The 56,275-nt window shown below is 67.2% G+C and carries 53 protein-coding genes and 2 pseudogenes (1 of these 55 cut by a window edge); 23 read left to right on the forward strand and 32 right to left on the reverse strand.

Features of this window, described 5'->3' with window-relative positions; all coding sequences use genetic code 11:
- Nucleotides 1–311 precede the first annotated feature (311 nt).
- The gene (locus Q7V45_RS13370) at nt 312–3,476 is read right to left on the reverse strand and encodes an efflux RND transporter permease subunit (protein WP_304852712.1); all 3,165 of its coding nucleotides are present in this window, start codon (nt 3,474–3,476) and stop codon (nt 312–314) included.
- Nucleotides 3,477–3,479: 3 nt separating this feature from the next.
- Nucleotides 3,480–4,613 carry an efflux RND transporter periplasmic adaptor subunit gene (locus tag Q7V45_RS13375; RefSeq protein ID WP_304852714.1) on the reverse strand — a complete coding sequence of 378 codons (1,134 nt, stop codon included), beginning with the start codon at nt 4,611–4,613 and terminating at the stop codon, nt 3,480–3,482.
- Nucleotides 4,614–4,731: 118 nt separating this feature from the next.
- Here Q7V45_RS13375 and Q7V45_RS13380 point away from each other — a divergent pair, with 118 nt between their 5' ends.
- Nucleotides 4,732–6,189, forward strand: coding sequence for a hypothetical protein (locus Q7V45_RS13380; RefSeq protein ID WP_304852716.1), 1,458 nt, complete (start codon nt 4,732–4,734; stop codon nt 6,187–6,189).
- Between the two features lie 102 nt (nt 6,190–6,291).
- Here Q7V45_RS13380 and Q7V45_RS13385 read toward each other — a convergent pair whose 3' ends face one another.
- The 3 genes from Q7V45_RS13385 to Q7V45_RS13395 all read right to left on the reverse strand — a co-directional run bounded on the left by Q7V45_RS13385 (nt 6,292) and on the right by Q7V45_RS13395 (nt 8,217).
- Entirely contained in the window at nt 6,292–7,122 is an 831-nt protein-coding gene (locus Q7V45_RS13385) for a universal stress protein (RefSeq protein WP_304852718.1), read from the reverse strand.
- An 85-nt stretch (nt 7,123–7,207) separates the two neighbouring features.
- On the reverse strand, nt 7,208–7,654 hold the full coding sequence (locus Q7V45_RS13390; protein ID WP_304852720.1) for a TIGR01244 family sulfur transferase: 447 nt from the start codon (nt 7,652–7,654) through the stop codon (nt 7,208–7,210).
- A complete protein-coding gene (locus tag Q7V45_RS13395) occupies nt 7,651–8,217 on the reverse strand; it encodes a VUT family protein (protein ID WP_304852722.1) in 567 nt (188 codons plus the stop codon). The genes Q7V45_RS13390 and Q7V45_RS13395 overlap by 4 nt, the downstream gene beginning before the upstream one ends.
- Nucleotides 8,218–8,312: 95 nt before the next feature.
- Between Q7V45_RS13395 and Q7V45_RS13400 the strand changes: the two genes are divergently transcribed.
- The gene (locus Q7V45_RS13400) at nt 8,313–8,831 is read left to right on the forward strand and encodes a DUF4142 domain-containing protein (RefSeq protein ID WP_304852725.1); all 519 of its coding nucleotides are present in this window, start codon (nt 8,313–8,315) and stop codon (nt 8,829–8,831) included.
- 4 nt (nt 8,832–8,835) lie between these two features.
- On the opposite strand, the gene queC is transcribed toward Q7V45_RS13400, so the two are convergent.
- On the reverse strand, nt 8,836–9,549 hold the full coding sequence (gene queC / locus Q7V45_RS13405) for a 7-cyano-7-deazaguanine synthase QueC (RefSeq protein ID WP_304852727.1): 714 nt from the start codon (nt 9,547–9,549) through the stop codon (nt 8,836–8,838).
- A gap of 82 nt (nt 9,550–9,631) precedes the next feature.
- On the opposite strand from queC, the gene Q7V45_RS13410 reads away from it, so the two are divergent.
- The 8 genes from Q7V45_RS13410 (at nt 9,632) to scpB (ending at nt 15,603) form a co-directional block, all read left to right on the forward strand.
- Complete coding sequence (locus Q7V45_RS13410; RefSeq protein ID WP_304852729.1) at nt 9,632–10,063, forward strand: CBS domain-containing protein; 432 nt, start codon at nt 9,632–9,634, stop codon at nt 10,061–10,063.
- A 65-nt stretch (nt 10,064–10,128) separates the two neighbouring features.
- A complete protein-coding gene (locus Q7V45_RS13415) occupies nt 10,129–10,875 on the forward strand; it encodes an SDR family NAD(P)-dependent oxidoreductase (RefSeq protein WP_304852731.1) in 747 nt (248 codons plus the stop codon).
- Nucleotides 10,872–11,891 (forward strand): P1 family peptidase, encoded by a 1,020-nt coding sequence (locus Q7V45_RS13420; protein ID WP_304852733.1) that lies wholly within the window; start codon nt 10,872–10,874, stop codon nt 11,889–11,891. The genes Q7V45_RS13415 and Q7V45_RS13420 overlap by 4 nt, the downstream gene beginning before the upstream one ends.
- Nucleotides 11,888–12,265 carry a fluoride efflux transporter CrcB gene (crcB, locus tag Q7V45_RS13425; RefSeq protein ID WP_304852735.1) on the forward strand — a complete coding sequence of 126 codons (378 nt, stop codon included), beginning with the start codon at nt 11,888–11,890 and terminating at the stop codon, nt 12,263–12,265. The genes Q7V45_RS13420 and crcB overlap by 4 nt, the downstream gene beginning before the upstream one ends.
- Entirely contained in the window at nt 12,262–13,416 is a 1,155-nt protein-coding gene (locus Q7V45_RS13430; protein ID WP_304852737.1) for an NAD(P)/FAD-dependent oxidoreductase, read from the forward strand. Before crcB ends, Q7V45_RS13430 begins: the two co-directional genes overlap by 4 nt.
- 112 nt (nt 13,417–13,528) lie before the next feature.
- Entirely contained in the window at nt 13,529–13,699 is a 171-nt protein-coding gene (locus Q7V45_RS13435; RefSeq protein ID WP_304852739.1) for a CoA-transferase, read from the forward strand.
- A gap of 3 nt (nt 13,700–13,702) precedes the next feature.
- Entirely contained in the window at nt 13,703–14,821 is a 1,119-nt protein-coding gene (locus Q7V45_RS13440) for an acetyl-CoA hydrolase/transferase family protein (RefSeq protein WP_304852741.1), read from the forward strand.
- An 11-nt stretch (nt 14,822–14,832) separates the two neighbouring features.
- Nucleotides 14,833–15,603 (forward strand): methylmalonyl-CoA decarboxylase, encoded by a 771-nt coding sequence (gene scpB, locus Q7V45_RS13445; protein WP_304852744.1) that lies wholly within the window; start codon nt 14,833–14,835, stop codon nt 15,601–15,603.
- Nucleotides 15,604–15,850: 247 nt separating this feature from the next.
- Here scpB and Q7V45_RS13450 read toward each other — a convergent pair whose 3' ends face one another.
- Nucleotides 15,851–16,624 carry a class I SAM-dependent methyltransferase gene (locus tag Q7V45_RS13450; RefSeq protein ID WP_304852747.1) on the reverse strand — a complete coding sequence of 258 codons (774 nt, stop codon included), beginning with the start codon at nt 16,622–16,624 and terminating at the stop codon, nt 15,851–15,853.
- Nucleotides 16,625–16,864: 240 nt separating this feature from the next.
- Between Q7V45_RS13450 and Q7V45_RS13455 the strand changes: the two are divergent.
- Nucleotides 16,865–17,086: pseudogene (locus tag Q7V45_RS13455) on the forward strand (integrase); the annotation flags it as partial.
- Here Q7V45_RS13455 and Q7V45_RS13460 read toward each other — a convergent pair.
- The 8 genes from Q7V45_RS13460 to Q7V45_RS13495 form a co-directional block, all read right to left on the reverse strand.
- Nucleotides 17,085–17,786 (reverse strand): ABC transporter ATP-binding protein, encoded by a 702-nt coding sequence (locus Q7V45_RS13460; RefSeq protein WP_304852749.1) that lies wholly within the window; start codon nt 17,784–17,786, stop codon nt 17,085–17,087. The pseudogene Q7V45_RS13455 and the gene Q7V45_RS13460 overlap by 2 nt on opposite strands.
- On the reverse strand, nt 17,779–18,507 hold the full coding sequence (locus tag Q7V45_RS13465; protein WP_304852751.1) for an ABC transporter ATP-binding protein: 729 nt from the start codon (nt 18,505–18,507) through the stop codon (nt 17,779–17,781). The genes Q7V45_RS13460 and Q7V45_RS13465 overlap by 8 nt, the downstream gene beginning before the upstream one ends.
- Nucleotides 18,500–19,462 carry a branched-chain amino acid ABC transporter permease gene (locus Q7V45_RS13470; RefSeq protein WP_304852754.1) on the reverse strand — a complete coding sequence of 321 codons (963 nt, stop codon included), beginning with the start codon at nt 19,460–19,462 and terminating at the stop codon, nt 18,500–18,502. Before Q7V45_RS13470 ends, Q7V45_RS13465 begins: the two co-directional genes overlap by 8 nt.
- On the reverse strand, nt 19,459–20,331 hold the full coding sequence (locus tag Q7V45_RS13475) for a branched-chain amino acid ABC transporter permease (RefSeq protein WP_304852756.1): 873 nt from the start codon (nt 20,329–20,331) through the stop codon (nt 19,459–19,461). Before Q7V45_RS13475 ends, Q7V45_RS13470 begins: the two co-directional genes overlap by 4 nt.
- A gap of 555 nt (nt 20,332–20,886) precedes the next feature.
- Nucleotides 20,887–22,113: an ABC transporter substrate-binding protein gene (locus Q7V45_RS13480; RefSeq protein WP_304852758.1), complete on the reverse strand. Its 1,227-nt coding sequence runs from the start codon at nt 22,111–22,113 to the stop codon at nt 20,887–20,889.
- Nucleotides 22,114–22,130: 17 nt separating this feature from the next.
- Complete coding sequence (locus Q7V45_RS13485; RefSeq protein ID WP_304852761.1) at nt 22,131–23,465, reverse strand: MmgE/PrpD family protein; 1,335 nt, start codon at nt 23,463–23,465, stop codon at nt 22,131–22,133.
- A 3-nt stretch (nt 23,466–23,468) separates the two neighbouring features.
- The gene (locus Q7V45_RS13490; RefSeq protein ID WP_304852763.1) at nt 23,469–24,392 is read right to left on the reverse strand and encodes a polysaccharide deacetylase family protein; all 924 of its coding nucleotides are present in this window, start codon (nt 24,390–24,392) and stop codon (nt 23,469–23,471) included.
- 1 nt (nt 24,393) lies between these two features.
- Nucleotides 24,394–25,293, reverse strand: coding sequence for a polysaccharide deacetylase family protein (locus tag Q7V45_RS13495; RefSeq protein ID WP_304852765.1), 900 nt, complete (start codon nt 25,291–25,293; stop codon nt 24,394–24,396).
- A gap of 80 nt (nt 25,294–25,373) precedes the next feature.
- Between Q7V45_RS13495 and xdhA the strand changes: the two genes are divergently transcribed.
- Together xdhA and xdhB are read left to right on the forward strand one after the other, a co-directional pair.
- A complete protein-coding gene (gene xdhA / locus Q7V45_RS13500; protein ID WP_304852767.1) occupies nt 25,374–26,759 on the forward strand; it encodes a xanthine dehydrogenase small subunit in 1,386 nt (461 codons plus the stop codon).
- Complete coding sequence (xdhB, locus tag Q7V45_RS13505; protein WP_304852769.1) at nt 26,756–29,074, forward strand: xanthine dehydrogenase molybdopterin binding subunit; 2,319 nt, start codon at nt 26,756–26,758, stop codon at nt 29,072–29,074. Before xdhA ends, xdhB begins: the two co-directional genes overlap by 4 nt.
- Here xdhB and Q7V45_RS13510 read toward each other — a convergent pair.
- Nucleotides 29,007–29,645, reverse strand: a complete 639-nt coding sequence (locus Q7V45_RS13510; protein ID WP_304852771.1) for a TetR/AcrR family transcriptional regulator — start codon at nt 29,643–29,645, stop codon at nt 29,007–29,009. The two genes, xdhB and Q7V45_RS13510, sit on opposite strands and share 68 nt — an antisense overlap.
- Nucleotides 29,646–29,711: 66 nt before the next feature.
- Here Q7V45_RS13510 and Q7V45_RS13515 point away from each other — a divergent pair, with 66 nt between their 5' ends.
- Together Q7V45_RS13515 and Q7V45_RS13520 are read left to right on the forward strand one after the other, a co-directional pair.
- Entirely contained in the window at nt 29,712–30,137 is a 426-nt protein-coding gene (locus tag Q7V45_RS13515; protein ID WP_304852774.1) for a VOC family protein, read from the forward strand.
- Between the two features lie 47 nt (nt 30,138–30,184).
- Nucleotides 30,185–30,982 carry an SDR family NAD(P)-dependent oxidoreductase gene (locus Q7V45_RS13520; protein WP_304852776.1) on the forward strand — a complete coding sequence of 266 codons (798 nt, stop codon included), beginning with the start codon at nt 30,185–30,187 and terminating at the stop codon, nt 30,980–30,982.
- Nucleotides 30,983–31,157: 175 nt separating this feature from the next.
- Here Q7V45_RS13520 and Q7V45_RS13525 read toward each other — a convergent pair whose 3' ends face one another.
- The 3 genes and pseudogenes from Q7V45_RS13525 to Q7V45_RS13535 form a co-directional block, all read right to left on the reverse strand.
- Entirely contained in the window at nt 31,158–31,586 is a 429-nt protein-coding gene (locus tag Q7V45_RS13525; protein ID WP_304852778.1) for an N-acetyltransferase, read from the reverse strand.
- A 10-nt stretch (nt 31,587–31,596) separates the two neighbouring features.
- Complete coding sequence (locus tag Q7V45_RS13530) at nt 31,597–32,553, reverse strand: hypothetical protein (RefSeq protein ID WP_304852780.1); 957 nt, start codon at nt 32,551–32,553, stop codon at nt 31,597–31,599.
- Nucleotides 32,554–32,558: 5 nt separating this feature from the next.
- A pseudogene (locus Q7V45_RS13535) lies at nt 32,559–33,212 on the reverse strand (thiolase domain-containing protein); the annotation flags it as partial.
- Between the two features lie 95 nt (nt 33,213–33,307).
- On the opposite strand from Q7V45_RS13535, the gene Q7V45_RS13540 reads away from it, so the two are divergent.
- From Q7V45_RS13540 to Q7V45_RS13565, 6 genes are all read left to right on the forward strand, one after another.
- Nucleotides 33,308–33,694, forward strand: coding sequence for a hypothetical protein (locus Q7V45_RS13540; RefSeq protein ID WP_304852782.1), 387 nt, complete (start codon nt 33,308–33,310; stop codon nt 33,692–33,694).
- 93 nt (nt 33,695–33,787) lie between these two features.
- Nucleotides 33,788–34,672: a ubiquinol oxidase subunit II gene (cyoA, locus tag Q7V45_RS13545; protein WP_304852784.1), complete on the forward strand. Its 885-nt coding sequence runs from the start codon at nt 33,788–33,790 to the stop codon at nt 34,670–34,672.
- A 3-nt stretch (nt 34,673–34,675) separates the two neighbouring features.
- Nucleotides 34,676–36,649: a cytochrome o ubiquinol oxidase subunit I gene (gene cyoB / locus Q7V45_RS13550; RefSeq protein WP_304852786.1), complete on the forward strand. Its 1,974-nt coding sequence runs from the start codon at nt 34,676–34,678 to the stop codon at nt 36,647–36,649.
- Nucleotides 36,646–37,260 carry a cytochrome o ubiquinol oxidase subunit III gene (gene cyoC, locus Q7V45_RS13555; RefSeq protein WP_304852788.1) on the forward strand — a complete coding sequence of 205 codons (615 nt, stop codon included), beginning with the start codon at nt 36,646–36,648 and terminating at the stop codon, nt 37,258–37,260. Before cyoB ends, cyoC begins: the two co-directional genes overlap by 4 nt.
- Entirely contained in the window at nt 37,260–37,568 is a 309-nt protein-coding gene (gene cyoD / locus Q7V45_RS13560) for a cytochrome o ubiquinol oxidase subunit IV (RefSeq protein WP_304852791.1), read from the forward strand. The genes cyoC and cyoD overlap by 1 nt, the downstream gene beginning before the upstream one ends.
- Before the next feature lie 16 nt (nt 37,569–37,584).
- Nucleotides 37,585–38,094 carry a hypothetical protein gene (locus tag Q7V45_RS13565; RefSeq protein WP_304852793.1) on the forward strand — a complete coding sequence of 170 codons (510 nt, stop codon included), beginning with the start codon at nt 37,585–37,587 and terminating at the stop codon, nt 38,092–38,094.
- A gap of 180 nt (nt 38,095–38,274) precedes the next feature.
- Here the strand turns inward: Q7V45_RS13565 and Q7V45_RS13570 are convergent, their stop codons facing one another.
- From Q7V45_RS13570 to Q7V45_RS13630, 13 genes are all read right to left on the reverse strand, one after another.
- Nucleotides 38,275–38,559, reverse strand: a complete 285-nt coding sequence (locus Q7V45_RS13570; protein WP_304852795.1) for a hypothetical protein — start codon at nt 38,557–38,559, stop codon at nt 38,275–38,277.
- A 194-nt stretch (nt 38,560–38,753) separates the two neighbouring features.
- Nucleotides 38,754–39,857 (reverse strand): tetratricopeptide repeat protein, encoded by a 1,104-nt coding sequence (locus tag Q7V45_RS13575; protein ID WP_304852797.1) that lies wholly within the window; start codon nt 39,855–39,857, stop codon nt 38,754–38,756.
- Between the two features lie 9 nt (nt 39,858–39,866).
- Nucleotides 39,867–42,536, reverse strand: a complete 2,670-nt coding sequence (locus Q7V45_RS13580; RefSeq protein WP_304852799.1) for a virulence factor SrfC family protein — start codon at nt 42,534–42,536, stop codon at nt 39,867–39,869.
- Between the two features lie 6 nt (nt 42,537–42,542).
- The gene (locus Q7V45_RS13585) at nt 42,543–45,509 is read right to left on the reverse strand and encodes a virulence factor SrfB (protein ID WP_304852801.1); all 2,967 of its coding nucleotides are present in this window, start codon (nt 45,507–45,509) and stop codon (nt 42,543–42,545) included.
- Between the two features lie 39 nt (nt 45,510–45,548).
- A complete protein-coding gene (locus tag Q7V45_RS13590; RefSeq protein WP_304852803.1) occupies nt 45,549–46,985 on the reverse strand; it encodes a hypothetical protein in 1,437 nt (478 codons plus the stop codon).
- A gap of 9 nt (nt 46,986–46,994) precedes the next feature.
- Nucleotides 46,995–48,269, reverse strand: a complete 1,275-nt coding sequence (locus tag Q7V45_RS13595; protein WP_304852805.1) for a hypothetical protein — start codon at nt 48,267–48,269, stop codon at nt 46,995–46,997.
- Nucleotides 48,270–48,367: 98 nt separating this feature from the next.
- A complete protein-coding gene (locus tag Q7V45_RS13600; protein ID WP_304852808.1) occupies nt 48,368–49,147 on the reverse strand; it encodes a heme ABC transporter ATP-binding protein in 780 nt (259 codons plus the stop codon).
- The gene (locus tag Q7V45_RS13605) at nt 49,144–50,163 is read right to left on the reverse strand and encodes an iron ABC transporter permease (RefSeq protein WP_304852810.1); all 1,020 of its coding nucleotides are present in this window, start codon (nt 50,161–50,163) and stop codon (nt 49,144–49,146) included. Before Q7V45_RS13605 ends, Q7V45_RS13600 begins: the two co-directional genes overlap by 4 nt.
- 11 nt (nt 50,164–50,174) lie before the next feature.
- The gene (locus tag Q7V45_RS13610) at nt 50,175–51,038 is read right to left on the reverse strand and encodes a hemin ABC transporter substrate-binding protein (protein WP_304852812.1); all 864 of its coding nucleotides are present in this window, start codon (nt 51,036–51,038) and stop codon (nt 50,175–50,177) included.
- Nucleotides 51,038–52,087, reverse strand: a complete 1,050-nt coding sequence (locus Q7V45_RS13615) for a hemin-degrading factor (protein ID WP_304852814.1) — start codon at nt 52,085–52,087, stop codon at nt 51,038–51,040. Before Q7V45_RS13615 ends, Q7V45_RS13610 begins: the two co-directional genes overlap by 1 nt.
- 12 nt (nt 52,088–52,099) lie before the next feature.
- The gene (locus Q7V45_RS13620) at nt 52,100–52,885 is read right to left on the reverse strand and encodes an energy transducer TonB (RefSeq protein ID WP_304852816.1); all 786 of its coding nucleotides are present in this window, start codon (nt 52,883–52,885) and stop codon (nt 52,100–52,102) included.
- 56 nt (nt 52,886–52,941) lie between these two features.
- Nucleotides 52,942–55,185 (reverse strand): TonB-dependent hemoglobin/transferrin/lactoferrin family receptor, encoded by a 2,244-nt coding sequence (locus Q7V45_RS13625; RefSeq protein WP_304852818.1) that lies wholly within the window; start codon nt 55,183–55,185, stop codon nt 52,942–52,944.
- A 111-nt stretch (nt 55,186–55,296) separates the two neighbouring features.
- On the reverse strand, nt 55,297–55,479 hold the full coding sequence (locus tag Q7V45_RS13630) for a hemin uptake protein HemP (RefSeq protein WP_304852820.1): 183 nt from the start codon (nt 55,477–55,479) through the stop codon (nt 55,297–55,299).
- 180 nt (nt 55,480–55,659) lie between these two features.
- Here Q7V45_RS13630 and Q7V45_RS13635 point away from each other — a divergent pair, with 180 nt between their 5' ends.
- The gene (locus tag Q7V45_RS13635; protein WP_304852822.1) at nt 55,660–56,073 is read left to right on the forward strand and encodes a hypothetical protein; all 414 of its coding nucleotides are present in this window, start codon (nt 55,660–55,662) and stop codon (nt 56,071–56,073) included.
- 11 nt (nt 56,074–56,084) lie between these two features.
- Nucleotides 56,085–56,275, forward strand: partial view of a hypothetical protein gene (locus Q7V45_RS13640; RefSeq protein WP_304852824.1) — the 5' portion only. The gene runs 67 nt beyond the window's last position; the window shows 191 of its 258 coding nt (coding positions 1–191); the start codon lies at nt 56,085–56,087; the stop codon falls past the right edge of the window.

The raw sequence follows: 56,275 nt of genomic DNA on the forward strand, positions 1-56,275 counted from the left end.
GCATCGCCGCCTACAACAACACCCCGCGCAAATGCCTTGGGTTCAAGACCCCGGCCGAGGTATTCATCGCTCAACTGTTGCACTTCAAACTTGAATCCACACCCTCGCTGCGCTCGGGATGACAATTTTCCCCTATCCGAAGTCGCGCGTCATTTTCCCCGGACAGCCCTGCATTCAAATGGGTAGGTGGCGGCGTCTTACGCCGTCGGAGGGGTCATAAGCATAGCAAGGCCCATGACCCCATCGCCCCGTATGACGGGGCACTTCCCCATTTGAATGGGGAAGCCAGTGAGGCGTGATGACTTAAGGCTTCAGTGATCCGATTTTCCCGAAGCCGACGGTGGAGCCGCCGGCGGCTTGACGCCCATCCAGCCCTTCACCGTCTCGCGGAAGCGCTGGAAGGCGACATAGAGGCCCGGGATCACGAAGATGCCGAGGAACGAGGCGGCGATCATGCCGCCGAACACCGCGGTGCCGACGGCGCGCTGGGTCGCGGCCCCGGCGCCCGAGGAGATGACCAGCGGCACCAGGCCCAGGATGAAGGCGAACGAGGTCATCATGACGGCGCGGAACCGCAGGTTGGCGGCCGTCGTCGCCGCGGTGACGACGTCGGCACCCTTCGCGCGTTCTGCCATCGCGAACTCGATGATCAGGATGGCGTTCTTGGCGGCGAGCGCGATCAGCACCACGATGCCGATCTGGGCGAAGATGTTGTTGTCGAGGCCGGCGATCAGCAGTGCCGTCACCGCGCCGAACAGGCCGACGATGACCGACAGCAGCGCCGCCACCGGGATCGCCGTGCTCTCGTACAGGCCGACCAGGAAGAGGTAGGCGAAGACGACGGCGAGGCCCAGGATGAAGCCGGTCTGGCCGCTGGCCGCCTTTTCCTGGAGCGCGGTGCCCGTCCATTCGAAGCCGTAGCCGGCGGGCAGGGTGCGGGTCGCGAGCTTCTCCATGGCGGCGATGGCGTCGCCCGAGGAGTAGCCTGGCGCGGGCGCTCCGTTCACCACCACGGAGCGCAGGTTGTTGTAGCGCACGACCGAGGAGGGCGCGGTGACCATCTCGATGTTCGCCACCGCCTGCAGCGGCACGAGTTCGCCGCTCGCCGAACGCACGCGTATGCGGAACACGTCGTTCACCTTGCTGCGGTCGGCGGCCTCGGCCTGCACCTTCACCTGCCAGGTCCGGCCGAACAGGTTGAAGTCGTTGGTGTAGGCGCCGCCCAGCGCGGTCTGCATCGCTGAGAAGATGTCTGATATCGAGATGCCCAGCGCCTGGGCGCGCTCGCGGTCGAGCTTCAGGTTGATCTGCGGCGTCGAAGCGCTGTAGGTCGTGTAGACTCCCGCGAGTTCCGGCACTTCCTGGGCCGAGATCATCACGCCGCGCGCCACGGCGGCGAGATCGGTGGGCGATGCGCCGGCGAGCGACTGCACCACGAACTCGAAGCCCGACGAATTGCCCAGACCCATGATGGGCGGCAGGTTGAAGGCGAAGACGTTGGCGGAAGCAATCTGGCTGAAGGCGATGTTCAGTTCCTTCAGCGCCTGGAACACCGAGAGCGAGGCGTCCTTCCTTTGATCGAACGGTTTCAGTTCGACCACGACCAGGGCACGATTGGGCAGGGCCAGGCCGTCGATCAGGCTGTAGCCCGAGACCGTGAAGACGCTCTGCTTCCAGGGCTTGTCGGCGATCGTTTTCTCGACTTCCTCGACCGCGGCGAGCGTACGGTTGGTCGACGCTGCATCGGGGAGCTGCACTTCGGCCATGAAGGCGCCCTGGTCTTCGTCGGGCAGGAAGCCCGAGGGCACCAGGGAGCCGATGCCACCGGTCGCGGCGGCGAAGCCGACGACCAGCAGGAGCGCGATGATTCCGCGCCGCGCCAGCGGCGTCACGACTTTCGTGTAGCCGTCGCGCGTCCTGTCGATGCGGCCCTGCATCCAGCCCATGACGCCGGTCGGCTTCTTGCGATGGCGCAGGATCAGCGAGCAGAGCGCCGGCGAGAGCGAGAGCGCGTTGATCGCCGAGATGACCATCGAGACGGACACGGCCACGGCGAACTGGGAGTAGAGCTGGCCCGAGATGCCAGGGATGAAGGCGGTCGGGATGAACACCGACAGCAGCACCAGGGTGATGGCGATGATCGGCCCCGTGACCTGGCCCATGGCCTTCTCGGTCGCCTGGGCGACCGTGAGCTCCGGCTCGTGCTCGAGGATGTGCTCGACCGCTTCGACCACGACGATGGCGTCGTCGACCACGATGCCGATCGCCAGCACCAAAGCCAGCAGCGAGATCGTGTTGGCCGAATAGCCCAGCGCCAGCATGACGGCGAAGGTGCCGATCAGGGCCACCGGCACCGCGATGATCGGGATCAGGGTGGCGCGCAGGTTGCCGAGGAAGATGAAGACGACGATCGCCACGAGCACGAAGGCCTCGATCAGCGTGTGGATCACGCTCTCGATCGTGGCCTTCACGAAGACCGTGGTGTCGTACATCACGTTGTAGGCGACATCCTCGGGGAAGCGCGGCTCCAGCGCCTTGATCGCGTCGCGCACGCCCTGGGCCGTGGCCAGCGCATTGGCGCCGGGCAGCTGGTATATCTGGATGCCGGCCGCGGCCTGGCCGTTGTAGCGGCCCAGCTGGTCGCTGGTCTTGGCGCCCAGCTCGACCCGGGCGATGTCCTTGACCCGGACCAGAGCGCCATCGGACTTGGCGCGCACCACGATGTTCTCGAACTCCTCGACCGTGACGAGGCGACCCTGTGTGGTGATGTTGAGCTGGAAGCTGACATCGTCGAGCAGCGGCGCCGCGCCCACCAGGCCCACCGCGGCCTGGACGTTCTGGGACTGGACCGCCTGCACCACCTCGTTCGGGGTGATGTCGAGGCTCGCCATGCGCTCGAGGTTCAGCCAGATGCGCATGGAATAGTCGAGCGCGCCGAACAGCGAGGCCTCGCCGACGCCGGGCACGCGCCGCAGCGTGTCGAGCAGGGTGATGGTCGTGAAGTTCGACAGGAACAGCGCGTCGCGCGTGCCGTTGGGCGAATAGACGGCCACGACCTGCAGCAGCGCCGAGGATTGCTTCTTGGTGGTGACGCCCAGCCGCTGAACCTCGGGCGGCAGGAGGGCGATGGCCTGGTTGACCCTGTTGTTGACGTTGACGGTGTTGAGGTCGGGATCGGAGCCGACCTCGAAGCTGACGGTGAGCTGGTAGCTGCCGTCACCGCCCGACGTCGACTTCATGTAGATCATGCGCTCGACGCCGTTGACCTGCGCCTCGATGACCTGTGCCACGCTTTCCTCGACCGCCTGGGCCGAGGCGCCGGGAAAGGTCGCGGTGACGCGGACCTGCGGCGGCACGATGTCGGGGAACTGCGCCACCGGCATCGCCGTCATGGCGATGATGCCGGCGATGGTGATGACGGTCGAGATGACGAACGCCAGCCGAGGCCGGCGGATGAACAGCGACGAGATCGTCATGGCTTATTGCTTCTGCGTCGAGGCCGACGGCGGCGCCACGCTGGGATTGACCGTCATGCCCGGCCTCACGCGCTGCTGGCCCTGGACGATCACCCGTTCGCCCTCCTTGAGGCCCGAGGTGATGGCGACCATGCCGTCGCGCGACACGCCGGTCCGGACGCGCTTCTGCTCGACGGCGTTCTTGTCGTTGACGACGAACAGGTAGGCGCCGGTCTGGTCCTGGGCGATGGCCGCCTGCGGTACGGCCACCGATGTCGGAACCGTCTCGCCCTCGATGATGACGCGCAGGGTCTGGCCGTCGGTCAGCATGCCTTCCGGGTTCGGGAAGGTGGCGCGCACGATCTGGCCGTCGGTCTTGGCGTCGACCGTGTTGTCGATGAAGTCGATCTTGCCGATTTCCTTGTAGATCGAGCCGTCGGCAAGCCGGATGCGGACAACGATGCCGTTCGGGTCGGCGGCCTGGTCGCGCCGCGCGTCGAGCAGCTCGCGCTGCGTCACGGGGAAGAGCACGCGGATCGGGTTCTCGCTGACGACGGTGGCCAGCACCCCCGATTCGGGGCTGACGAGATTGCCCGGCGAGAAGGCGGCGCGACCGATGCGGCCGTCGATCGGCGACTTGATGTCGGTATAGGAGAGCTGGAGTTCGGCGTCGCGGAGCTGGGCGCTGGCGTCCTCGACCTGCGCCTTGGCCTGAAGCTGCTCGGAGAGCCGCTGGTCGTAGGTGACCTGGGTGCCGGTATTGGTGCGCAGCAACTCGGCGGCGCGCTTCAGCTGAAGCTCGGCATTCGCCAGCGCGGCCCGCGTAGCGTCGAGCTGGGCCTTCTTCTGGTCGACCGCCGCCTGGTAGGTCTCGGGCTCGATGGTGAAGACGACCTGGTCCTTCTTGACCGGGTCACCGTCGGCGAACTTGCGCGGGCCGAGGAAGCCCTTCACGCGGGCGCGCAATTCGACCTTGTCGACGGCGGCGGCGCGGCCGATGAATTCGGCCTGGTCGGCGATCGGCTTCATCTCGGCGGCCTGCACGAGCACGGCCGGCGGTGGGCCGCCCTGTTGCTGTGCGAGGGCCGGCGCCATGCTGCAGGCAACCCAAAGCGCCGCAGCGACGAGCATTGACGCCGTCGAACGTCGGTCTTTCATCCTGAAGTCCCCGCTCAAAACTATTGGCGGAACAGTGCCTTAATTCGCCCAAATGGTCACGGCAATTCAAGTCGAGATGGGCCTTGCAACACAGCGCGTGATCGGAGAGGAGTCGGGGATGGCGGCATGGCGGTGGTTGGCTATCGTTCTCGCGGCGGCGTGTGCCGTCGCGTCGTTCAATGCTGCCGCACAGACACCCCCGCAGACACCTGCCCCTTCGGCAGCCGGCAGCCCGGCCCAACGCAGCTCCTTCGCCAACCCCGCCGAATACGACAGCTACATGGCGGCGCTGAACACCAAGGACCCGGCGCGGCGGGCGCAGGCAATGGAGGTGTTCATTGCCTGGTATCCCGGCAGCGTCCTGCGGCTCGACGCCCACGAGCAGGCGATCTCGGCCTGGCAGGCGGCCAACCAGCCGGCCAAGGCCGACGTCCTCGTTGCGCGCCTGCTCCAGGTCGATCCCGACAATGTGCGCGCGCTGGCCAACCGTGCCTATGTCGGTCGCCTCAAGGCCTCCGGCGGCGACACCGCGGCGCTGGCAGCCGCAGTCGCGGCCTCCCAGCGCGGGCTTGCCGTGATGTCCAGGTGGCAGAAGCCTGCGTTGCTCGACGATGCCGGCTTCGCCCAGCTCAAGGAGCAAATGGCGGGTATCTTCAACGGGGTGCTGGGCTTCGCGGCGCTGCAGGCGCAGGACTACGACAAGGCGCGCGACTACTATCGCATCGCCGTGGCGGCCGACCCGGCCAACCTGCAGGACGTCTACCAGTATTCGGTGGTCCAGCTCGAAGGTTCGCCGGTCGACGCGCTGGGCTTCTGGTACGGCGCCCGTGCCATCGCCATCGCCAGGGCGGCGAAGAACGACTCGGCGGCGCAGGACATCGATCGCTACCTCCGCTCGCGCTACAGCGTCTATCGCGGCAGCGAGGAAGGATGGGACGCGATCGTGACACGCGTCGCTAACGAGAGCACACCGCCCGCCAACTTCAGGAAATCGATCCCGCGCAACATGACGCCCCCCGAGCGAGCGCTGGAAATCCTGGAGGACAACGAGCCGGCCAAGCTGACGCCGCCGCAGTGGGTGCTCGTGCTGCGCCATCGCGATGTCAGCCCTGCCAACAAGCGGGCAGCCGAAGCGGTGTGGAAGGCGATCGGGGACAGGCAGCAGGGCGGACAGCGGCTGAAGCTGCCCTTCAAGGTCGTCACCGCCACAGCCGAGCGCATCGAGGGTGCGATCACCGACGAGGCCCAGGCCCGCAACCTCGTCGAACTCGACGTTGTGATGATGCGGCCGCTCAGCCCGCTGCCCGCGGTGGGTTCGAAGATCTTCATGTTCGGCACACTGAGCGAATATCGGACCCAGCCGTTCCTGTTCCGCCTGACCCGCGCCGAGCTTGCGCCGGAATCGTTGCCGGTGGCCGGCGGACCCTGCGCGGACCCGCGGCCGAAAATGTGCAGCAAGGACTATCGCCCTGCCTGCGGCCTGCTGCGCGACGGAACGCGCAAGACCTACGGCAACGCCTGTACGGCCTGCAGCGATCCCCAGGTCGTGAGCCAGGGCGCCGGCGCCTGTCCCTGAGGCTGGTCAAGAAGTCGATCAGTGTCCTCGGGCAGTCTCTTCCCCTTTGCGGACTCCGCAAAGGGGAAGTGCCCTCGTCTTATGGCCGAGCTTTGCTCGGCCTCAGTGCGCCAGTAGCAGCGGCACGCGGCAGGACGAGATCACCTTGCCGGTGGCGCCGCCCAGGCCGAGGAAGCTCATCACCTGGCCGCGGCCATAGGCGCCCATCACCAGCAGGTCGGCGCCCTTGCCGTGCGTGTAGTCGAGCAGGGCGCGTCCGCGGGCACGGCCCGACACGGCGCCGGGATCGATGGCGTCGATGGTGGTCTTGAGGCCGTGCCGGCCGAGATTGCGCGCGAGATACGAGGCGCCGACATCGTCGGCCTTGGAGCCGACGACCAGGATCGTGATGGCGCTCGCCTTCGCGAGGAACGGCAGGGAGTATTCGACGGCGCGGGCGGCCTGGAAACTGCCGTTCCAGGCGACGATCACCGAGCCGAAGCCGCCGCTGCCGGCGTTCGGCGGCGCGATCATGACGGGGCGCGCGCATTCGTGGATGGCGGCCTCGACGGTGGCGGGCGCCACGTTCTCGGGGTCGGAGCCCGGGCGACCGAGCACCAGCAGGTCCGAGCAGCGGCCCATGGCGACCAGCGTGTCGAGCGTCGCGGTTTCGGCGGCGGTGTAGGTGGAGCCGGCGTTGGAACCGAGCACTTCCTTGTAGGCGCGGTTCGATTCCTTGGCTCGCTCCTCGAGGCGCTCGTCGTCGAGGTTCATGATCAGCGGCATCGCCTCGCCGCTCATGGCGAGCCCGCCGATGGCGCCGCCGGCCGGTCCGACCGGCAGGTGCAGCGCATCCACGGTGGCGTCGAAAATGCCGGCGACGCGGGCGGCCAGCCGGAACGACATCGCGGCATCGGGACCGCCTTCGGACACGGCCAGAATCGACTTCAACATGGACTACTCCCCCAGGGATTCTTCAGAACGCGCGATTAAGAAGCGGCGGCGCCTCGGGTGCAAGCCAAGTCTTTCGGTCGGCGGCTCAGCGTCGCGCCGCCTGTGCGAGGCCGGTCATCAGCTCTGCGACGCCGTCCAACTCCTGGCCGGCAGTGCGTGCGCCGTGCAGGACCTCGTCGATCGAGCGGCCATTGGCCAGCGACGCCGCGCCCCAGAGCAGCGCCGACCGCATGCCGCTCTTGCAGAAGGCGACGACCCGGCCGTCGCCTTCCGCAAGCAGGTCGGCGAAGGCACGCACCTGGTCGGGCGTCGCGCGCGGACCGGAGAAAGGCAGGTCGAGAAATTGCAGTCCGGCTGCTTCGGCGGCCGCCCGCAGGTCCGCTGTCTTCGGCTGGCCGAAGAAGGCCTCTCCGTCCGGTCGGTTGTTCACGACGGCGGTGAAGCCTGCAGCGGCGACTTCCTTCATGTCGCTCGGATCGAGCTGACCGGAGACGGAGACCCGATCGTCGACGGGCAACAGGGAAAGGCTCATGTCGACAACTCCCGCCTGCGGATCCAATGGATGAAGGGAAGGGCCAGCAGGACCATCCAGAGCTTGCCCAGGATCTGGCCGGCCAGATAGTCGAGGCTGCCGAAGGCCAGCCACAGGAAGAGGACGCTGTCGGCGACAAGGCCGACGAGGCTGCTGGCCAGCACGGCCAGCACGAGGCCGCGCGACTGCAGCGGCGTGTAGACCGCGAAGTCCGCGAGTTCGGACAGGAGGAAGGCCGTCGCCGAGGCGACGAGAAGCTGTGTCGGCGCGACGGCCCCCGACAGGGCGGCCCCCGCCACGATGGCGCCGACGGCGACGCCGCGTCCGAGCCGTCGCTGCACGAGGTCGCGCAGGACCAGCGCCAGCCCGATCATCAGGACGCCCGAGGGCGCCATCAGGGGCTTGCCGCCCGGGCCCCACGGCCAGACCGGCACCAGGCACGGCCCCTGCGGGACGCAGACGGCGCCGACATTCCCGATCATCCAGTTGGCGAGCGGGATGCAGGCGATGAAGCCCAGAAAACAGATCAGGCCCGCGAGCTTTGCCTGCTTGGTCGAATTCATGCCCGCGCTCCTAGCAGGTCTGCTGTGCCACTGGAACCCTCGGGAACCCCATCGCACGGGTTGCGTTAGGTCGCACACAATCCAGGAGACCTTTCATGCAACGCCTCGCCCGCCGCTCGGTCCTGTTCGGCGCCGCCGCCCTGTCGGCCCTCCCTGTCACCGCCGCGTTCGCGGTCAATGCACTGCCCGATTCCCGTTTTGTGGGCTTTGCCCAGGAGTTCAACGACTTCGAGATCGCCTCCGGCCGGCTCGCCTTGGCCAAGTCAACGAACGAGAATGTCCGCGGCTTCGCGGCCCGAATGGTGGCCGACCAGACCGAGGCGGCGCAGTACCTGAGCAAGGCGCGGCAGGAAGCGGGCGTCTCCTACGCGCCCGATCCCAGCAACGCGCCGGGCTGGACGGCCACGCTGCAGCGGCTGCAGGTACTGGAAGGCGTGGAGTTCGATACCGCCTATGCCAACGCCCAGCTCGCCGCGCACATCGACGCCAATGCCCAGTACGGCGCCTATTCACAGGACGGGGGCAACGGTGCTCTGCGCCGCTATGCCCAGGGCCAGCTTCCGAAGATCCAGCAGAACCTGACCGGCGCGCGTCAGCTGGCCGGCGGCCGCTAGGCTCCTACAGCGAGGCCTTGCCCTCGCGCCACGCGACGAAGCCCCGCTTGCGCAAGGCGCAGGCGGGGCACTCGCCGCATCCGTGGCCCCAGTCATGCCGCGCCCCTCGGACGCTGTCGTAGCAGGTGTGGGTGTGCTCCAGGATGAGATCGACCAGAGGCGGGCCGCCCAACTCGTGGGCAAGTCCCCAGGTCTCGGCCTTGTCGAGCCACATCAGGGGCGTGTGAAGCACGAAGGCGCGGTCCATACCGAGGTTGAGCGTCACCTGCAGCGCCTTGATCGTGTTGTCGCGGCAGTCGGGATAGCCTGAGAAATCCGTCTCGCACATGCCGCCCACCAGGTTGCGGATGTTGCGCCGCCAGGCCACGGCGGCCGCGAAGGTGAAGAAGAGGAGGTTGCGGCCCGGCACGAAGCTGTTGGGCAGCCCGTCCTTTTCCATCGCGAAGGCGACGTCGCGCGTAAGCGACGTGTCACTGATCTGTCCCAGCACGCCCATGTCGATGAAATGGTCTTCACCCAGCCGCTCCGCCAAGTGCGGGAAGCGATGCCGGATCTGATCGAGGACGACGAGCCGTTGTTCGAGCTCGATCCGGTGCCGTTGGCGATAGTCGAAAGCGACCGTCTCGACATGCGCGAATCGCTCTAGCGCCCAGGCCAGACACGTGGTGGAGTCCTGTCCACCGGAGAAGAGGACGAGGGCAGATCGGGCATCGTTCATGAGGGGCTTTATCGCCCGCAACCTCCCTCCGCGCTACAGTGTTGGCGTTCAGCAGACCCATCCACCACAGAAGGAGGAACCCATGTTCGTCTCCGATATCCTGTCGCGTAAGGGCGGTCTCGTTCACACGGTCACGCCGGGCACCTCGGTCGGCCAGATTTCCCAGCAGCTCAGCACCCGTCACATCGGCTCGGTGCTGATCCTCGATTCCGACGATTCGGTCGCCGGCATCGTCTCCGAGCGAGACCTCGTGCACGCCTTCGCCAGGCACGGCGCCGCCGCCCTGGACCTCGAGGCGCGCACCATCATGACCCGCGATGTCGTGACCTGCGATCCCGACGATTCGATCGAGCATGTCATGCAGCTCATGACGCGCGGTCGCTTCCGTCACCTGCCGGTGGTGCGTCATGGCGAATTGTTGGGCCTGGTGTCGATCGGCGACGTCGTGAAGACGCGTCTGGAAGAGGCCCATCACGAGACCGAGGCGCTGCGGGCCTACATCGTTGCCGGCTGACGGCTGCGCTTAAGTTCGGACACGATCTCCGCTAGGGTCCCGGCCGGACCCTGGGCGGAGAAGTCATGTCATTACCCCTGCAAGGCAAGGTCGCGCTGGTGACGGGCGCGGGCAAGAACATCGGGCGCACAATCGCGCTGACCCTCGCGCGCGACGGAGCGGCCATCGTGGTCAACGGGCGTTCGGACAGAGCGGCGGTCGATGCCGTCGTCGGCGAGATCGAGGCCGCCGGGGGCCGGGCGATGGCCGCCATGGGCGATGTCTCCGATCCGACCGTGCCGCCGCGTCTCGCGGCCGAGGCTACCGCGAAGTTCGGCGGCGTCGACATTCTCGTCAGCAACGCGGGCCTGCGCCGCCAGACCTCCTTCCTCGACATGTCGTTCGAGGAGTGGCGCGAGATCATGTCGGTCGCGCTCGACGGCGCCTTCCTGCTGGGCAAGGCGATCGTGCCCCAGATGGTGGCGCGGGGCGGCGGCGCCTTCGTGGCGCTGTCCGGCATTTCCACCCATGTCGGCACGCCCAACCGCTGTCACGTGTCGGCCTCCAAGTCGGGCCTCGAAGGCCTGATGCGGGCGCTCGCGGTCGAACTGGCGCCGCACAAGATCACCTGCAATGCGCTGGCGCCGGGCGCCATCGACACGACGCGCGGGGCCGCGGCGGGCGCACGTCCGGCGGTGAACCGTCCGATTCCGCTGAAGCGCTTCGGCACGGTCGAGGAGATCGCGGCCATGGTGCGCCTGCTGGTCGGGCCGGAAGGCACCTTCATCACCGGCCAGACGATCCACGTGAACGGCGGCGAGTTCCTGACATGAGGAACCTGATCACCGACGTGCCCGGCGTCCTGGTCGGCAACGCCCAGGACATGCGCGCCGCCACGGGCGCCACGGTCGCGATCTTCGAACAGGGCGCCGTGGCCAGCATCTCGACCCTGGGCGGTGCGCCGGGCGACCGGATGGGCACCTCGCTCGAGCCCGAGATGGTGGGCGAGATGATCGACGCCGTCGTGCTGTCGGGCGGCTCGGTGTACGGGCTCGACGCGGCGGGCGGCGCCTCGGCCGTGCTCTGCCAGCGCGGCCAGGGCCGCACCTTCGGCGGCCTCGCCATTCCGGTGGCGGTGCAGGCCATCCTGTTCGACCTGGTCAACGGCGGCGCGAAGGACTGGATGCGCGAGCCGGTGAAGCACGAGCCGCCCTACTGGGCTCTCGGTCGTGACGCCGCGCTGGTGGCAGCGCACGACTTTGCGCTGGGCACGGCGGGGGCCGGCGTCGGCGCCACCACGGCGGGCCTGAAGGGCGGGTTGGGATCGACCAGCGCCCGGACCAGCCAGGGCTTCACGGTCGGCGCGCTGGTTGCGGTCAACGCGGTGGGCTCGGCCACGATCGGCAGCGGCCCGCATTTCTGGGCGGGCGCCTATGAGCAGGGAAGCGAGTTCGGCGGCCTGGGCTGGCCGGCCCGGCTACCCGAGGATGCACTGAAGATGCGCTTCAAGGGACAGCCCTTGCCGGTTACGGCGACCACCATTGCGCTGGTCGCCACGGACGCGACGCTCACCAAGGCGGAGTGCAAGCGGTTGGCCATCATGGCGAATGACGGACTCTCCAAGTCGCTGCGCCCCGTGCATGCGCCGAACGACGGCGACACGGTGTTTGCTGCCGCGACCGGCAAGGCGGGCCGCGGCGGCAATCCGCCGGTCCTGACGGAACTCGGCACCGTGGCGGCCGATTGCCTGGCGCGGGCCGTGGCGCGCGGCGTCTACGAGGCGACGGCGCTGCCCTTCGCGAATGCCGTACCCGACTGGAAGACGAAGTTCGGAGGCGGTCGGCCATGAGCTACCTGGTCGTTTTCGTGGGCGCCGGTATCGGCGGCGCCGCCCGACACGGGATGAACATCTGGGTCGCGCGCCTGCTGGGCTCGCACTTTCCCTGGCACACGCTGGTGATCAACATCCTGGGCTCGATCCTGATGGGCCTGATCACCGGCTGGTTTGCCGAACGGATCGGTGCGGCCGGCCATCTGCGCCTTTTCCTCGCGACCGGGGTGATGGGCGGGTTCACGACCTTCTCCGCCTTCTCGCTCGACGCGGTGCTGCTGTGGGAGCGGCATGAATATCTGATGGCCGCGCTCTATGTCGGCGGTTCGGTCGCCGGTGCGATCGCGGGCCTCGCCGCCGCGCTCTGGATCATGGGCAAGGCGCTGGCGTGAGCCAGCCGCCGGGTTTCGACGTCGTCGTCCTGGGCGGCGGCGCCGCGGGGTTGATGTGTGCGATGCGGGCGGGCCAGCGCGGCCGCAGGGTCCTGCTGCTCGACCATGCCGAGAAGGTCGGCAAGAAGATCCTGATCTCGGGCGGCGGCCGCTGCAATTTCACCAACCGCGAGGCACGGCCCGAGGCGTTCCTCTCGGCCAATCCGCATTTCTGCAAATCGGCGCTGGCGCGCTACACGCAGCACGACTTCATCGAGCTGGTGAACAAGCACCGTATCGCCTGGCACGAGAAGACCTTGGGCCAGCTCTTCTGCGACGGCTCGGCCCGGCAGATCGTGGCGATGCTGCTCGACGAATGCGCGGCGGTGGGCGTCGATGTGCGGGTGGCGCACAAGGTGACGCGCGTCGAGAAGTCGGACCGCTTCACGGTCGCGACGGACCACGGCGATTTCTCCGCGACCTCCGTCGTGCTAGCGACGGGAGGGTTGTCGATCCCGAAGATGGGCGCGACCGGCTTCGCGCACGATGTTGCGCGCCACTTCAAGCTGCGTATCACCGACACGCGGCCGGCGCTGGTGCCGCTCACGCTCCCGGTGCCTGAGATCAGCGGCGTGTCGCTCGACGTCGAAGCGTGCTGCGGTCGGGCGAGCTTTCGTGAGGCCCTGCTGTTCACTCATCGCGGCCTGTCGGGCCCGGCAATCCTGCAGGTCTCATCCTACTGGAAGTCGGGACAGGAGATCGTGGTCGACCTGCTGCCAGATCTCGATGCCGCGTCATTGTTGAAGGAGCGCAAGCGCACTCGGCCCAAGGCCGAGCTACGCACGATCCTCGCGGAGGTCCTGCCGCAGCGCCTGGCGCAGAGCCTGGCGCCGGAGGGCCTCATGGCCAACCAGCGCGACCGCGATCTCGACACGCTGGCGAACCGCCTGAAGACGTGGACCTTCGTGCCGACCGGCACCGAGGGCTACGCCAAGGCCGAGGTCACGCTGGGCGGCATCGACACCGACGGGCTGTCGTCTAAGACGATGGAGGCGAAGAAGGTCCCGGGCCTGTTCGCGATCGGTGAGGCGGTCGACGTGACCGGCTGGCTGGGCGGCTACAATTTCCAATGGGCCTGGTCGTCGGGCTGGGTGGCCGGCGAGACGGTGTAGGCAGGCGTGTTGAACGGTCCCCTTGTCGGCTCAACTGAGCAAGCGACTTGGCGACATGGTCAGGTGCCGATCGGGGGATGGAACGATGGCGACAAGTTGCGCTGACCTTTACATGGCCAAGCTGACGACCGCCGCCAAGGCAGTTGCGGGCGTTCGCGATGGTGCCACGGTTTCCCTCGGCATGGCGATCGGCCAACCGCCGGCTTTGCTGGCGGCGCTTGCCGATCGGTTGCGATCCAACGACCTCAAAAAGATACGGCTCTATTACAAGATCGCCATGTAGCCGTTGGCCACGTCGCTGCTGGCCGAGGATGTCATCGAGAAGGTCGACGCCCACAGCTTCTTCATCGGCGGCCCCGACCACGAGATCATCAAGCGGCAGCTCAAGACCGGCAGGAAGCTCCTGAGCTTCGTTCCCGTCAACTTCAGCCAGATCCCCCGCCTGTTCGAGGAGATCATCGCGCTCGTCACCTTCATCGTGACGGTCTCGCCGATGGACGGGGGTGGCTTTTTCTCGCTGGGCACGAACAACGATTTCGCCTCGACCGCCGCGCGGCGATGCAAGCGTCTGATCGTCGAGGTCAATCGCAATATGCCGCGGGTTTTCGGACAGTCGCAGATTCACGTGAGCGAAGTGGCTGCGATCGTCGAGAACCACGTACCGCTGATCGAGGCGGGGGTCGCCGAGCCATCGCCCGAGGGACGTGCCATCGGCGCCCTGGTGGCGCCCATGGTGCCGAACGGCGCCACGATCCAGCTCGGCATCGGCAAGATTCCCTCCGGTGTTGCCATGGCCCTGGAGAAGCATGCGGACCTCGGCATCCACACCGAGCTGTTCTCGCCGGCCATGGCCGACCTGGTCCAGAAGGGCGTCATCACCGGCGCGCGCAAGACGCTCCACCCCGGCAAGCACGTCTTCACCGTGGCCTTCGGTACGACCGACTCCTACGCCTTCATGAACGACAACAGCGCCTTCGAGAGCTACGCATCGTCGTACGTGAACGACATCCGGGTCATCGCGCAGCACGACGACTTCATCTCGGTCAATACGGCGATCGAGATCGACCTCTACGGGCAGGTCAACGCCGAATTCATCGGCGAGCATGAGTACAGCGGGTCGGGTGGCCAGTTCGACTTCGTGAAGGGCGCTTCGCTCGCGAAGCGCGGCAAGTCGATCATCGCGATCCAGTCGACGGCACGGAAGGGAACGGTCTCCAGCATCGTACCGAAGGTCGCGATGGTGACCGACCTCCGCATGGACGTCGAATGGGTGGTCACCGAACACGGTGCGGTAAATCTGCGGGGCAAGTCGACCAAGGAACGCGCCCTCGCGCTGATCGGAATCGCCCATCCGGCTTTTCGCGACGAGCTGACGTCTACGGCCCGCAAAGTCAAGTTGATCTGAGGATTGATCGCATGCCGCTGATCCGGACTTCGCTGGCCGACAAGATCGGCACCATTGCGTTCGACCATGACGACAAGCGCAACGCCCTCGGCGCGGACCTGATTGCCGAGGTGATCGCAGCCCTGGATGCCTTCAAGGCCGATGGCGCACGCGTGGTCGTGCGGCGCAGCGCCTCCGGGGGCAAGGTCTGGTCGGCCGGTCACGATGTCGGCGAGCTGCCGAGGGCGGACGTCGACCCGCTGCCCTATAGCGATCCGTTGGAGCAGTTGCTGCGGGCGGTCAAGGCGTTTCCGGCGCCGGTGATCGCCATGGTTCACGGTTCGGCATGGGGCGGTGCGTGTGATCTGGTCATGGCCTGCGACCTCGTGATGGGCGACGAGACCTGCGCCTTCGCCATCACGCCTGCGAAGCTCGGGTTGCCGTACAACGTGGCCGGCATTCTCAACTTCATGAGTCGCCTGCCGCTGACCGTGGTGAAGGAGATGTTCTTCTCGGCGAATCTCATTTCGGCCGAACGGGCGGAGCGCGCCGGTATCGTCAATCAAGTCGTGCCGGCGGCGTCGCTCGAGGCGGAAACCTACGCGATGGCGAGGACGATCGCATCGCGTTCCTCAAAGGCGATTGCTGCCTCCAAGGAGGCCATCCGCGTGCTGAGCGAATCGGTCCCGATCAACCCGGCGACCTATGAATACCTCCATGGCCTGCGCCGGGATGTCTATTTCGGTCCCGACTACCATGAAGGCACGGCGGCATTCCTCGAGAAGCGTGCGCCAAAATTCTGAGCCGGTGTCTGGCGCGGGCAGGGCGCATCGACCATAGCGCCGTGTCCCGTGCGGATCTTCGCCCGGTGAGGCTGTCGACGTGAGCGGGCGGATGGCGAGGCAATCGGTCTGAGGCGCGTTCGTCAGTGACCGAGATAGCTCCGCCGCAGATCGGGATCTCGGGCGAGGTCGGCGGCGCTGCCAGACAGCGCGATGCGGCCGTTCTCCAGAACATAGGCGCGGTTCGCCTATGCCGAAATCCCGAACGTCAGTAGTAGGCTTTCTCCGACTTTGGCGGATCAATGGTGACAGAAGTCAAACGCTCTTCGCTGGGTCCGCTACGGACGCGATTGCGGATATTGTGTTCCAGCACGGAAATCTCCGATGCGGCGAAAAAATCGTCGCGATCCTCGCCGGCTTCGAAGTAGCGACCGAGATGGCATCGGCTGAAATCGCCGAGAAAGATTGCCGACATTTCCGAACCATGGTTCTTCAGAAACGCGAAAGGCCGGTCATCCTTGCGCAGAAGAAGACCGATCAGCCTGATTGCCTTGTAGATCAGCGAACTGTCATGAAACATGACTGCCGAATCCGTCTTCATCATCGGCAGGGCCCACAGGAAATCGCGGAAGCAGGCTTGGTCAGTATGCTCGCCGTCGATGAAAGCGAGATCAAACCGACGATCCGACGGCGGCAGCGTGTCGATTGACCCATCGTGAGTCGTCAGCTTCGTCGTTGCCAACCCCGCCTCGTGCAGGCGGTCGAGCATCGACTGGGTGGTGATGCCGGCATAGTCGAACAGAGCGCCGCGTTCATCGGGCAGGGTCTTGCCGCGCTCGTCGATGGAAAGGATCGACGTGCAGGCTGGGTCCCTGAGAAAGGGCGCCAAGCTGCCGCCGAGAAAAGACCCGATTTCCAGGTAGTCGTAGCAGGGCGCGAAGTCACCGATCAGCCGCTGCGCAGCAAGAAGGAACTCCTTGTCGCGAATGCTGCTCTGCGACTCGATGGGAAAGAGGAGAGCAATTTCGGAAGTTTTCGGCATTGTGACGAACCGCCAGGGAAGCAACCAAGGAGCAGGGCGATGACATGGGGGAAAGCATCGTGCAAAGCAAGCCTTGTCAAACGAAGTGCTGAAGCAAGCCATGTCCGGTTCGGGGCAAGCGCTACAGGTCGTATTTGGCCACACTGCAGGCCAAGTCCGCAGTGATCCGAAAGCGGACCCGATTTCAGTGTCTTAACAGGCGGCTCATGCTCCTCGGATTTGTAACCGACGAGGGTGACTATGTCAGATGAAGTGATCGCTACCCCGACGCCCCGCGAGCGCGTGCCCTGGAACAATGGCAGGCTGACAGGAGCAAAGCCGCCGCTGCGACCAAAACATGTCTGGTCGATCCGGACGAAGCTCCAGGTCGAAGGCCGAGTTCGCGACCTCGCGATGTTCAATTTGGCGATCGACAGCAAGCTTCTTGGCTGCGACGTCGTCGCCATCCGGGTCGAGGCAGTCAGTGACCGAGATAGCTGCGCCTCAGATCGGGATCGCGGGCGAGGTCGGCGGCGCTGCCGGACAGCGCGATGCGGCCGTTCTCCAGGACATAGGCGCGGTGCGCGATGGCGAGCGACTGCACGACGTTCTGTTCGACCAGCAGGATCGCGAGGCCCTGCCGGTTGAGCTGGCCGATCAGGCCGAACATTTCCTCGACGAGGAGCGGCGACAGGCCGAGCGAGGGTTCATCGAGGATCAGCAGCCGGGGCTCGCTCATCAGGCCGCGACCGATCGCGAGCATCTGCTGCTCGCCGCCCGACAGCGTCCCGGCCGACTGGGTCAATCGCTCGCGCAGGCGCGGGAAGATTCCGAGCACGCGCTCGAGGTTGGCGGCGCGGTTGGCCTTGCCGCGGCGATAGCTGCCGAGCTCGAGATTGTCGCGCACCGGCAGGTTGGGAAAGACGCGGCGGCCTTCCGGCACCTGCACGAGGCCTGTCTCGACGATGCGCATGGAGGAGGCGCCTGTGATCTCCGTGCCGTCGAACCGGATCGCGCCGCCGAACGGCCGATAGAGGCCCGAGACATTGTTGTTGAGCGTCGACTTGCCCGCGCCGTTGCTGCCCAGCAGCGCCACGATCTCGCCCGCGCCGACGGTGAGGTCGACGCCGCGCAGCACCTCGATGGCGCCATAGCCGGCGCGCAGGGCCGAGACTTCAAGCACGAAGCACCTTGGCGGCCCCATGGCCGAGATAGGCTTCGATGACGGCTTCGTTGTCGGCGATGGCAGCGGGCGTGCCCTCGGCGATCATGCGTCCCTGGTTCAGCACGTAGACGCGCTCGGCCAGCGAGGTCACGGCCTGCATGACGTGCTCGATCAGCAGGATGGTGACGCCGGAAGCGCGGATGTTCCGGATGACGCCCACGATCTCGACGATCTCGGTCGGGTTGAGCCCGGCCATCACCTCGTCGAGCAGCAGGAGCCGCGGTCCCGTCGCCAGGGCACGCGCGAGTTCGAGCCGCTTGCGGCCGGCGACAGTGAGGTCGGCGCCGCGCTGGTCGAGCTGGTCCGTCATGCCGACCAGGGCCGCCACGGCCTCGGCTTCGCGCGCGGCCAGGCGGCGGTCGGCGGTGCGGAAATAGGCGCCGACCATGATGTTCTCGCGCACGCTGATGCCGGCGAAGGGCTGCGTGATCTGGAAGGTGCGAACCATGCCGGTGGCGCAGATGCGATGCGGCGCCAGGCCGGTAATCGGCTTGCCTTCGAAGGAGACCGTGCCGGCATCGGGCCGGTGGAAGCCGGCAATGGTCGCGAACAGGGTCGTCTTGCCGGCGCCATTGGGGCCGATCAGGCCCACGATCTCGCCCGAGGCCACGTCGAGCGAGGCGCTGTCCACGGCCTTGAGGCCACCGAACGACTTCGAGATGTCGCGCACCTCAAGCATGGCGCGGCCTTCTCCGGAACAGGCTCATCAGCCCGTCGGGCAGGCGCGCCACGATCAGGATCAGCATGATGCCGTAGACGATCAGGCTGAGCGGCTGGACGTTCTTGAGGGCCGGCACGACGCTGGCCAGCCAGCGCGTCACCTCGTTGATGCCCATCAGGGTGAAGGAGCCGATCAGCGGCCCGAAGATCGTGCCCGCGCCGCCCACCATGCTGACCAGCAGCATCTCGACCGACTTGTCGACGCCGAAGGCGATGCCGGGGTCGATGTAGAGGTATTTCTGCGCATAGAAGGTGCCGCCGGCCGCGCACATCGCGCCGGACAGGGTGAGCACCTTCACCTTCTCGGCGAAGACGTCGATGCCCAGCGCCCGGGCCGCATCCTCGTTCTCGCGGATCGCCACCAGCCGGGCGCCGAAGCGGCTGCGCGTCAGCTGCCAGGCGATCAGCAGCGAGACGATGCAGAGCAGCAGGGCGAGATAGTAGATCCAGATCGGGTCCTTGAACTGGAAGTTGGCCGGTCGCGGGTCGGCCTTGATCAGCATGCCGAGCCCGCCCTTCGTGAAGGGCACGGAGTTGGCGAGGATTCGGAACACCTCCGCGAAAGCCAGCGTGATCAGCGCGAAATAGGAGCCGCGCAGTCCGGCGCGGAACGAGAGCACCGCGATCATCCACCCGACCGCGCCGCCCGCCGCCATCGCGACCGGCCAGGCGAGCCAGGGGTTCCAGCCGTAGGTCACCTGCAGGATGGTCGAGGTATAGGCGCCGGTGCCGAAGAACACGACATGCCCGAAGGAGGTCTGGCCGGCGAAGCCGCCGGCGATGTTCCACGACTGGCCGATGAAAGCGGTGAAGAAGACCAGCATGCCGATGGTGACGAGATAGTTCGGCACCAGCAGTGGATAGGCCACGGCCGCGGCGAGCCCGACGACGCAGAGGAGCACAGCGCGGCTCATGCCTTGCTCCCGAACAGGCCGGTCGGCTTCAGCAGCAGGATCAGGATGAAGATCAGCGAGATGCCGATCTGGCCGAGCTGCTCGCCCAGGAACAGGCCGCCCAGCGATTCGGTGATGCCGATGATGAAGCCGCCGACCGCCGCGCCCGCGAAGCTGCCCATGCCGCCCAGCACGACGATGGTGAAGGCCACGAGGACGAAGGCATGGCCCGACGACGGCGTCACGTAGTAGGTCGGCATCAAAAGGCACGCTGCGGCGCCGAGGCAGGCGATGCCGATGCCGTAGGAGACGGCGAAGACGTTCTCGACGTCGATGCCGACGAGCCGCGCGCCCTGCCTCTCCTTGGCGACGGCGCGGATCGCCTTGCCCATGTCGCTCTTTGCCATGTAGACGCCGAGCGCCGCGCAGATCACCAGCGAGGCCCCGAACGAGATGATCTTGGGCAGCGGCAGGAAGGCGGCGCCGATCTCGACGAAGGTGCCGGCGTAGGGCACGTCGATGGTCTGCGTGTCGCCGCCGAAGAACAGCAGCGCGACATTGTCGATCACGATCGAGAGGCCCAGCGTGATCAGCAGGATGTTCTCGTCGCGGCCGTGATTGTAGCGGCCGATCAGCAATCGGTAGAGGACGAAGCCGAAGCCGAAGGCGCCGGCGATGACCACCGGCAGGGCGGCGTAGGGATCGATGCCGATCAGCCGCCAGAGATAGAAGACGGCATACATGGCCAGCATCAGCAGGCTGCCATGGGCGAAATTGATGATGTGCAGGACGCCGTAGATCAGCGTCAGGCCGACGGCGACCAGAACGTAGATTCCGCCGGCCAGAAGGCCGTTCAGGACGCCCGCGAAGAGAAAGGCGGGATCGAACACGCCTTCAGAGTCTTTCGGCTTCGGGTTGAACCATATCCCTCATCCTGAGAGGCTGGCCGGAAATGAACTGAATCGATTCAAGCACTTACCTCATCCTGAGGAGCGCCGTCCCGCGGCGCGTCTCGAAGGATGGGCAACAGGCAAGGTGCGCGTTCCCACCCTTCGAGACGCATCGCTGCGCGATGCTCCTCTCTCCATGAACACATGGGTTGGGGTCATGGGGAGGCTTGGATCGGGACGAGTTGCTGACCGAACTGTTTGGCGAGACTGCGGAGGAGGCGTTGGACTAAGCCCCACACGATAACCTGTTCATGGTCCGTGGGCAGCGCCATCCGCGCTGGCGGCTCAGGGTGAGGTTTTCGGGGCTGTTCATAGCCTCTTGTTTTAGCTGCATTCATTTCGAGTCAGCCTCTGAGGAGGTCCGAAGCGCCGTCTCGAAGGATGGGCAGCAGACGCGGTGCTCGTGCCCACCCTTCGAGACGCTCACTGCGTTCGCTCCTCAGGGCGAGGTCCTCGTTGGAAAGTTCGATACGATTCAAATTCACCCGGAAGCCCTTAGAGCTTCGGCTTGGGGAACACCGCCTTGGCCGAGGCGAACTCCTCGGGTGCGATCACCTCGATGTCGCCCTTGAGCGACTGCATGGTCGCCGGCCGCCCGCCCTGGTTCTGGCCGTTGACGAACTTGGTCGGCCCATAGGGCATCAGCTCGGCCTTGAAGGTCGAGGCGGCCAGCGCCGCGATGAGCTTCTCCTTGTCGGCCGAACCGGCATTTTCCAGCGCGTCGACCAGCAGCATCACGTTGGTGTAGGTGAGATAGACCTCGAAGGTGAACAGCGCGCCGGTGGCCTCGACGCGCTTCTTCAGCGCCTGGGCCTGCGGGCTCTTCGGGTTGTACCAGTGGTTCACGTCCATCATGTACTGGGAGACGTCGGGCATCTCCTTGACGAACTTGTAGTTGAAGCCGCCGCCCAGGATCGAGAAGAAGCCCGCGACGTTCACCTTCTGCTGGTAGAGCGTGCGCGCCAGCAGCATGTATTCGTTGCCGTAGTTCGACATCATGACGATATCGGGCGCCAGCGAGCGGATGCGCAGCGCAATGTTGTCGAAGTTGCGCGTGGGATTGTCGTGGGCGATCAGCTCCTTCGCCGCGATGCCGATCGAGGGCAGCTTGGTGGACAGCAGTTTGGCCGTGCCGGTACCGAATTCGCCCGATTCGTGGACGATCACGGCGGTCTTGGCGACGCCGTTGGCGGCCTTGTTCAGCGCTCCCAGGGAGGCGATGCCGTCGTCGACGCAGACGCCAAAGCCCGGCTTCAGGCGGAACACGTTCTTGAGGCCGCGGTTCATCAGCAGGTCGGAGGCGCCGACATCGACCAGGAAGGGCGTGCCGTACTTGGCGGCGGCCTGGCTGGCGGCGATGCCGACCGGGCTCTGGAAGCAGCCGATATAGGCGGCCACACCCTGCTCGTTCATCTTCTCGACTTCGCTGACGCCGACCTCGACCTTGGACTGGCTGTCGCCCAGCAGCGCTTCGAGTTTTGCGCCGCCCATCGCCTTGATGCCGCCCGCCTTGTTCACGTCCTCGATGGCCATCGTGCCGCCGAGCCGGCTCTGCTGGCCGTTGTAGGCGACGAAGCCGGTGACGGGATGGATCATGCCGACCTTCACGGCGGCCGGCTGGGCGCCGACCAGCCCGGGTGCGCCGATCGCTCCGGACGCCAGCACGGTGCCACCCGCGATGAAGGTCCGACGCGAAACCCCAGACTTCCGTTGCTTGGTCACGAAAACCTCCCGGCAGATCAACGAGGGAAGATCGAGCGTATGTCGGCGATGCTATCCAATTCCAGAATCTTCTTCCGCATTTCGTCGGCGACTTCGTGAGGCAACATCCGTGCCGTCAGAGAGAAGTACTTTCCCGTGAGCTCGTCGCGCGAGTAGGGATCCTGGTCGTCGCCGCGATTGGCCTCGACGGCGGCGGACAGCGTGCGGCCATCGCGCAGGCGGACATCGACCCGGGCCGGGCGGAACTGCGGCAGCCTGGCCGTCATCGCCTCGTCCTCGGTCACGAAGACGCGCTTGGCGAAGGCCTGCACCTTCTCGTCGCGCAGGGCGTCCCAGGTGAAGTTCTCGACCCGCGAGGAGCCGCGCACGAGGCGCGTGGCCACGGCGAACGGCACCGAGAACTTGCCGGCCAGCGTGTTGCGTGGCGCCTGGTCGTCGAGCTCGGCGGCATAGAGATAGCTGGCCACATCCACGCGCTCGACCGCGTCCGCAGCGACCGCTTCCTGCGCCAGCAGGAGGTCGAGTGCATCGAGCGCGCCGTGATTGTAACGGCAGCAGGAATGGAGCTTGAAATAGTTCTGGTCGATCTGCCAGTCGCGGCCGAGCCCGTCGATCATGCGCGTCGTGTCGAAGCGCTCCGACACGACCCTGCCGAACACGCTGGACAGCCCGTCGCGCTCGCCGATGAAGCCCGTTTCGACGAGGTCGATCGCCATGAGCGCCATGCGGTTCGAGATGCCGGCATAGGCGTTCCTCACCGTGCCGCCCTCCAGCATCGTGCGCTTGGAGCTGGCGAGCGTCAGCGAGGAGGCGACGTTGATCGTCTCGCGGATCCGCGCCGCGTCGTAGCCGAGCAGCTTCGCGACGGCGGCCGCGGCGCCCACCGTGCCCCAGGTGCCGTGCGGGTGCATGTCGGGCCGCAGGGAGGCCGCGATGCCGATGCGCGCGCCGACCTCGTAACCCAGGATCAGCGCCTCCATTGCCGCCTTGCCGGAGAGGCCCTTGATCTCGGCCATCGCCCAGACGGCGGGCAGGGCATGGATCGAGGGATGGCCCTTGGCGAAGCGGTTGCCCTCGTCCATTTCGAGGAAGGTTCCGGCGGTGCCGTTCAGGAAGGCGGCGGCGGCCGACACGGCCGTCTTGCCGGTGCCCATCACGGAGGCCTCGCCGACCGGGCTGACCGTGAGCCTGGCCGTCAGCGCCTGCATTTCGGGTTCGGCCGCGCCGCCCACGATGGCCCCGATGGTGTCGAGGATGACGTAGGAGGTCTGCTCGACCGTGGCGGGCTTCAGCGTCTCCAGACGGAAGTCCGCGATGAACTCCGCGAGCGTATCGAGCCAGAACCTGGTCACGCTTCAGCCCATCATCGTTTCGCGATAGTGCCTGGCCACCTCGCCCGGCGTCGCCTGCCAGATATTGCCGAACCGTTCGACGCGTCGCAGCGCCTCGTCGAGATACTTGATGCGATGCGCCATGCCCATCAGCCAGGGATGGATCGACAGGTTGAACACCTGTCCGCCCTCGTGATGCAGCAGCTCGAAGGCATCGCCCACGATGTCGGGATAGCGCGCGGTGTTGATGCGCCGCAGCCAGAGCTGCTGCACGTCGTCCCACTCAGGCTGGTTGGGCAGCGAGACGAACTTCCGGCCGTCGCCGACATGCATCGGATAGGGCTGGTCGTCGTTGGGCCAGTCGAGAACGTAGTCGAGGCCGGCCTCGGCCAGCAGCTTCGGCGTGCGCTGGCTCTCGCCATATTCCTGGCCAAGCCAGCCCTTGGGCGCCGCGCCGGTCGCCTTCTCGAGGGCGGCGATCGAGGTTGCGATCTCGGCTTTCTCCTCGGCCTCGCTCATCTTCGAGCTGATCATGCGATTGGCCGAGACGCCGTGGCCGATGATCTCGTAGTTCCGCTTGCGGAACTGCTCCATGAGGAACGGATAGCGTTCGGCCGCCATTGCATTGACCGCCACGCCGGCCCGGATCTGGTAGCGATCCAGCACGTCGAGGACTCGGAAGATGCCGGTGCGGTTGCCGTATTCGCGCTGCGTCCAGGTGCGGTAGTCGGGATGGTAGGTGCCGAACTCACCGGTGAAGCGGCTGTCCTTCACGATGCCCTCGGGCGGCAGCAGCTCGTAATATTCCAGATGCAGCACGACGTAGAAGGCCACTCGGGCATTGCGCGGCCAGTTGAGCTTGGGCCGCTTCGGATAGGGGGCGTAGTCGTACCAGGGATTGTCCATCCCGGCGGGCAGCGGCGGCGGGTTCTTGGGAACGGTGCTCATGTCAGGCGTCCTTCCCGAGATGCTGCTGGTAGGGTTTCAGCCCGTTCGCGACGTACCAGTCGAGGATCTCCTCGGCGGTGCAGACCCAGGCATCCTTGTGCTGGCGGATGTAGGACAGCGCGCGGTCGAGATGCTTCAGCCGGTGCGGTGCCCCCATCATGTAGGGATGCAGCGCGAGGCACATGACGCGGCCGTTCTCGCCGCCCTCGCGATAGACCGTGTCGAAATGGTCGATGATCATCTGGGCGAATTCCTCGGCCTCGACCGGCTGGCGGTAGATCATCGCGTCGTTGAGATCCATCGAGTAGGGGACGTGGATCAGCGGGCCGTGCTTGGTTGCGAGCGGCGTCGGCTGGTCGTCGTGATAGAAGTCGCAGAAATACTCGAGGCCGGCTTCCTTCACGAGGTCGGGCGTGTTCAGCGTGTTGGAGACCGCCGGCGAGAACCAGCCGCGCAGCTTGCGGCCGGTGAGGCGCAGGTGCGTCGCCTTGCTGTGCTCGATGACCTCGCGCTCCTCCTGCTCGCTGTAGCCCCAGTGATAGCGCGTGTTGAAGTAGCCGTGGCTCATATATTCCCAGCGGCGCGCTTCCATCGCCTCGAGGATCTCGGGATACATCTCGATCACCGACATCGAGAGCGAGACGGTGCAGCGGATGCTGTGCTTGTCCAGCACCTCGAACATGCGCCACAGCCCGACCCGGTTGCCGTAGTCGCGGCCGCCATAGCCCAGCACGTCGGGGTGCGGCATGCGCGGCCACGGGTTGCGCACACGGACCTCGGCCGGGAGGTATTCGTAGTGCTCGATGTTGGGACAGACCCAGACCGCGACCCTCGCATTGTTGGGCCAGGAAAGCTTCGGCCGTTCGACGATGGGGGAATAGCCGAAACGATAGGGGTCCATCCGGGGACTTTCTTTCTTGGGTTGGCATGCGGAGTGCAACACGTGTTGCGTTGTACTTCAACGCCCAGCATCCTGTTCGCATGGCGGATAACGTTCGTTTCACCCTCAACGACAGTCAGGTGGAGATCGTCGGCATCCCGCCGATGACCACCCTGCTCGACTGGCTGCGCGACCATCGCGGCCTGCGCGGGACCAAGGAGGGCTGCGCAGAGGGCGATTGCGGCGCCTGCACCGTGGTTCTGGAGCGCGAGGGCCGCCGCGACGCGGTCAATTCCTGCATCGTCCTGCTGGGCCAGCTCGACGGCCAGTCGGTGCGCACGGTCGAAGGGCTGAGGGGCGTCGACGGTGGGCCGCACCCGGTCCAGACCGCGATGGCCGAGGCCGATGCCACGCAATGCGGATTCTGCACGCCGGGCTTCGTCATGTCGGCCGTGGCCTACGCCAGCGGCGGCGGGACCGCGGATCCGGATGCGATCCACGATGCGCTGGCCGGCAATCTGTGCCGCTGCACCGGCTACCGGCCGATCGTCGAGGCGATGACGCGGATCGCCGGCCTGGCCGTCGAGCCGCCGCCCGCGCCGCTTGCATCGCCGCGCACGCAGTCGACCACATTCGAGGGCGTCTTCTTTGTCCCGCGCAGCCTCGAGGAGCTCCTGGCCCTGCGGGCCGCCCATCCCGAGGCGCGGCTGCTGGCCGGCGGCACCGATCTCGGCCTGCTGGCGAGCCGCGAGCGCAAGCCCCCGGAGGCCGTGATCCACCTCCTGCACGTGCCCGAGCTGGCCGCGATCTCTGCGACCGCGGACAAGATCACCATAGGCGCCGCTGCGACCTACACCGATGCGGCACCGACCCTGATCGAGGCCTTTCCCGCCTTGCGCCCGTATCTCTCGCGGCTGGGGTCGCGGCAGATCCGCAACATGGGCACGATCGGCGGCAATATCGGAACGGCCTCGCCGATCGGCGACATGCCGTCGGCGCTGCTGGCGCTGGAAGCCAGCCTGACGCTGGTCTCGCGGCGGGGCGCGCGCGACGTCCTGCTCGACGATTTCTTCCTCGACTATCGCAGGACGGCGCTGGCGCCCGACGAGATCATCCAGAGTCTCTCGATGCCGCGCCTGTGGGAGGGCGAGACCTTCCACTGCGACAAGGTGAGCAAACGCCGCGACCAGGACATCTCGACCGTCGCCGGCGCCTACCGCGTGCGCATCCGCAACGGCAAAATCGAGGATGCGCGGCTGGCGTTTGGCGGCATGGCGGCAACCCCGCGCCGGGCGCCTGCGGCCGAGGCGGCCCTGCTGAAGGACGGTTTTGCGGCCGCCATTGCCGCCATCGGGAAGGACTTCAAGCCGCTCGACGACTGGCGCGGCTCGGCCGCCTATCGACGGCAGGTCGCGGCCAACCTGCTGCGGCGGCTGGAGCTGCGCCTGGCCGAGCCGGGGCGCGTGCTGGAGGTCGAGGCGCTGTGAGCGGCAAGGTCCACGTCGCGCGACGCCACGACAGCGCGCTGAAGCACGTCACGGGACAGGCGCTCTATATCGACGACATGCCCGAGCCGCCGGGCACGCTGCATGCAGCCCTGGTGCTGAGCACGGTCGCCTGCGGACGACTCGTGAAGACCGATTTCTCCGCAGCGTCGGCAATGCCGGGCGTGGTGGCGGTGCTGGGCCCCCAGGATATTCCCGGGCGAAACGACATCGCGGCCATCGGCAGGAACGAGCCGCTGTTCGCCGTCGACCGGATCGAGTTCGCGGGCCAGACCCTGGCGATGGTCGTTGCCGAGACCCTCGATGTCGCGCGGGCCGCCGCCGAAAAGGCCGTCGTCGAGATCGAGGCCGAGGAGCCGGTCCTCGACATCGCGACGGCACTGGCCCGCGAATCCTATGTGCAGGCGCCGGCCACGATCCTGCGCGGCGATCCGGAGACGACGCTGGCCGCCGCGCCGCATCGCCTCACCGCCGAATTCAGCGTCGGCGGGCAGGAGCATTTCTACCTCGAGGGCCAGATCGCCTTCGCGCTGCCCGGCGAGGATGGCGACATCACCGTCCATTCCTCGACCCAGCATCCGACCGAGGTCCAGCATGTCTGCGCCCGGCTACTCGGCTGGGACTTCAACCGCGTGACGGCGGTCGTTCGGCGTCTGGGCGGTGGCTTCGGTGGCAAGGAGAGCAATGCCACCTGGGTCGCGGCCGCGGCAGCCGTCGCGGCGAACCATACCGGCCGGCCGGTGAAGCTTCGCCTGCCGCGCGAGGTCGACATGCTGACGACCGGCAAGCGCCATGGCTTCGACTACCGCTACACGGTGGGCTTCGACAATGAAGGCCGCGTGCTGGCGCTTGACGCCGTGCTCGCGGCCGATGCCGGCTGGAGTCTCGACATGACTCCCGGCGTCGTGACGCGGGCGCTCACCCATACGGACAACGCCTACTGGATCCCGCATTTCCGGGCCGTGGGCTATGCCTGCCGCACCAACAAGCAGTCGAACACGGCGTTCCGCGGCTTCGGCGGACCGCAGGGCGTCGTGATGATGGAGGATGCGCTCGACCGGATCGCGCTCCATCTGGGGCGCGATCCGGTCGAGGTGCGCGCGCTCAACTTCTATGCCGAGGGCCGGGACGAAACGCCTTACGGCCAGACGGTCGACGAGAATCATCTGGAGCGCTGCTGGGCCGAAGTGAAGGCCGGCGGCGAACTGGAGCGGCGGCGGGCCGAGATCGATGCCTTCAATGCGGCCAACCCCGTGCTGAAGCGCGGGCTGGGACTCTTTCCGCTTAAGTTCGGCATCTCCTTCAACCTGCCGCACATGAACCAGGCGGGCGCGCTGGTGCATGTTTATACCGACGGGTCGATCCGCCTGAACCATGGCGGCACCGAGATGGGGCAGGGGCTGTTCATCAAGGTGGCCCAGGTGGTGGCCGAAGTGTTCCAGGTCGATGTCGACCGCATCCGGCCGTCCGCCACCTCGACCGCCGAGGTGCCCAACACCTCGGCGACTGCGGCCTCGACGGGCTCGGACCTCAACGGATGGGCGGCGTGGGAGGCGGCGAACACGATCCGCGGGCGCATGGTGGCCTTTGCCGCCGAGCATTTCGGCGTGGCCGAAGCCGACATCGAATTCGCCGACGGCAACGTGCGCATCGCCAAGCCCGGCAGCAACCAGGTGCTGAGCTTCGGCGAGCTCGCCCGGCTGTGTTGGCTGGGTCGCGTTTCGCTCTCCTCGACCGGCTACTACAAGACGCCCAGAATCCATTGGGATCCGGCCACGATGCGCGGCCGGCCGTTCTTCTACTTCTCCTTTGGCGCCGCGATGGCGGAGGTCGCGATCGACACGCTGACCGGCGAGAGCCGCGTACTGCGCGCCGACCTCGTCCAGGATTGCGGCCAGTCGCTCAATCCCGCGATCGACCTCGGCCAGATCGAGGGCGCCTTCGTGCAGGGCCAGGGCTGGTTCACCTGCGAGGAACTGTGGTGGGACGCCAAGGGCCGGCTGCGCACGGCGGGTCCGTCGACCTACAAGATCCCCGGCAGCCGCGACGTGCCGCCGGTGTTCAATGTCAGGCTGCTCGAGAACGCGCCCTCGCGCGAGGCGACGATCTTCCGCTCCAAGGCGGTGGGTGAGCCGCCGCTGATGCTCGCGACTGCGGTCTGGACAGCCCTCAAGGACGCGATCGGCGCGGCGGGCAACGGCAAGGTGCCGGTGCGGCTCGACGCGCCGGCTACGCCCGAGCGCGTGCTCGCGGCGGTCGAGCAGGTTCGGCGGGAGACCCGAACAGCCGCTCCATGAGCTGGACCAGGGTACGGTCCATCTCGCGGCGTGCGGCCTTTTCGTCCGTGGCTTCGGCGACCCACAGAGCGGCTTCGTTGAAGGCGCCGGAGAGAAGGAACGTGACCGGCTCGACGCCGAGGCCCGGATTCGGATGCGCCGCCAGCACCGCCGCCACGCCCTCGCGCAGCGAGCGCAGCCCATGCGGCGCATCGATCTCGCGCCAGCGATGCCAGCCCAGCACGGCGGGCGCATCGATCAGGTAGATGCGGCGCACGGCGGGATCGAGGCAGGCATCGAGGAAGGCGCGCGTGCCCTCGATCAGCGCCTGCAGCGGATCGCCGACGGGCTCGGCCCTCTTGTCGATCGCCGCCGCGATCTCGCGCGCCACCTCTTCCACGATGGCCTCGAACACCGCGCGCTTGTCCTTGAAGTGATAGTAGAGCGCCCCGCGCGTCACCTCGGCCCGCTGCACGATCTCCTCGGTCGCCGCCGCATCGTAGCCGGAGGCGGCGAAGATCAGCCGGGCTTCCCGCAGCAACGTCGCGCGCGTGACGGCCAGCCGCTCCGCCTGCGTTCGCGGTCTTGACATACATACATCCTGTATCTAAATCGTTCACATACTGATTGTATGTAAATGGCCGGAGAGGAGAGGGCAATGCAGCTCAGGGAATTCTACACCGTGCTCTGCACCGACGACGTCGCCGGCACCGCCGCGTTTTGGGAGAAGCATTTCGGCTTCCGCCGCGCCTTCGAGTCGGATTGGTACGTCCATCTCACCAGCAGGGACTCGGACAAGGCGAACCTCGCCATCCTCGACTATCGCCACGAGACGATCCCCGCGCCGTTCCGGCGGAAGGCATCGGGTGTGCTGGTGAACGTCGAGGTCGACGATGTCGATGCGCTCTATGCCCAGGCGCAGGCGGCGGGACTGAAGATTCACCTGCCGCTGCGCGACGAACCTTTCGGCCAGCGGCACTTCATCACCGAGGATCCCAACGGCATCGCCATCGACGTCATCAAGCCGATTCAGCCGAGCGCCGAGTTCGCCCAGCAATACGCGCCGGACTCGCTGCCACGTTGATCGATGGATAAGGTGTCGCCCGATTTTGAAGCTTTCGGGAGGACAAGATGGACGTACGTATGGATGGCCGCGTGGCCGTGATCACCGGCGCGAGCACGGGCCTGGGCCTCGCCATGGCCAAGGAGTTCGCGGCGTCGGGCGCGTCGGTCGCACTGCTGGCGCGCAAGCAGGACGCGCTGGCTGCCGCGAAGGCCGAGGTGCAGAAGGCGGCGGGCAAGGCCAATATCAAGATCGAGGCCTATTCCTGCGACGTCGCGAAGGCCGCGCCGATCGCCGACACGTTCAAGAAGATCGAGGCCGAGTTCGGCAAGGTCGACATCGTCGTGAACAATGCCGGCATCAGCCACGCCAAGTCGTTCGAGACCGTGACCGACGAGGACTGGCAGGGCGACCTCGACCTCAAGCTGTTTGCCGCCATCCGTCTCAGCCGCGCGGCGATCCCCGGCATGCGCGAGCGCAAGTGGGGCCGCATCGTCAACGTGCTGAACATCGGCGCCAAGGCGCCGACCGCCAACTCGACGCCGACCAGCGTCAGCCGCGCCGCGGGCCTCGCCCTCACCAAGGCGATGAGCCAGGAACTCGCCAAGGACAACATCCTCGTCAACGCGATGCTCGTGGGCCTCATCGAGAGCGACCAGTGGGCGCGCCGCCACAAGACCGCGGCGGGCGAGGGCAAGACCTATGAGGAATTCCTGGCCGGCATGGCCAAGGGCCGCATCCCGCTCGGCCGCATGGGCAAGGCCGAGGAATTCGCCCGCATGGCCTGCTTCCTCTGCTCCGACGCCGGCTCCTTCATCACCGGCGTCGCCATCAACGTCGACGGCGGCGCCAGCCCGGTGGTCTAGCGACAGTCAGCACCAACCTCATGCTGAGGAGGCTGCCCCTCGAGTACCTCGGGGTAAACTCCGCAGCCGTCTCGAAGCATGGGCACGAGCACTGCGCCTGTTGCCCACCCTTCGAGACGCGGTCCTGCGGACCGCTCCTCAGGGTGAGGTCGTTTTTGATCGGGGCGAGAAGGTCCTAGAAGTCCTTCGACAGAAAGTAGCGTGTGTTGCCAGGTGGGTAGTCGGGGATTTCCCCGAACACACGGTAACCGTTGCGCTCGTAGACGCGCCTCGCTTCGGCGCTGAATGTTTCGAGCCAGGCGCCGATGCAATTGCGGCGCTTCGCTTCGGCTTCGGCCTGTTGCAGCAGCTTTGAGCCGAGTCCCCTGCCGCGCAAAGATTCGGGGATGAACAGCAGCTCGACGAACATTCGGCGAAAGCCGGTGCGGCCATAGAGGCCGCCGAGCAATGTCCCGTCCCTCGATCGAATCGTGATCGCGAGCGGTGCGCCGTCAATCGGGCCGAGCAGCGCGGTGTTGAAGGCACGCAACCCCTTGCCCAGCTCGTCACGCATATCGGCAGGCGGCGCATCGGTCAGGGCAATTTCGAAATCGATGTCGGTCACGTGATCGCCTTTAACGCCGGTTCCCCGGCGGCGTCACGTTCCAGTGGCGGCGCAGCTCGTCGAGATCGTGCTCGACCCAGTCCCAGACGTTCCACGTCGGATCGAACAGGTCGACCGTCATCTCGGCGCCGCGCGCCCAGGCGTGCCAGAACTCGTCGGGATCGAGGCCGCCCTTGCCGGCGTGGCCCACGTCGTTCAGCTGCTCGCCGAAGTGAAAGAAGAAGATCACCGGCAGGATGTGGCCGCTCATCGGATTGATCGGATGCATGCCGGCCGTGAAGGTCGAGACGAGGAGCTCGCCGCGCGCGCTGGTGTCGTAGCCCGAGATCACGTGCGTCGAATCGTGCGCCGTGCCGAAGGCGGCGTTGAGCGCCGCCGGATCGCCGGGGAAGGGATAGCCGTTCGCCTTGTCGAAATCCCACAGGGCCTTGCCGAAACTGTTCTGCGGCAGACGGCCCAGCGCCTCGTAGCGCGCGACCAGCGTCGGATCGGCATTGGCGCCGGCGTACGGCCGGATCCAGATGTCGGGATCGAGCCCTTCAGAGGATCGGCTGAGTACGCTGTCGAAATTCTTGCGCCACATGTCGGCGGTGGCCCAGGCGAGATGTCCCGAGGCCGCTTCGACGAGGTCGGTGAGATAGTCGGCCTCGATGTCGAGGGCGCGGGAATATTCCAGCACGCGCCTGAGCTTGCCGCGATCGAGCGTGCCGTCGACCATTGCCATGACGGCGAGATACTTCACCGCCTCCTCCGCCAGCGCGCGGTCCGGCAGCGCCGCGACGAGGTCGGCCGGCTCGACCGCGGGAAGCGTGCCGAGATCGGTGAGGCCGCGGCGGCGCAGCAGATAGTGCCCCGCCGCCAGGATGCTCGCCGTGTCGGCGTAGCTGAGCGCCCGCCCGCCGGCCAGCGCCACCTGACGCATGGCGCCCAGGATGGCGTCGCTCTCGCGAGGACCGACGGCGCGCACGCGCTTTAGCGGATCGGCTCGAGGATGCTCACATAGTTGGCGACGGCGGCGCCGCCCATGTTGAACACGCCGCCCAGCTTCGCCTTGGGCAGTTGCAGGCCTTCCGGCGCGGTGCCCGAGAGCTGCATCGCCGACATCACGTGCATGCTGACGCCGGTGGCGCCGACCGGATGGCCCTTGGCCTTGAGGCCGCCCGAGACGTTGACCGGCAGCTTGCCGTCGCGCTCGACCCAGCCTTCGTGGATGGCGCGCTCGCCTTCGCCCGGCGCCGTGAGGCCCATCGCCTCGTACTCGATCAGCTCGGCCGAGGTGAAGCAGTCGTGGCTCTCGACGAAGGAGAGGTCGAGCAGGTCGAGATGCGCCGACTTCAGCGCCCGCTGCCAGGCGAGCTGCGGCCCCTCGAACTTGATGATGTCGCGGCGGCTCATCGGCAGGAAATCGTTGACGTGCTCGGCGGCACGGAAGGCGATCGCCTGTTTCATTCCGAGCGCCGTGCCGACATCGGTCAGGATCACCGCCGCCGCACCGTCCGTGACGGGCGAGCAGTCTGTGCGCTTCAGCGGGCCGGCGACGAAGGGGTTCTTGTCCGACGGCGTGCGGCAGAACTCGTAGGCGAACTCCTTCTGGAAGTGCGCATAGGGATTCTTGGCGCCATTCTGGGCGATGCAAGAGCCTCCGCGCGGTCAGCGCGGCGCCCAAATTCCGCCGCGCGGCGGGTGTTGACTGCGCCCCTCAACCGGAGCCTCACTGGTATATGGCCGCCTCCCTTCCGCCGCCCGAACAGACGACACAAGAGCAGCCGGCGCCGCGCTGGCCCTGGATCATGGGCGGGCTGCTGGGCGGGTTCTTCCTGCTCGCCGCTGGGCTGGGGCTGGGCTGGTACCTCTTCTACCGACCGATCGTGAACGTGGCGGTCCAGCTGCCGGCGCCGCCGGCGCCCCCCGCGCCGGCCGGTCCCGACGCCGCGCAGGTGAAGGCGCTGGAAGAGCAGATCGAGAAGCAGAAGCTCGCGAACAGGCAGATCGAGGATCAGATCGCGACCTTGAAGGAGCGTCTCCGCGCCGACGTCTGCACCGCAAAGGATCCGGCCGGCAAGGCGGCACCCGCCGCGCCGCCCGCGCCAGCCGGCCAGAAGACCTGATTCTCGAACCCAAACGTAACAAAAGAATCGTTGCTCAAGACAAGAGCGAGCTTCACTGTCGCCTGAGTGTTCAAGACATCGGGGCGAGGGAGCGTGAGGCTGGCTGTAACTCGATGGTGGGGAGCGGCGTTCGCGGCCGGCTTGGCCGTCTTGACGGGCGCCTGCGACCTCAGGCATGCAGCCGTGATCGATCCGAAGGGTCCGATCGCGCTCGCTGAGCGGAATCTGCTGTTCGACGCCTTCTGCGTGATGATGATCGTGGTCGTTCCGGTCATCGTCCTGACCCTGTGGTTCGCCTGGAGGTATCGCGCCTCCAACACAAAGGCCGTCTACGCGCCGACCTGGGCCAACTCGGTCAAAATCGACGCCCTCACCTGGCTGATCCCGGCCGTCATCGTCATTGCTGTCGCAGTCCTGCTGTGGCGCGCCACGCACCGGCTCGATCCCTATCGTCCGCTGGAATCCAAGGAGCCCCCGATCGACGTCCAGGTCGTGGCCCAGGACTGGAAGTGGCTGTTCATCTATCCCGAGCAGGGCATCGCCGTCGTTAACCAGCTCGTCTTTCCGGCGGGCCGACCGGTCAGCCTGCGCATCACCTCCGACACGGTGATGAATTCCTTCTACGTGCCGCAGCTCGCCGGCCAGATCTACGCCATGGCCGGCATGCAGACGCGGCTGCAGATGCTGGCCGACCAGCCCGGCACCTTCGTCGGCCGCAACAGCCAGTACAGCGGCGGCGGCTACTCGCAGCAGCATTTCGAGGTCAAGGCCATGAACCAGGCGGACTTCGACGCCTGGGTGGCACGTGCCAAACAGGGCGGCACGAGGCTCGACGCCACGACCTATCCCGCCCTGGCGGCCCAGAGCCGCGCCAACCCCATCACCTACTATTCGACGGTCGAGCCCAAGCTGTTCGACTCGATCATCGACAAATACAGGCACAGCGGCCACGCGCACTCCGCGCCGGTCCGGAGATAGCGGATGTTCGGCAAACTGACGATCGAGGCCCTGCCGCTCTACAGCCCCATCGCCGCGGGCGGCGCTGCCGTGACCGTGGGCGGCGCGCTGCTGGTGGCCATCGTGCTCACCTACCTGAAGGCCTGGAAGTATCTCTGGACCGACTGGCTGACCAGCGTCGACCACAAGCGCATTGGCATCATGTACGTCGTGCTGGCGCTGATCATGCTGCTGCGCGGCTTCGTCGACGCCCTGATGATGCGCGCCCAGCAGGCGATGGCGCTGAATTCCGGCGGCTACCTGCCGCCCGAGCATTTCGACCAGATCTTCAGCTCGCACGGCACCATCATGATCTTCTTCATGGCGATGCCGTTCATGACGGGGTTGATGAACGTCATCGTGCCGTTGCAGATCGGCACGCGCGACGTGGCCTTCCCGTGGCTGAACGCGGTCAGCCTGTGGCTGAGCGCGGCGGGCGCAGCGCTGGTCATGGTCTCGCTGGTGATCGGCAAGTTCTCGACCGCGGGCTGGACCGGCTATCCGCCCTATTCGGGCATCGAGTATAATCCCGGCGTCGGCGTCGACTACTGGATCTGGGCGATCCTGATATCGGGCGTCGGCTCGACGATGTCGGGCATCAACTTCATCGTGACGATCCTGAAGCGCCGCGCGCCGGGCATGACCCTGATGCGCATGACGCCCTTCGTGTGGACCGCGCTCGTCGCCTCGGTGCTGATGGCCTTCGCCTTCCCGGCCATCACCGTGGCCTGCGGCCTGCTCGCCCTCGACCGCCTCGCCGGCATGCACTTCTTCACGAATGCGCATGGCGGCAACATGATGAACTACGTCAACCTGTTCTGGATCTGGGGCCATCCGGAAGTCTACATCCTGATCCTGCCGGCCTTCGGCATCTTCTCCGAGGTCGTGTCGACCTTCTCGCGCAAGCGCCTGTTCGGCTACGAATCGCTGGTCTATGCGACGGCGGCGATCGGCATCCTGTCCTTCACCGTCTGGCTGCACCATTTCTTCACCATGGGCTCCAGCGCCAACGTCAACGCCTTCTTCGGCGTCATGACCATGATCATCGCCGTGCCCACGGGCGTGAAGGTGTTCAACTGGCTGCTGACCATGTATCGCGGCCGCATCGAGTTCCACCCGTCGATGATGTGGAGCATCGGCTTCATCGTGACCTTCGTCATCGGCGGCATGACCGGCGTGCTGCTGGCCATCCCGCCGGCCGACTTCCTGATGCACAACACGACCTTCCTGGTCGCGCACTTCCACAACATGATCATCCCCGGCGTGCTGTTCGGCTACCTCGCCGGCTACATGTACTGGTTCCCCAAGGCCTTCGGCTTCGCCTTCCATCGTGGCTGGGGCCTCGGCGCCTTCTGGTGCTGGATCATCGGCTTCTATCTCGCCTTCATGCCGCTCTACCTGCTCGGCCTGAAGGGCATGCCGCGCCGCATGGAGACCTACAACGATCCGACCTGGCAGCCCTATCTGCTGGTCGCGGCGTCCGGTGCGCTGGTCGTCCTGTGCGGCATCGGCTGCATGGTGATGCAGCTCTATGTCTCGATCCGCGACCGCGCCAAGACGCGCGACCTCACCGGCGATCCGTTCGACGGCCGCACCCTGGAATGGTCCACCTCGTCGCCGCCGCCGCCGTACAATTTCGCGGTGATCCCGACGGTGGGCGACCGCGAGGCCTTCCTCGAGATGAAGGAGAAGGGCATCGCCTACCGGCGGCCGGCCGCCTACGAGCCGATCCGCATTCCGTCCAACACGCCGATCGGCGTGATCCTGGGCGCCTTCGGCTTCGTCCTGGGCTTCGCCATGGTCTGGCACATCTGGTGGCTGGTGCTGGCCTCGGGCCTCGTCCTGTTCGCCGCCGTGATCGTCCGCTCCTCCAATGACGACCAGGAGTTCACGATGTCGGCGGCCGAGGTGAAGGCGATCGAGGATCAGCGCTACCGGCAGCTGGGGAGCCGCTCATGAGCGTCGCCCCCATGAGTGCGCCCTCCATGACGGCCCACGAGCGCGAGGAAATCGAGACCCACGAGCAGCGGGCGCTGGGCTTCTGGCTCTACCTGATGGGCGATGCCGTGATCTTCGCCCTGCTGTTCGCGACCTACGCGATCATGATCCCCGGCACGGACGGCGGTCCCACCGGCAAGGAACTCTTCGAACTCGACAACGCCGCCATCGAGACGGCGCTGCTGCTGGTTTCCAGCATGACCTTCGGCTTCGCCAGCCTGCAGGTGAAGGCGGGCAATCGCGGCGCCGTGCTGCTGTGGCTCGCCATCACGTTCGTGCTGGGCGCGGCCTTCGTGTTCCTCGAGGTGCGCGAGTTCGCCGGCATGATCGCCAAGGGCGCCGGTCCCGACCGCAGCGGCTTCCTCTCGGCCTTCTTCACCCTGGTGGGGACGCACGGCGTCCATGTCACCATGGGCCTGATCTGGATCGTGGTGCTGGGCGCCCAGGTCGCGTTGAAGGGTCTCACCCTGCCCGTCGCCTCGAGGCTCTACCGGCTCGGCCTCTTCTGGCATTTCCTCGACATCGCCTGGGTCGGCATCTTCTCCATCGTCTACCTGCCGGGACTGCTGTGATGGAACACCAACCCCCTCACGCCCTTCGCTCCTACCTGATCGGCTTCGTGCTGGCCGTCATCCTGAGCGCCGTTCCGTTCTGGCTGGTCTACACCCATGCCCTGCCGCCGCAGCGCACCTTGCTCGTCATCGGCATCGCCGCGGTGCTGCAGGTGCTGGTCCATCTGCGCTTCTTCCTGCACATCAACTTCACCACCACGCCGCGCGAGAACATCCTGGCGCTGGTCTTCACCTGCATCCTGCTGTTCATCATGGTGGGCGGCAGCTTCTGGATCATGTTCGACCTGCACACCCGCATGATGACCTAGCCTGCGGTTGCGACGGATGGCGCAGGTCAAGTCGAAGATGACGCCGATCCTGGCGTGGGAGTGGATCCTGGTCCTCTCGCCCATACCGGCTATGGTGCTTGCCTATATCGTCCTGGCGAACACCGCCCTGGCGGAGGGAGCGGTCGGCTTCACGGACAAGGCGCTCGACGGCCTGTGCGCCTCGGGCCTGCCGGCCTTCTGGTGCCGCATCGCCAAGCCTGCGACCCTATTGACGGCCGTGCAGTTCCTGAGCTTCCTCTGGTTCGTGGCGATGTCCGCCTACCTGTTCTGGCGGGTGCGCTTCGGGCCCTATGCCAAGCCGGCGAACTACGTGCCGGGCGCCGCCTCGTTCTTCGAGATGGCGAGTTGGGCGGTGATCTGGCTGATCATGCTGACCGGCGGCCAGGTCTTTCCCTATCGCGGCGCGGCGCTCGAGGAGCCCAGCCTGCTGTTCGGTATGCTGGGCCTCAGCCTCGGCCTGCTGTCGCTGCGCATGCTGGCGGTCAGCCTGAGGTTCCGTCAGTAGCGTCTTTCCGGGCGAAATTGAATCGAGTCGATCCCAACAATCACCTCACCCTGAGGAGCGAACGCAGAGAACGTCTCGAAGGGTGGGCACGAGCCCCCGTTTGTTGCCCATCCTTCGAGACGCCGCGCTTCGCACGGCTCCTCAGGATGAGGTGAATGCTCAAATTGAGACGGAAAGACTCTAGAAAGCGCACTCCGCGCGCATGGCCGGTGTGATCGGGTCGGCCGGCATGCTGAGCTTGCAGTGATAGTCGAAGGCGGCCCGGTATGGGGCGGCAATGCGGGCCTTGGCCTGCACGGGCAGGACGACGCGCGCGTTGCGGCGGTCGATCTGCTGGCGGCCGTAGCCGATGTTGGTGCCGTCGGGGAAATACGCGTCGAAGAACGAATGACCGGCCGTCGACGTGAACTCGACGGTCAGGACGGCGCCGTCGAGACAGTCGAAGCGCGGGCCGCTCTTCAGCACGCCGGTCTCGGTGCTCTTGCCCGAGGGCCCTGAGACGGACCATGTCGACGTAGCGCCCGTCTTCGAGGTCTCGGCTTTGAGGACGCCACAGGTCAGAACGCCGGGCGGTGGCGGGCTTGCCGACTTATTCGCTGTTTGTGCGTGCGCAGGTCCGGCAAGGAATGCCGCCGTCACCGGCAGCAAAAGGCTCATCTTCATTTTGGGAGACCGTCCAGTGCCTTCTTCGCATCGGCATCGTTCTGGGCTGCTGCCTGCTGCAACCATACCTTGGCCTTGGCGGCATCGGCGGTGAGGCCAGCCCCGCCCTTGGCAAGGAGGAGACCGAGCTTGCGCTGGGCTTCCGCGAGGCCCGTCAGCGCGGCGCGCTCGTACCAGTCCGCAGCCTGAGTGCCGTCGTGCGGGAAGCCCCCTTTGGTGGGACTCGTTGGATCGTAGAAGGACGCCAGCTCGACCTGGGCGGCGGCATTGCCCTGTTCGGCGGCCTGGCGAAACACCAGGAACGCGGCAGCCATGTCGCCCGCCTTGGCGAAATCCCGCGCCCTGGCCAGCATCGCATCGGGCGCTGGCTTGGTCGCGAGATACTCCGCCACCGTCTCGCGCACCGACTTGGCGGGCGGCTGCGCGGCCGGCGGCTGCAGGGGCGTCGGCGTGGGCGGCGGCGCCGTGGCGACGACGGGCTCCGGCGGATGGAGATGGTTGGTCCAGTAGTAGTAGCCGCCGCCGACCGCGAGCAGGACCAGGACGGCGGCGATCATCCAGCCCGTCGCACCGGAGCGCGTCGGGACATCGGCCAACGGATCGCGCGCCGCCCGAAGTGCGGGACGAGGCGGCGGCGGAGGCGGAGGCGGCGGTTCGGGCGCGATCTCGAGCGGCGGCGGTAGCTCCGGCTCGGGCGCCGGCGGCGGCGACTGCCGTCGACGCAGCCGCACCGTGTCGTCGTAGCTGCCCGATGCGCCGGCGGCGCCGGAGGTCAGCATCGCAGGCCAGGCCACGACGGTCGTCCCCACGACGCCGATATCGGGTTCGCGCACCCGCAGCCTGACGGTCGCGATGCCGGCCAGCCGGTCACAGATCTCGGGCCCGAGATGGAATTCGAGGACTTCGCCGGTGCGCCGAACCTCGTCGGGCATCAGCCACGTCTCGGTGCGACGCCAGCCGTCGTCGGCGAGATGCGTGTCCGGACCCTGCTGGCGCTGGATCGAGATCGTGAGGCCGTCCGGCGCGGCGTCGAGTTCGCTCACGCGCAACAGCGCGTGGCCGGGTTCGGGCAGCGGGGAGATGGTCGCGCGAACGGGCATCGAGACGCTCTACGCCGCCACGGTGCGCAGGATGGCGCCCAGCCGATCGTTCTGCTCGGGCGTGATCTCGCGTCCGCCCTCGTACCCGACATTGTCCATGGCGAGCTGCAGGAAGGCGCGCATCCAGTCCTTGCAGTAGTCGGCATAGATCGGCGCCGGGTTCTCGCTGAGCTGCGGAATCCCGTCGACCAGGATCGCCGGGTGTTCGAAAACGCGGCGCAGCGGAGCGTTCGGCGGCAGGCCCGGCCGCTGGTCGAGCGGCAGCTTGTCGAAGCCCAGCGCGCTCACATAGCCGTTCAGCGCCGAGGAGGCCGTGCGCACCTGACGCTCGGCGATCTCCTCCCATTTGGCGTTGGCGGCATTCTCCAGTTCGCGCACCTCATGGGAGAGCTGGTCGATCAGCTTCAGCCGATGAGCGCCCACGATCAGCTCGTCGATCAGCCAGCCGAGATGCTGGCGGTCGACGCCGAAATGCGACAGCGCCTTCTCGTCGGCGCCGATGCGGCGCATGTTCTCCAGCCAGTACTCGGCGGCCTCGCGGGCGAAGCGCTCCGCGCGATCCTCGATCACGCCGGAGGGCGGCGGCGCGCGACCGGGCTCCTCACCGAACACGTCGGCAAAGATGGCGCCGATGTCGACCGCGGCGCCGGTCGACTGTGCCGCGGCGGCAGGCGGCTTGCCGTTCCTGCCCAGGCCCTCGTCCGAGGAACGGGCGGTGGCGATGCGGAAGTAGATCTCGCGCAAGGCCGTGTCGGCGACCTGGAGGGCGCCGACGAGTTCGCCGAAGAGCTGTTGCTGGATGACGTTCGCCAGGCCGCGCAGCACCGTGTGGATGAGGTCACGCTTCTTCGTCCGCGCGTCGCCGTCGGAGGCGCTGTGGAAGCCGGCGAGCCGGTCGACCAGCCGGCGCAGCTGGATCTCGAGCTGGCCGCGCACCTGGGCACGCTTGATCGCGGGATCGCAGACCGGGATCAGGCTCTTCACCAGGTGCGCCACCCCGCCGTCGTTGGCGCGGAATGCCTCGTCCCAGGCCAGCGCAGGATCGGCGAAGTGCCGGCGCACGTCCTCGTTCTCGATGAAATGGCGCCGCAGCTCGCCGGCGCGCTGGGCGAACGACTCGGCGATGCCGACTTCGCGGCCGCCGTCATAATCCATCAGCCGTTCGTCGATGACGGTCGGATTGCGCAGCCAGAAGCTGTTGTCGAAGGGCTTGCCGTTCCAGTCGAGCGGCCACTCGCCGCGGAAATTGTTGACGAGCGAGTTGCCGAGGCGCGCGCTCCAGCGCAGGCGGCGCGATTCCTCGGTCTCGCCGGCCTTCTGCTCGAACTCGCGGTCCATCTTGGTCAGCACCAGGAACAGCGCGTTCTTCTGCTTGGCGCGGTCCGCGGGCGTGGCGCCGATCGTCTGGTCGATCCACGCCGACATCATGTCGGACAGGTCGCGGACTTCCTGATTGCCGTCGGGAATGCACAGCAGGATGGCGCTGAGCTCGCGTTCGGCCGAGTAGCGCTGGAAGAGATAGGCGACCTTGCCGCGCAGCAGCAGTTCGCGCAGCGGGTTGGCGCCCTCGGCCACGCCCTTGGACTTGGCGACGTCGTCGAGGTTGGCGAGCTTCAGCCGCGACCGCGCGCCTGGAAAATCGAGCAGGTCGGTATGATCGAAGAAGTCCCAGGGCTTCTCGTCGATTGCGACGTTCAGCTCGGCGGTGAGGGCGCAGACCAGCGAGCGCGGCAGGCGGGCGTCGGGCGCGGACCGGCCGTCGGCGCGGCGCGGACGCACCATCAGCGGGTCGTCGGCATCGGCGCCCAGCCGGTCGAGCGTCAGCACGTCGACGATGCTCTTTTCGCGCGGAATCAGCGCATCCATGCCGAGCAGCGCTTCGGGGGCGTGGCCGAGCTTCTGCAGGCCGTCGTAGAGCGTCAGGTACAGATCGGTGAAGGGCTGGAAGTCGTACCACAGGACGGACCAGAGGCGGACGCGGTCCTGTCCCGACAGGCGCGGCGCGAGATCGATCGCCTCGCGCCAGAAATCGGTGCGCAGCTCGGCGGTGACGCCGGCGAAGAAGGTGTCGAAATACTCGATCAGGTCGAGCACGTCGTCGGAGTCGAGATCGCCGACCGGCGTCGGCTGCGCTTTCAAGCGCAGCTCGGACAGGCGCTTGCGGATCGCCGCGCCGTCGGGCCGCACGAACTCGGCCTTCTGGTGATCGAAGTCCAGCAGGAAGGAGTTGCCCAGGATCTTCACGATGTCGGTCTGCGTCAGCAGACGCACCTTCACCGGGAAATCGGCCGAGCCGTCGCTGAGGCCGAGGCCAAAGCGCGTGACCAGGCCGGTCGACTCGCGATTGCCCGGCGGGTTGATCTCGCGCAGGAAGTCGTAGGTCTTGTCGGCGAAGCGGGCCTGCAGCGGGCGGCCGTCGCGGCTCGCCAGGATGGAGACCAGGTACGACTTGCCGGCCTGGCTGGGGCCGAACACGCCCACGCACATGCGGCGCCGGGCGGCGCGCGCGAGCTTGCGGCTCTGGTTGCGGACCTTCTGCAGCTCGCTGACCAGGGACGGCGCCTGCTGCGCCACCGTCGGCGACTGCTCGGCGGCATCCCTCAGCCAGGCGACGCCCTCGCTCGCGGCGACGGCCAGCGCCTCGCAATCCTGGGCCAGCTTGAGATCGACTGTGTCCATGTCCCTTTAACCGGTCTTGAGCATGCCGGTGTCGAGCCAGTAGCCCTCACGGCGCGGCAGTGTCTGGAGACGAAGCGTCAGGCGGTCGAGAGCGATGGCGCGGCCGTCGCGGTTGGTCACCTGGCGAAGGCGGAAACGTTCGACGTCGCCCGACTCCTTGTCCTTGGGCTTCACGCGGGCAAGCGCGATCCTGAACGGAGTCTCGCGCGCATGGCGTTCGGCATATTCCGGCTTGGCGAACTCGAGCGCGTAGAGTCGCGCCGCCGGCCAGCGCACGAGGTCGAGCTGCCGCGCGCCCAGCCACATGGGCCCGCGGAATTCGAAGGCGACTTCCGGCAGCTCGAACTCGCGATTGTCGAGATCGACGTCGCGATAGATGAGGTCTTCCTTCTGCAGGCGGCCGCCGCCGTCGAGCTTGCCGATGAACCGGGCGATGCTCCTGGAGCGCAGCAGGTCGGAGCGGAAGGAGAAATCCGGAAGCTGCGACTGGGCCAGCGCCGCGATCATCGCGCCGACTGCCACGGTCGTCTTGGGATCCTCGACCCGCAGGCGCGCGTCGCGGAACGGATACCAGGCGCCGACGCGGTACTCGTGCAGCGAGATCACCCGTTCCGGCGGCAGCGGCAGCAGTTCCATCACCAGCGAGCGGATGCCGGGCAGGCGCGAGGGCCGGCCCGACAGCAGCAGCACGTCGCAATCGTAGGCGTGGACGATCTCGGCGAGCGGCGCCAGCACGCGACCCATCTCGGCCCGCACCGTCTTGTCGAGGCCCGGCAGGTCGACCGGGAAGACGACCTCGCGCAGGTCAAAATTCTGGGCGCCTCGCTTGCGTGCCGCCTCGTTCACGAAGGTCACGACTTCATCGGACGGCCTGGCGCCACCCGGGAAGAAGGTTTCGTAGGCGCGTGGCTCGGCCGCGACCACGCCCGACGTCGGATCGTAGGTCTCGGCGGCGCGCAGGAATTCGAGCGCCAGCGGGTGGGCAATCTGCAAGGCGAACTGCTGGCGCAGGTTGCGCTGGATCACGTCCTCGCCGCCGCGGTCGCCGCCCACCAGCTCGGCCATCAGGTCGGCCGGGTTGGCGATGCCCGCGGTGCGCAGGGCCGCCTCGATCGGCGGCAGCACATGGGCCTGCACCACGCGCAACAGGATGTCGTCGCCCGCGACGTTGAAACCCTCGCGGAACTTCTGCTCCGGAAGCAGCGTCACGGAGGTGCCGGCGCCCTCCAGGCGGTAGGAGTTGATGATCAGGTCAGTCGTGCCGCCGCCCACGTCGATGCTCGCGATGCTGAGCACATCGTCCGCCGGCTTGCCGCGCGGCTTGCGCGTGATCTGGAAGAAGCGCCGGGCGTCGCCGCCGAAATTGCGCGCGACCTCGGTGTAGAGATAGACGAGCTGCGTGCAGCTCGCCTCGTCCCAGTCGGTGAGCACGCGCGGCGCAGGTGCTGCCGGATCGTCCAGTTTCCAGCCCATCATCATCCAGACGAGATCGCGGGCCGCTTCGGCGCGCTTGCGGAAGATCAGGCGTTCGGCCAGCGGCATGCCGGTCGGCAGGGTGAGCACGATGCGGCGCAGGCGGCGCGGCGTCTCGGCATGGGCGCGGCGGCCGCGTTGCTGCGGCGAGTTCATCAGCATCAGCGCCTGCAGCAGCACTTCGGTGAGCACGAAGGTCATCACCGAGGAGCGCGAGTAGAGCGGTTCGAACACCGGCAGATGGTCGGCCGAATCGGCATCGGGATCGACCAGATGCAGCGGCTCGCCCTTCTGGTTCACGAGCTGGGCCATCGGCCCGGCTGCGGCCGGCATCGCCGTCTGGTCCTGGGCGTAGGCCACGTTGAAGCGCCATTCGCGTGTCTGCGGCTCCTCGTCCCACAGATAGCGCTTGGGACTCGACATGCCGGTATTGCCCTCGGTGCCGCGCCGGCGGGCTGCCAGCCGCGTCGCCTCGGGGCCGACCCGCGTCATGGTGGGCCACACGAAGGCATCGGCGCGTCCGCCGAGACGCGACAGGTGGTTCTTGCCGAACCAGGCCTGCGCGAACTCCACGCGCGATTCGAAGGGGCGCGTATGCACGACCTCGGGATGCGAGAGGTCGCGAAGTGCCAATTCGTAGGAATCGTTCAGGTTGACGCCCAGCTCGCCGGCCGCCTCGATCAGCAGTCCGCAGGTCCGCGAATTGCCGACGTCGAGCACGAGATCCACTTCGATCGCGCCGCGTCCGGGCCGCTCGGCATCACCCACCAGCTTTACCGGCGGGAAATGAGCCGCGGCGGCGAGCAGGCCGAGGAAGGCCAGATAGCGCGCCGTGGCTTCCTGCGGCTTCTGCTTGATGTCGTTGTCGATCTCTTCCGCGGTCGCGCGCGGATGCAGCTCGCGAAACAGCTCGTCGAGCCACTGCACCATCCAGCCCTGGCGCAGCAGCCAGTGATTGGCGCGCTGCTGCGGCGCCAGCGCGAACAAGGCGCCGGAGGTCACGTCCTTGGGCGAGGGGGCCAGGTAGGCGCGGCCTTCGGCCTCGGCGATCAGGCCGGTGTCGAAGGCCAGCACCGCGCGGTACCGGTTGCCCTGCTCGTCGCGATAGCCGGGGCCATAACGCGCCTCGAGATCGACCACGCGCACGCGCGCCCAGTCGGCCGGGCCCTCGCGGAACTGGTTGTTGGGCCGCACCTGGAGGAACGGCACCGGGACCCACTTGTCGAGGAAGGGCGCGAGCGCGTCCTTCGCGGTGATGACCAGGTTCGGGTCGGCAGCACGACGGCGGCCATTCTCGACCACTTCGTACTGGCCGTGGCCCTCGTCGAAATCGAGCTGCACCAGGTCGTCGACCGCGTTCGAGGCGGCGGCGTCGTGGAAGCCCCATTCGCGCACCTTGAGGCGCACCGGATCGAACCCGAAGTCGAGGAACTGGATGCCGGAGCGGGCAATCAGCGTCGTCGGGCTGGGATAGCTCGGCAGGCGGGCGAGGTCGCTCATGTCAATCCAGTACGGCCATCATCATGTGTATGTAAGGTCTCAGCGACCGATCTGCACCTTGTAGCTGCGCGGGTCGCCGGGCTGGCTGCCTTTGCATTGTGCGGCGCCGTCGGGGCCGATCTCGCAGTTCACGGTATTGCGGGCGTAGGTCTTGCCGTCGCTGCAGCGCGGATTGCTTTTCTCCTCGATCACCAGTTTGGTGCCGTCCCAGCGCGCCTCGGCGGGCGCCTCGCAGGTGGCGCCGTTCTTCTGGGTGAAGGACACCTTGCCCTTGCCCTTGTCGTCGAGCGTGTAGTTCGGACGCAGATCCTTCTCGCCGGTCGCAGTCGCGAGACCGGTGCGCGAGCGCCAGTCGCCTTTCAGGAAGGCGAGGTCCTGCTTCTGCTTGGCCTCGGGCGGTACGACCATCGGCTTGGGCTCGTCCTTCTTGTTGTTGCCCGCATCGTTCCTGGCCGCGGCGTCCTTGTTTTGTGCGTCGGGCCCCTTCACGTCGGCGCCCTTGGCACCCGGCTTGTTCGGATCCTTCGTGTCTTGCGCCGGATCGTTTGCGCCGACGCCGAGATCGGGGCCGGCACCACGCTCGATCGGCGGCCCGCCGACGGAGCCGACGATCACGCCGCCCGGTCCGATGACACCGGCGGCGCAATCGCCGCCGCGGCGTGACAACTCGTCGGTGAGACGGGCCAGTTCGAGGCGCAATTCCTCATTGTCATGCGCCAGGGTCGCGACGCGAGTCTGCTGCAGTTCCATGGGCTGGCGCACGGCGAACCCCAAGGCGCGTTCGCGCGCTTCGGCCTCGATGTAGGGCTCGATGCGCGGCAGATAGGGCCGCACCAGCCAGGCGAGCAGCGCCAGGATCAGCATCAGCACGACGCCGAGCAGCAGCCACTGCCACCACACCGTGCGCGTGGCTGCGACGGCGGCAAGGGCCGGCGCCGAGGCCATCACGGCTTCGGGTCGCGAAACAGGAGGAGCGGCGACGCGCGGCGCAACGGCGGGCGGCAGGCTCGGCAGGAACACGCCGGGCAGGGCGGCATCGGCGGTGAAGCCCCAGAAGGTCATCACCGGACGGCCGTCCACGACATACAGCGTCTCTTCGCCCGGCGCGGTGAGCGCCTGACGCAGCAGGCGTGCGAAGTTGCGTTCGGCGTTGGAGCGTTCCACCCCTTCCATCTGGGTCGCCAGGCCTGCGATCTCGCCGTGCAGGCGATGCACCCTGTCGAGCATCTCGCGGCGCTCGGCGTCACCAAGATCGCCGAGGCACTTCACGTCGCCGTCGAACGGCGCATACCAGTCGATCGTGCGACCGCTCGGCTCGGCTTCGGGGACTGCCAGAAGGTCGGCATGCTCGCGTGACAGGCGGGCGGCGATGGCGGCGCGCAGCTGTCCTGCGGCGCGCCAGACCGGATCGCCGGCGAGCCCGAGCGCGCGGTAGCGCTGCAGCGGTTCACTGACAAGTAGCGGGCCTGCGGCCATCTCAGCTCCTCACCGTCTGCCCCCACGCGGGCAGGCTATGGCGTAGTTCCAGCGCGTGCCCATGTGTGGACCCGTTACGATCACATCGACGGAATAATCCCCGGCCACCGGATTCCAGTCGAATCCGAAGCCGCCGCGACCGCTGCGCGGTCCGCCAGTGCCGGCGACCTGGCGGCCACGATACATGACCCTGATGTCGTCGGGCGCCTGGAAGAGCTGGTAGTTGAGCGCCACGAAGCCCGGCTTGTCGCCGAGATAGTGCTTGTTGTGTGTCACGCCTTCGCCGCCGGAATCGCCCGACCAGTCGCAAGGGAGCTGGCCCGGCGGTGGCCGATTGACGGGCGGCGCGGATGCCTGCTGTGGCGGCTGCGGTTTGGGGGCCGGCGGAGGCGGCTTCGGCGGCTCGACCTTGGCGACGGGCGGCGGGGCCGGTGGTGGCTTGGGCGGCTCGACCGGCTTGCACTGTTCGAGCTTGTCCTTGAGCTCGGCCTGCAGCGAGGCGAGCTCGGCCTTGAGCTTCTGCTCCTCATCGCCGGCCGATTCGAGCGCCGCCTTCAGCAGCGGCGTCGGGTCGGGTGGGGCTTCGGGCGCCGGCGGCGCCGGCGTCTCGAGCGTCGCGATGTTCACGGTCGGATCGACCGGCACGCAGGCGCGCAGCAGCCACGAGGTCAGGAGCAGGAGAAGCAGCAGCAGCAGGCCGAACAGCAGGGCGCTGAACCAGGGTGCCCAGCCGACGATGCGAGTCGCCGGGAGCATTGCGGCCGGTGCGCTCGCAAACACCGCCTCGGGCCGCGCCGCCGCGGGAACCGTCGCCAGCTGGAACGCCTGCAGGCCTGCCGCGGCGTCGGCTTCGTAACCCCAGGCGACGATCACCGGTTGTCCGTCGACCACGAACACGAAGTCGTCCGAGGGGCGCGACGTCGAGAGTTCGAGCGAGCGCCCGATCAGTCGCGCCTCTTCGCTGGTCTGCGAGCCCATGAGCTGCGCGCCCAGCGAGCGGATGGACGCGAGGTGATCCTCGACGATGCGCAGAACATCCGTGCGTTGGCTCTCATCCAGTTCGCTGAGGCGCTGGACGGTGCCGGTGCGCGCCGCGTACCAGTCGATGCCGTCACCCGATTCGCGGAGCTGCGGATCGGCCAGCAGGTCGGCTGGACCGTCGCCCAGGCGACGGCGGATGACGGACAGCAACTGGCCGGCGACCGCATGCAGCGGTTCGCCCCGTACGCCCAGAGGGCGCACGCCCAAACGCGTCGTCATCAACAAAGTGGGGCGTTCGCCCATGAATGCCTGAGGTCGGACTTATGATGGCTGGCTGAAGCATCATAACATCGTTCGAATCCGGCGGGTTTATGTCGGATTGAACACCGAACCGCGGTGAATCAGCCGGGACTGAGGAAGGCCGTTCCGCCGGCGGCCTCGATTCGCACAATGGGTGTCGCAAACACGGCCGAAAGCCTCTCGGGGTCGAGCGTCTGCCGGGTCGGTCCCAGATTTGTCACACGGCCATCCTCGACGATGCCGATGCGATCGGCATAGCGCGCCGCCATGTTGAGGTCGTGCAGCACGGCGAGTACGCCCAACCCCCGATCGACGCGACGCCGGGCGCTGGCGAGAGCCGCATGCTGGTGCGAGAGGTCGAGGCCGGTGATCGGCTCGTCGAGCAGCAGGAACGGCGTGGCCGCGGGATCGGCGTCGCATTGAGCCAGCACGCGGGCGAGCTGGACGCGCTGCCGTTCGCCGCCGGACAGAACGGTGTAGGGCCGGTCGGCGAAGGCGAGCGCCTCGGTCTCGGCGAGCGCCGTTTCCGCCACCGCCTGCATCTGCCGTTCCGACAGGGTGCCGCGAAAGGCCAGCAGCCCCAGCATGGCGATCTGCAGGCCGGTGAAGTCGAAGGCCACGGCCGAATGCTGCGGCAGCACCGCGCGCCGGCGCGCCAGCTCCAGCTTGCTCCAGTGGGTCAACGGCCGCCCGTCGAGCAGGATCTCGCCCGACGACAGGACCCGATCGCCGGCGAGCGCGTTCAGCAAGGTGCTTTTGCCGGCGCCGTTCGGTCCGATGATCGCCACGAACTCGCCCGGCGCGACGTCGAGCGAGACATCGCGCAGCAGCGACTTGGTGCGCGCCCGCACCTCGATGCCGATGGCTTGCAAGAGTTTCACAGCCCACCCCGCGCGGCGCGACTAGCCAAAAGCCAGAGGAAGAACGGACCGCCCACCAGGGCCGTGAGCACCCCGATCGGCAGCTCGGCCGGCGAGACCATGGTGCGGGCCAGCGCATCGGCCAGCACGAGGAAGGCGCCCCCGAACAAGGCGGCCGCCGGCAGCAGGGTACGGTGCGACGGGCCGAGCAGCAGGCGCACGATGTGCGGCGCGATCAGGCCGACGAAGCCCACGATGCCCGAGATTGCCACGCCGGCTCCGACGGCCAGCGCCACCTGCGCCACGAGCCGCTTCTTCAGCCGCTCGACATCGACGCCGACATGGCCGGCCTCGCGTTCGCCGAGCGCCAGCGCGTCGAGCAGGTGCGCCGTCGGCAACAGGGTCGGAACGCTGATCAGAAGGATCAGCAAGGCGGGCGCGATGGCGGCCCAGGTGACGGAGCCGAAGCCGCCCATTGTCCAGAAGATGAGTGTGCGAAGCTGCTGGTCGTCAGCGACGAAGACCAGCATGCCGATGCCTGCCGACGTAAGTGCGTTGATCGCGATGCCTGCCAGCAGCAGCGTGCCGACCAAGGTCACGCCCTCGCGCGCGGCGATGCGATACACCACGACCGTGGCCGCGAGCCCTCCGAGGAAGGCCGCGATCGGCAGACACCACGGGCGCAGATCCGGCGGCACGACGTGCATCACCTTCTCGCCCAGCACGATCGTCGACACGGCGGCGAGGGCGGCGCCGCTCGACACGCCCAGCAGGCCGGGATCGGCCAGGGGGTTGCGAAACAGGCTCTGCATCGCGGCCCCTCCGGCCGCGAGCGCGGCGCCGACGGCGAAGGCTGCAAACACGCGCGGCGCGCGGATCGCATAAAGGACGGCTCCTGTCGTGTCGTCGAGGGGCGTGTTGGACAAGCCGATGGCCGACAGGATCTGGCCGAAGCCCACGGGAAAGGCGCCGATGCACAGGCTGGCCACCACGCTCGCCAGGGCGGCGAGGGCGAACAGCGGGATCGGACGACGCAAGGCAAGTGCGGTCACGGCGCGCGGGCGAGGTCTGGATGCAGAGCCATGGCCAGTTCCCGGGCCGCTTCCGGCGTGCGCGGGCCGAACCCCAGCAGGAGCAGCGTATCGAACTCGATGATCCTGCCGGCCTTGCCGGCCGGCGTGCGGTTGAGTGCCGGCTGGTCGAGGATCGCCTGCTTGCCGCCCATCGCCTCGACGGTCTGGCGCGTCACCAGGACGAAGTCGGCCCGCGACGTGATGACAGACTCGGGCGTCAGCGGCCGGTAGCCGGAATAGCCATCGACGGCGTTGATGCCGCCCGCGAGCTTGATGATGCCGGCGGCGGCGGTGTCACGGCCGGCGGCCTGCGGCGCCCCGCCGGTCATCGACAGCAGGAACAGCACGCGCGGACGACTGCTCGACTTCGCGAGCGTCGCCGCCAGTGACGTCATGGCCTCGCGGCCTTTGGCGATCACCGCGTCGGCCTCGGCGACCTTGCCCGTCACCTTGCCGATGGCGGCGATCTTGGTGATCACGCTGTCATAGTCGTAAAGGTCGGGCAGGATCATGATCTCGATGCCGGTGGCCTTGAGCTGGTCGAGCGCGCCCGCCGGACCGGCCGCCGTGGTTGCGATGATCAGGGTCGGCTTCAGCGACAGCACGCCCTCGGCCGACAGGGCACGCATGTAGCCGACCTGCGGCAGCTTCCGCGCGGCCTCGGGGTACATGCTGGTCGTGTCGACGCCGACCAGCATCTTCTCGGCGCCCAGTGCGTAGATGATCTCGGTGATGGAGCTGCCGACCGACACGATGCGGGGCGGCTGCTGCGCATTGGCCGGGAAGGCAGCGGCGGCCGCCGCGGCGAGTCCCAGGCCGAGGGCGGTACGGCGCTTCATCAGGAGGCCGCCTGCTTCTCGACGTTCGCCACGATGCTGCGCCATTCCTCGAGTTCCGGCTTGCCGGGCTTGCGGGCGCCGAACATCAGCAGGATGTTGCGATTGCGCGCGTCGAAGGCCTCGATCGAGGTGACGATGCCGTCCTCGGTTGGCTTGCGCACCGAGAAGACACGCGCCACGCCGTCTTCGCGCAGGTGCATGTTGAAGTCGGGGTCGAGGACATTGAACCATCCGTGCGAATCGACCAGGCGCTTCACCGGGCCGGTATGGATCTGGATACAGCCGTGGCTGCCGACGAAGACCATGATCGGCGTGCCGTCCGCGGCCGCGGCCTCGAAGGCGCCGCGCAAGGCGCGCACCGGCAGTTCGCGGGCGAGATCCTCGCCGACCAGGCGCAGCGCCTGGACGCGGCCGACCTTGAACGTGCCCAGCATGCCGAAGAATTCGTGCGTGTCCTTCATGCCGAGCCAGGCCGTGCGCAGGCCCGCGACGTCGATCTCGGAATCGGGGCGATCCACCGCATCTTGGGTGCGCGCGCCGACCTTCATGTCGGGCGGCGTCGCCGCCGTGTAGCGCGCGATCAGCGCATCGAAGGCCGGCCGGTCCGTCTCTTGCGTGGCGTAGATCTTGTGCACCGCATCGCCGGCGCCGTCGAAGAACTGCAGGCTGAGCCGTTCGCCCTGCTGCAGCGGCTCGCGCACCGCGAAGCCGTGCTTCCACGAGCCGAGGAACAGGCGAAGGTCGATGTCCGGGCCGAGCACGATCCCGTGCGGGGCCTTCACGTCCACGCCCTCGAAGCGGCCATGGCGCTCATGCACGCAATGTTCGTTGCGGGTCAGGCACATCACGCGGCCGACCTCCTGCATGTCGTTCAGGATGCCGCGCCAGTCGGCCTTCAGCGGGGTCGCGGTCCTGCCCACGCCCAGCGCCACCAGCTCGGCTTCACTGACGCCGAGCGTCACCGCCGCGTCGCGGATGCGCAGCGCGGGCTTCTCGCTGCGCAGGGTGTTCCAACGGGCGGCAAGGTCCGTATTCGGGGATGAGAGCATCAGACTGTCCTTTCAACGAAGATGAAACCGAACCGGGATTTCGACCCAGGCGGCGACCGGGCGGCCGTCGCGCAGGGCCGGAAGGAAATGCCAGCCGCGCACCGCGGTGAGCGCGGCGCGGTCGAGCAGGGGGAAACTGCTGCTGCGCCAGACCATGATCTCGGCCGCGGTTCCGTCGGGTTGCAGGCGGACGCGCACCATGACCTCGCCCTGCTGGCCGAGCTCGATGGAGCGCGGCGGATAGACGGCCGGCGTGGGCGGAATGCGGAAACGCGGCTTTCCCTCGAACACGACGAGCGACGAGGAGGCGGCGGCCTGCTGCTGCGTGATGCTGGCGTTGCCGAGGTTGGGGGAGGGAGCCTTCGTGACCGCGGCCTGCGCCGTCGGGCGCGGCGCTGCCGCCGGCTTGGGCTGTGGCGGTTTGGGTTTGGGCGGCGCGACGGGCTTCATCTCGGCGGCAGTCGGCGGCGGCGGTTCATCCGGTGGGGGCAGATCGAGTTTGATCTCGGGTTCCGCGGCGGCGACCTCCTGCGGCGGCGGGGGTGGCTCCGGCTCGGGCTCCGGTGTCGCCTCGGTTTGCTCGACCGGCGTCGCCGGCGGCTCGGAAGGTTGCTGCGGTTCGGGGAGTGTTTCGGGCTGATCGGCTTCCGCCGCGGGTCCGGCGGTGGGCGCCGCGAGAGACAGCTCGACCATCAGGGCGGCCGGCTGGTCGTCGCTGGCGCTGCTGCCGGACATGCCGGCGAGGAGGAGGGGAACGATGGCCAGCCCGTGCAATGCAAGCGACAACGCCACCGGCACGCGAGGACCGCGTGCCGGTGGCGCCGGCTGTCGCTCGGCAGAGAGGGCTGCCGGGACTACCATTTGGCCAGGAGGTTGACGCCGAAATACCGGCCGGGCTGGGCGTAGAGATCGAGCTGCGGATTGGTCGGCGAGATGCCGATCGTGTCCGGAGCATTCCAGTACTTGGCGTTGGTGATGTTGAACGCGCCGGCGTTGAACTTGAAGTGCTCGTTGACGACGTAGCCGACGGTGGCGTCGAGGTTGAAGTAGGCCGGCGCCTGGAAGTACGTCGGGCTGCTGACCTGGGTATGGGCCGCCGCCACCGTGCCGATGAGCTGCGCCGTGAGACCCTTGTCGAAGCCGTAGCGGATGCGTGCCTGCGTGGTCCAGGGTGACACCGAATCGACCGGCAGGCCGGTCCTTGTGTCGGTGCCCTGCGCGAAGGCGGTCCAGCCGGCGACCGCCCATTCCGGCGCGAAGCGGTACTCGCCGCGCGCCTCGATGCCCCAGATCGTCACGTTGGTGAGGTTGACGTACTGGAACTGGGTGACCGGGCCGACCATGCCGACGACCGTGGTCTCGAGGAAGTTGTTGTAGAGGTTGTAGAAGCCGGTGAGCTGCCAGCTCGATCCGTTCTCGTACTTGCCGCGGAAGCCGACCTCGAAGGAATTGGCCGTCTCGGGCTTCAGATTGGCGTTGGGCAGGATCTGGTAGAACGCCGCGGCGTTGGTGAAGCCGAAGTTCGCGTTGTCGTACGGCGGCGCGCGGAAGCCCGTCGCATACTGGAAGTAGCCGGAATAGGTGTCGTTGAAGTGGTAGAGCAGGCCGAGCTTGGGCGAGGCCGAGACGTAGGTGGTGGCCGAGGGCACGGCGTTGAGCGTGGCGCCCGTCGAGTTCCAGAAGTACTTATCGGGATTGGGCGTCATGCTGTAGTAGTCGAGGCGCACCGCCGGCGTGATCTTCAGGCGCCCGCCCAGCGCGCTGATCTCGTCCTGCACGTAGATGCCGGCCTGCACCGTGTCGGTGTCGGGGAAGTTCTTGTTCGGATAGGTCTCGCCGCCCACGTTGTTCGTGGTGGCGCCGGTCGCGAGGGTGATCTGCGTCCTGTTGCGCGGCCGGGTCGTCGTCGTCCAGGAGAAGCTCGCGCCATAGGTGAAGAAGTTGTCGAGGCCGCCGATCTCGCGATCGGTGTGCATCTGCAGCTCGGCGCCGGTGACGTTCTGCGTGTAGTAGAACTGCGAGGTGCGGGCATTGCTCGGGACGATGCTGGTTGTTCCGCCGCGCAGCGTATAGGTATCGGCCTGGGTGTAGACCGAGTTGAAATAGGCGAGGAAGCTCAGCCGGTCGACGAAACCGATCGGCGCGTTGTGCTCCCACTGGGCGCTCAGTCGATAGGTGTTGGTGTAGTCCTGCCCCCACTCGTCGTAGATCCGCGCGAACAGGCTGGGGAAGGTGCCGACGGCGCTGAGCACGTTGGTGCTCTGGGCGCTCTGGTTGTAGGAGCCCGTGAGTCGGATCGTGTCGACTTCGGTGGGCTTGATGACCAGCTTGGCGAAGAAGTTGTTGTTGGACCAGGTCGTGGGGTTCGGGCTGACCGTGGTCTGCGCCGGCTGGTATTCCTGGCCGTCGCGTCGCGTGTAGATGCCCATGAACTCGACGTTGCCCGAGCGCACCGCACCGGTGAACGATTCGGAGAACTGCTGGTTGGCGCCGCTGTAGGCGGCCTTGGCGCTGGCATAGACGTCCTTGCCGCCGAGCATGTAGTCGCCGGGATCCTTGGTGGTGTAGGCCACCACGCCGCCGATCGCGTCGGATCCATAGAGCGCCGAGGCGGGGCCGCGGATGATCTCGACCCGCTTGATGTCCTCGAGGTCGGGTTGCTCGCGCGAGTAGGTGCCGGCGCCCTGGTTGCTGTCGGGGAAGTCGGGCGTTCGCATGCCGTCGACCATCAGCAGGACGCGATTGCCGCCGATGCCGCGGATCACGAAATTCTGGAAGCCGGCACGGTTCGGGTTGTTGCCGACGGTGACGCCGGGCTCGTTGCGGACGAGGTCGCGGACGTCCTGCATGTTCTCGCGATCGATGTTCTCGGTGGTGATCACCGACACGGTCGCCGGCACGTCCTCAAGCGCTCGCCGGCTGCGCATCGCGGCCGTCGTCACGGCGTCGAGCTGGGTGGGCACCGCCTGGGTGGCGGGCGGTGCCTGCGTCGGATCGGCGGTCGCCGGAACCGTCGGCGCTTGTGCCCAGGCGGGTAAGCTCAGAGGTGCACTGATAGCCGTTGTGGCCATCAGCGCGTAGACGGTGCGCAGCTTCATTTGAGCCAGGTCCCCAAGAATAAAAAAGGACGCCTGGCTTGCAGAATTCCCTCGCGGGACCGGCTGGCTGGGCAGTTTAGCCGAGGAGGGATGGCCCCTCGGGGTTTCGGACTATTTCGTCAGGATGAGTTTGTTCGAGGCGGTGAGGCGCAGTCGGTACATGACGGCGCCGTGGCGGATCACGAGTTCCCGCCGTCCCTGCAGGAGCGCGGCGCTGTCAACGGCGGGAACGGTCAATTCCAGCCTGTCGCTCTGCGCATCCAACACCCGAAGCGGACGGGTCATGTCGTTCATGGTGTCTCTCACTGCCCTCAATAAAATAATTTGCGAACGACTCTCAATTGCATAGACTGTCGTTCCCGTCAAGCGCCTTCAACTTTCGGTGAGGTCATGCAAACCATTCAGGAACAGCGGCTTAGCGCCTTGCAGAGCGACCCGAAGCCGGGCTGTGGGAACGCCGGTTGCGCCTGCGCCTTGCCGATCAGTGAACGGTTCGTGTTGTGGGCGCTGCGGCAATGGCAGCAGGACCGCGCGCTGCCCCGCGAAGGCTCGATCCTCCATCGCGGCTTCAAGGTCGCGGGCGTTCTCGACGCCCTGCCGGATTTCGCGATCGCCATGGACGCGTTCCTGTTCGGCGCACGGCGCGCCATGGAGATCCACGTGCCGACCTGCTCGAGCGTCAGCCACGATGAAGCGGTGATGGTCGCGCTCTGCGGTCTCGCCCAGGCCGATCATGACGGGCCGCTGCTGGCGTCGCTCGACATCATGATGGCGCCCACCGCCTCTCGCGTGGCCGCGATCCGGCTGAAGGCCTTTGCCGTCGCGCTCGCCGGCGCGGGCCTCAGGATCGCTCCGGCGGCCGGTGCCGCCGCCGGTCGTCTCAATTGAAAGCCACCGTCATGACCGCACCGATGCCCGATCGCCTCACCGACCTGCAGCACGCCATGCGCGTGATCGCGGATGCCGTCGAAGGCCTGCCCGCGGAGTGCCGCGATCTCGCCGGCAACGCGTTGCTCAATGTCGCCGCCGAGGCCGTGGCCCAGGATGTCGGCTGCACCGAAGCCGGACGCATATTCGCCCGGCTCGGCGA

It is taken from the genome of Reyranella sp., from assembly GCF_030651995.1.
Lineage (GTDB): Bacteria > Pseudomonadota > Alphaproteobacteria > Reyranellales > Reyranellaceae > Reyranella.

Bases quoted from the DNA above. Each gene is read 5' to 3' on its own strand.
- Q7V45_RS13450 (WP_304852747.1), bottom strand. From the start codon at position 16,624: ATGCCGAAAACTTCCGAAATTGCTCTCCTCTTTCCCATCGAGTCGCAG.
- Q7V45_RS13410 (WP_304852729.1), top strand. From the start codon at position 9,632: ATGTTCGTCTCCGATATCCTGTCGCGTAAGGGCGGTCTCGTTCACACG.
- Q7V45_RS13495 (WP_304852765.1), bottom strand. From the start codon at position 25,293: ATGGACCCCTATCGTTTCGGCTATTCCCCCATCGTCGAACGGCCGAAG.
- Q7V45_RS13510 (WP_304852771.1), bottom strand. From the start codon at position 29,645: ATGTCAAGACCGCGAACGCAGGCGGAGCGGCTGGCCGTCACGCGCGCG.
- Q7V45_RS13590 (WP_304852803.1), bottom strand. From the start codon at position 46,985: ATGGCCGCAGGCCCGCTACTTGTCAGTGAACCGCTGCAGCGCTACCGC.
- Q7V45_RS13470 (WP_304852754.1), bottom strand. From the start codon at position 19,462: ATGAGCCGCGCTGTGCTCCTCTGCGTCGTCGGGCTCGCCGCGGCCGTG.
- cyoD (WP_304852791.1), top strand. From the start codon at position 37,260: ATGGAACACCAACCCCCTCACGCCCTTCGCTCCTACCTGATCGGCTTC.
- crcB (WP_304852735.1), top strand. From the start codon at position 11,888: ATGAGCTACCTGGTCGTTTTCGTGGGCGCCGGTATCGGCGGCGCCGCC.
- Q7V45_RS13400 (WP_304852725.1), top strand. From the start codon at position 8,313: ATGCAACGCCTCGCCCGCCGCTCGGTCCTGTTCGGCGCCGCCGCCCTG.
- Q7V45_RS13375 (WP_304852714.1), bottom strand. From the start codon at position 4,613: ATGAAAGACCGACGTTCGACGGCGTCAATGCTCGTCGCTGCGGCGCTT.
- xdhA (WP_304852767.1), top strand. From the start codon at position 25,374: ATGGCGGATAACGTTCGTTTCACCCTCAACGACAGTCAGGTGGAGATC.
- Q7V45_RS13415 (WP_304852731.1), top strand. From the start codon at position 10,129: ATGTCATTACCCCTGCAAGGCAAGGTCGCGCTGGTGACGGGCGCGGGC.
- Q7V45_RS13465 (WP_304852751.1), bottom strand. From the start codon at position 18,507: ATGCTTGAGGTGCGCGACATCTCGAAGTCGTTCGGTGGCCTCAAGGCC.
- Q7V45_RS13515 (WP_304852774.1), top strand. From the start codon at position 29,712: ATGCAGCTCAGGGAATTCTACACCGTGCTCTGCACCGACGACGTCGCC.
- Q7V45_RS13370 (WP_304852712.1), bottom strand. From the start codon at position 3,476: ATGACGATCTCGTCGCTGTTCATCCGCCGGCCTCGGCTGGCGTTCGTC.
- Q7V45_RS13595 (WP_304852805.1), bottom strand. From the start codon at position 48,269: ATGGGCGAACGCCCCACTTTGTTGATGACGACGCGTTTGGGCGTGCGC.
- Q7V45_RS13575 (WP_304852797.1), bottom strand. From the start codon at position 39,857: ATGCCCGTTCGCGCGACCATCTCCCCGCTGCCCGAACCCGGCCACGCG.
- scpB (WP_304852744.1), top strand. From the start codon at position 14,833: ATGCCGCTGATCCGGACTTCGCTGGCCGACAAGATCGGCACCATTGCG.
- Q7V45_RS13585 (WP_304852801.1), bottom strand. From the start codon at position 45,509: ATGAGCGACCTCGCCCGCCTGCCGAGCTATCCCAGCCCGACGACGCTG.
- Q7V45_RS13490 (WP_304852763.1), bottom strand. From the start codon at position 24,392: ATGAGCACCGTTCCCAAGAACCCGCCGCCGCTGCCCGCCGGGATGGAC.
- Q7V45_RS13395 (WP_304852722.1), bottom strand. From the start codon at position 8,217: ATGAATTCGACCAAGCAGGCAAAGCTCGCGGGCCTGATCTGTTTTCTG.
- cyoC (WP_304852788.1), top strand. From the start codon at position 36,646: ATGAGCGTCGCCCCCATGAGTGCGCCCTCCATGACGGCCCACGAGCGC.
- Q7V45_RS13625 (WP_304852818.1), bottom strand. From the start codon at position 55,185: ATGAAGCTGCGCACCGTCTACGCGCTGATGGCCACAACGGCTATCAGT.
- Q7V45_RS13565 (WP_304852793.1), top strand. From the start codon at position 37,585: ATGGCGCAGGTCAAGTCGAAGATGACGCCGATCCTGGCGTGGGAGTGG.
- Q7V45_RS13435 (WP_304852739.1), top strand. From the start codon at position 13,529: ATGGCCAAGCTGACGACCGCCGCCAAGGCAGTTGCGGGCGTTCGCGAT.
- Q7V45_RS13580 (WP_304852799.1), bottom strand. From the start codon at position 42,536: ATGGACACAGTCGATCTCAAGCTGGCCCAGGATTGCGAGGCGCTGGCC.
- Q7V45_RS13540 (WP_304852782.1), top strand. From the start codon at position 33,308: ATGGCCGCCTCCCTTCCGCCGCCCGAACAGACGACACAAGAGCAGCCG.
- Q7V45_RS13420 (WP_304852733.1), top strand. From the start codon at position 10,872: ATGAGGAACCTGATCACCGACGTGCCCGGCGTCCTGGTCGGCAACGCC.
- queC (WP_304852727.1), bottom strand. From the start codon at position 9,549: ATGAACGATGCCCGATCTGCCCTCGTCCTCTTCTCCGGTGGACAGGAC.
- Q7V45_RS13615 (WP_304852814.1), bottom strand. From the start codon at position 52,087: ATGCTCTCATCCCCGAATACGGACCTTGCCGCCCGTTGGAACACCCTG.
- Q7V45_RS13380 (WP_304852716.1), top strand. From the start codon at position 4,732: ATGGCGGCATGGCGGTGGTTGGCTATCGTTCTCGCGGCGGCGTGTGCC.
- cyoB (WP_304852786.1), top strand. From the start codon at position 34,676: ATGTTCGGCAAACTGACGATCGAGGCCCTGCCGCTCTACAGCCCCATC.
- Q7V45_RS13520 (WP_304852776.1), top strand. From the start codon at position 30,185: ATGGACGTACGTATGGATGGCCGCGTGGCCGTGATCACCGGCGCGAGC.
- Q7V45_RS13610 (WP_304852812.1), bottom strand. From the start codon at position 51,038: ATGAAGCGCCGTACCGCCCTCGGCCTGGGACTCGCCGCGGCGGCCGCC.
- Q7V45_RS13385 (WP_304852718.1), bottom strand. From the start codon at position 7,122: ATGTTGAAGTCGATTCTGGCCGTGTCCGAAGGCGGTCCCGATGCCGCG.
- Q7V45_RS13390 (WP_304852720.1), bottom strand. From the start codon at position 7,654: ATGAGCCTTTCCCTGTTGCCCGTCGACGATCGGGTCTCCGTCTCCGGT.
- Q7V45_RS13630 (WP_304852820.1), bottom strand. From the start codon at position 55,479: ATGAACGACATGACCCGTCCGCTTCGGGTGTTGGATGCGCAGAGCGAC.